Raw genomic sequence first — 55,848 nt, 5'->3', positions numbered from 1 at the left:
CACGTGTTCGGCGTGCCGGAGCAGCGGCCGCGGTGCGGTGGTCACCGGCCGGCCTTGTCGAGCGCGCTCTGCAGGGAGCCGGCGTAGCCGTCGCTGGTGTAGGTGGCGCCGGAGACGACGTCGATGTCGGCGCTCTGGGCGGCGAGCGCCTCCTCGCCGAGGACGGGTATCGCGCCGGCGTTGATCTCCCGGTCGCGGCGGTCGCCGGTCGGGTACTGGACGGCCTCGACCTTGGTGAGCTTCGTGCCGTCGAGCGTGATCCTGACCTGGACGGGGCCGTACCGGGTCGGGACGGCGTCCCCCGTCACCGTCCGCGTCGACGAACCGGAGGCGGAGGCCGCGGGCGGGGCGGAGGCGGCGCCGGCGGAGGCCCGCGTGGTCCCGGTGGAGGCCTGGACGGCCCCGCCGTCGTGCGGTTTGAGGGAGAGCAGCAGGATCACGCCTGCGGCGGTGGCGGTGCAGCTGACGACGGCTCTTCGCATCGGTCGCTCCTCGGGACGGCGGAACAGGCGGGGGTCGGTGGGGCCGGGCGCGCGGACGGACCGGCGGCCGCGTCAGAGCGCGAAGGACTCGTGGTGGATGCGCCCGCGCGGCACCCCGGCGCCGCGCAGCGCCCGGACGGCGTCCGCGCTGAACCGCGGCGGGCCGCACAGGTACACCTCGTGCCGGGCGAGGTCGGGGACGAGACGGGCGAGCGCGGTGCCGAGGTCGCCGATCTCGGCGCGGCTGCCGAGCAGTTCGTGGACGCGGGCGCCGCGACGGCCGGCGACCAGAGCGAGTTCGGCGCGGAACAGCACGTCCTGGTCGCTGCGGGCCCGCTGGACCAGGGTGAGTTCGCCGGGCAGGGTCTCGAACAGCGCCCGCAGCGGGGTGATGCCGACACCGGCACCGAGCAGCAGGACCTGCCGCGTCCGGTGCCGCCGGGCGGTGAAGGCGCCGTACGGGCCTTCGGCGCGGACCCCGGTGCCGGGGCGCAGCGCGGCGACGGCGGCGCTGTGGGTGCCGAGGTCCTTGACCGTGAAGCGGAGGAAGTGCGGGTGCGCGGGGGCGGACAACGAGTAGGGGTTGGCGGCCCAGCGCAGTTCGCGGGTCCGGAACTCCAGGCGGAAGAACTGGCCCGGCTCGGCCCGCAGTTCGGGCAGCCGGCGGCCGGTGAGGTAGACCGAGACCACGCCCGGGCCCTCGGGGCGGACCTCGGCGACGGTGAGCCGGTGACGGCGGTCGCGCAGCCGGGGAACGGCCAGCCGGTACCAGCCGAGCAGCAGCGCGGTGCCGAGGTAGAGCGCGGTCCAGCCGAGGCGGGCCGGTCCGGGGCCCAGGTCGGTGCCGGTGGCGAGCTGGTGGCCGAAGCCGAGGGCGACCGCGAGGTAGGTGGCCAGGTGCAGGTAGTACCAGGTCTCGTGACTGAGCCGGCGTCGGGCGGCGCGCGCCGAGACCAGTCCGGTGCCGAGCAGCAGCAGGGTGGCCAGGGTGGCCTTCAGCATCTCGGGCCAGTGCAGCAGGATGTCGACGCCCTCGCCGAGCGGGCCGCGTCCGTCGGCCAGGGCGTAGCCCCAGATCACGGTGAGCACGTGGACGGCGAGCAGCCCGACCAGGTACCGGCCGCCCCAGGCGTGCCAGCGGGCCAGCCGGTCGGCGCCGACGCCGCGTTCGAGCACCGGCAGCCGGGCCATCAGGAGCAGCAGGACGGGGGCGGCGTAGCCGGCCAGGAGCCCGGTGATCCGCCCGGCGCCGGTCAGCCACTGCGCGGCGCCGGTGACGTGCTCGGTGTCCTGCCACCAGAGCGCCAGGACGGCGGCGGCTCCGGCCGCGACCGCCACTTGGACGGCGCGGGCCGTCGCGTCGGGCGGCAGGCGGTGGGCGGGGCCGGCCGGGCGTGCCGGGCCGGCCTGTCGGGCTCGGTGGGCGAGCGGTGCGGTCACGGTGCCCTCCTCGGCGGCCGGTGCTGGCTGGGAGGCCAACCATGCCAGCGGAGCAGGCCGCGCGCGCGGCTCTCAGCCGCCCTTCAGACGGCGCCTGGGAGGGTGTTTTCACAGGTCAGGTGGGGTGAGGGGAGGCGGAGGGGCCCGAGTGGATCTCACCGCTTTCTCACCTGCGGCGCTCCTCGCGGCCGCCGTCGCCGCGCCCGGTTGAGGGGCCGGCGGGCGGAAGAGCGCCGACAGGGGAGGAGCGCCGACCCGCCGAGGCGGGCTCGGGCCGGCGGCGCCGGTCGGGGCCGTGTCGGCGCCGTCGTTGGGTGGCCGGCCCGGGGCGTCGAAGCGCCCGGGCCCGCCACCCTCCCGGAGCACCCCGGCCCGTCGGAGGACGGCCGCCCGGGCGGGTCGTCAGATCCGGGCGAGGTAGCCGTTGTCGACCAGCCAGAGCACGTTCAGCCGGGCCGGGCCGTCCGGCACGAGCGCCGCGTCCAGCTGGTACTGCAGGCCGTAGCCGGGCTGGCCGAACCAGGGCGCGATCGGGCCGGCGTGCACCGTGAACGGCTTCAGCACCTTGTAGTCGTGGTAGTTGCAGCTCGCCGCCGGGTTGCTGTCGAGGCTCTGCGGCGGGATGGACCGGCTGGCGTAGGGCAGGCCCTCGGGGGCGAGGAAGGAGCCGTACTCGCTGCCGTAGCGGTCGATGTTCTGGTTCGGGTGGAGGGTGAGCTCGAACTCGATCGGGGTGCCGTCGGGCAGGGTGACGTACCCGTTGGCGGGCGGGTAGATCCAGCCCGGCTTCCCGTTGTTGGCGGTGGGGCTGTAATAGGTGGCGAGGAACTTCTCCTCGGAGAGGTGGCCGGTGCGCCGGTAGCCGATCAGCTCGCGGCCGACCGGGCCGGTGGTCGGCAGGTCCTCGGGGCCGAGGCGGGGGTCGCCGTGGTGGTCGGCCTCCGAGCACTCGTCGGAGGGGGTCGCGAGGGCCGCGTCGGCGGTGGCGCTGCCCGTGGTGGCGTCGGCGGCGGACGCCGGGACGGCGGCCGGGGCGAGCAGGGCGACGACCGCGGCGAGCGGGGCGGCGATCAGGCGAAGGCGAAGGCGCACGAATGTCTCCGTCGTGTCAGCGTCACGGCGAACCGAAGGGCGATCCGTCACCCTCCGTGCTCAGGTCGCCACCAAGGCAAGCGGATCACCTGACTCCTCGTCAACAGGACGGGCCCGGAGTACCGCCCGTTTCTCCCGTTCCGGCCGGTCCGCCGCCGCACCGGACGGGGGCGCACGGGACGGCGGGCCACCCCCCTGCGCGCCGGAGGCGCTCCCGGGCCCCGCCGCTTCACGAATCCTTTCCACGGCCCACAAAGGATGTTGACAGTTCATCAGATCGGTCGGACCATCTCCGGTACGACCCGGCCGCCGGCCGCGGCCCTACGACTTCCGGGGGGTGGTCAGCATGGCGAACCAGGCGAACCCATGGGCGTCCGAACAGATGCCGGCATCGATCAAGTGGGCGGTCGCGGGCGTCTGGCTGCACGCCGTCCTCAACGGCATCGGCGCGCTCGTGCTGTTCGGGATCGCCACCGACCCGTACGGGAGCGACGCCGGACTGCTCCGCCTCCTCGCCGCGCTGTCGCTCCTGATCGCGGTGCTGCTCGCGGTCTGCGCCGCCCTGGCCCCGCGGCGGGCCGGCTGGACCAGGGCGACCGTCCTGGTGATCGAGTGGCTCGGGATCATCAGCGGCCTGCTCCTGCTCTTCACCGGCGCCGTCGCGTCGCTGGCGGGCCTCGCCGTCTCCGTGCTCATCGTCGGGGCCTACACGTCGAACGCGGGGCGGAGCTGGTTCGACCGCTAGCGAACACCGACGAGCGGTCAGGACCGGCTACTGGGCGCGATCCTGCCGAGGACGTGCAGCAGCCGGTCCAGCGCATCGCGGGAGTTCGGCTCGGTCAGGTTGACCATCAGCCGGAAGGCCGTCCTCAGCAGGGCCGGGTGGCCGAGGCCGAGCGCACCGGCCGCGCCGAGCAGCCGGGGGCGGCCGAGCACGTCGGCGGCCAGCCGGCCGAGCGCGAAGTAGCCGTCGTAGGCGGCGCGCAGCGCCTGCGGGTAGGCGCGCAGGGCGAGTTCGCGGCCGCGGTCGGTGCGCCGCGCCAGCGCCTGGACGATCGTCTCGGCGGCGTACCGGCCGGACTCCATCGCGTACGCGATGCCCTCGCCGGTGGCCGGGCTGACCGTGCCGCCCGCGTCGCCCACCAGCAACAGGCCGTCGGCGTAGTGGGGTTGGCGGTTGAGGCCCATCGGGAGGGCGGAGCCGCGGACCGGCTCGGTGACGCCCTCGGGGGTGAAGCCGTACTCGGGCGGCAGGTCGGCGCACCAGCGGCGGAGCAGGTCCCGCCAGTCGACCTCGCGGGCCACGGCGGCGGTGTCCAGGACGCCGAGGCCCACGTTGGCGGTGCCGTCGCCCATCCCGAACACCCAGGCGTAGCCGGGCAGCAGGCGCCGGGCCGGGTCCCGGGGGTCGCGCAGGTCGAGCCAGGCCTCCAGGTAGCGGTCCTCGTGCCGCGGGGTGGTGAAGTACGTCCGGTAGGCGACGCCCATCGCGCGGTCGGTGCGGCGGTAGCGCTTCATCGCGAGCGACAGCCGGGTGGAGTTGCCGTCCGCGGCGACCACCAGCGGCGCGCGGTAGCCGACCGGCCGCCGGTCCTCGCCGAGCCGGGCGGTCACCCCGGTGATCCGGCCGGTCCGCTCGTCGACCAACGGGCCGTCCACGTTGGCCCGTTCGACCAGTCGGGCGCCGGCCGAGGCGGCCCGGCGGGCGAGCAGCTCGTCGAAGTCGGCCCGCCGGCGCACCAGGCCGAAGGACGGGAAGGCCGACAACTGCGGCCAGTCCAGCTCCAGCCGGCGGTGTCCGGCGACCAGCCGCAGGCCCTTGTTGTGCAGCCAGCCGGCCTCCTCGGAGACGTCGATGCCCAGGTCGACCAACTGCTTGACGGCGCGCGGCGTCAGGCCGTCGCCGCAGACCTTCTCCCGGGGGAAGGCCGCCTTCTCCAGCAGCAGCACGTCGAGGCCGGTGCGGGCGAGGTGGTAGGCGGCGGTGGAGCCCGCCGGGCCCGCGCCCACCACGATCACGTCGGCGCCGTCCTGCTCGCGGCCGGGCTGCTCGTCGACGGACAACTGCTGCTCTGGGCCGGGCATCAGGCACTCCCACGGGTCGGTTCGGCGGCGGACTCGGCGGACTCGACGGACTCGGCGGTCTCAGACGATGCGGTCTCAGACGATAGGGACACCGGCCGCCGTGCGGCGCCCCGACACGCGGACCCCGTCCCGATGACCGGTCGTCACCGGCCATCGGGACGGGTGCGGTGCCCCGGGAGCGCGCGCCGGGAGCGTGACCCGGCGGAGTGAGCCCGGGAGGTGCCGCGCGGCGGTCAGAGGCCGCCGTTCACCACCGCGCTGGAGACCGCGCCGCGGTGCAGGTTCCACTTGGCGAGGATCTTGTCGTACTCGCCGCTGTGGATCACCTGGTCGAGCGCCTTGGCGATCACGTCGCGCAGTTCGGTGTTGTCCTTGGCGACGGTGATGCCGTACGGGCCGGCCTGCAGGAAGGTCGTCCCGGCCAGCTGGAACGTTCCGGGACGGCCGGGCTGGGTGGTGTTGTACTGGGCCACCGGGTAGTCGTTCAGGTCGGCGGCCGCGACGCCGGAGGCGACCTCGACGAGCGCCTGTTCGTCACCCTCGAAGCGGTGGATCTGCAGTGGCTTGGCGATCCGCAGGCAGGCCGCGGTCTGCCGGGTCGCGAGCTCGTCCTGGACGGTGCCGCGCTGGACCGCGACGGTCCGGCCGCACAGGCTCTCCAGCGAGGAGAGGTTCAGCGGGTTCCCGGCCTTGACGACCATCGAGGTGCCGGAGCCGAAGTAGTCGACGAAGTCGACGCCCGGGTCGGCCTGGTGACCGTCGTCGGCCGCGCCGAGTTGGCGCTGCTTGGTGTCGATCACCGCCGACATCGCCAGGTCGATCTCCTTCGCCTGGACGGCCGGGATGAGCCGCGCGAACGGCATGTCGACGAACTCGACCTTGAGTCCGAGGTAGGAGGCCATCGCCCGGGCCAGCTCCGGGTCCAGGCCGGCGGGCGCGCCGCCCGGCTCCTTGAAGTCCACCGGCGGGTAGTTGAGGTAGGAGCCGATCTTGAGCACCCCGGCGGCCTTGACCGCCTTGGGGAGCCGGGCGCGCAGGTCGCCCTGGCTGCCGGGGGCGGCGGCCTGGCCGCTGCCGCAGCCGGTGAGCAGCAGGCCGCCCGCGCCGAGTGCGGCGGCGGCGCGCAGCGGCCGGCGCGAGCGGCCGGCGGTCGCGGTGGGGACGGCGGGAGTCGTGGTGGGGACGGCGGGGGCCGTGGTGGGGTCGGCGGGGGCCGTGGCGGGGACGGCGGGGGCCGTGGTGGGGACGGCGGGGGCCGTGGTGGGGACGGCGGGGGCCGTGGCGGGGACGGCGGGGGCCGTGGCGGGGACGGCGGGGGCCGTGGTGGGGACGGCGGGGGCCGTGGTGGGGACGGCGGGGGCCGTGGTGGGGACGGCGGGGGCCGTGGTGGGGGTCGTGCCGGGGTCGGCGGAGGGAGTCGGTCCGGGGGCAGGGATGGTGAGGGTACGGAGCATCGCGATGCGTCTTCTTCGCAGGTGAGGGAGTGCGTTCGGGGAGACGCCGCGCCGGAGTGGCTGCCGGGGTACGGAGCGCGGACCCCATCGCCGTGTGCCCTGTTGTGGCCGCCCAAGGGGTGCGGAGGCGGCCGGTCGGCGGAGGTCCGCCGTCGGGGGCGGTCGGGGCCATCCTCGCACCCCGGCCGACGGGCGGCGGAGGCGGGTCGGGTCGTGCCGCGCCGACCCGGGCCCGGGCGGGGCCGCGTCGGGGAGGTGTCGGGCCGGCCGGCGACGGCCGCTCCCGGGGCGACGCACACCTTCCGCACAATCGGGTGATCGGATCGTTGCAAGGGACTAACCGGACATTCAGCCGATGATCAATTCAATCCGGCCAAATCCCTCTTGCACCGCCACGCCGGCTGCGGGAGCTTAGGGCCTCTCGTTCGTCGTCACCGACCGTCACCGGTCGCTGCCCGGCGGACCGAGGGGCTCCTCCCACCGGCCGTGCGGGCCTCACCGGGCCTGCCGATCCTCCTGGACACCAGCATGCGCATCCGCTCCACCGCGGCCCGTTCCCTCGTCGCCGTCCCCACCGCCGCCGCCCTGCTGCTGCTCGCCCCGACCGCCGAGGCGGCCGCCGGCGGCAAGCCCGCCAAGGGCAACAACGGCACCGTCAAGATCCACGACGCGGCGACCGGCCAGGAGGACACCCGGAACGAGCCCAAGGTCTGCACCTTCTACCTGGACTCCTTCGGCTTCGACCCCGGCCAGGACATCATCTGGCTGATCGCCGAGGTGCACGACAAGGGCGAGAACGCCGTCGCGTTCGGCGACCTGCCGGTGGACGGCAAGGGCCACGTCCGCACCGAGGACATCAACCTGCCGGACGGCCACTACAAGCTGTACTGGGCGTCGGTCGAGCTGGTCGACGGCAAGCTGCCGGCCGACCCCGACCTGAACAACCCCAAGCACAAGGTGTTCAAGGTCGACTGCGGCGGCAAGACCCCGAGCCCGACCGGCAAGCCGTCGCCGTCCGCCACCCCGACCAAGACCCCGCCGGTCTCGCCGAGCGCCACCCCGACCGTGACCAAGTCGCCGTCGCAGTCCCCGTCGGCGACGCCGACCCAGACGCCGTCGGCCACCGTCACGCCGAGCGCCACGCCCAGCGCCACGCCGACCGTGCCGGCCTCGCCGACCGCGACCGCCACCCCGTCGACCAGCCCCTCGGCGACGCCGTCCACGAGCCCCTCCGCGACCGCGTCGGCCACCGCCGCGCCGACCACCGAGGCCCCGGCCCCCACCACCGGCCCGTCCACCGCCCCGACCGCGACCGTCCCGGTGCAGACCCCGCCGGCCAACACCGTGGTCAACCCGGACAAGCCGCTGATCATGCCCGCCGCCGTCAGCGTCCCGACCCCGATCCCGGGCGCCGCGCAGGCCGGCAAGAACCTCGCCTCCACCGGTAGCGACGGCACCCTGCTGTACGCCGGTGCCGGCACCGCGCTGCTGCTGGCCGGCGCGGGCGCCGTGGTCTACACCCGCCGCACCCGCAAGTCCTCCTGACCCCGGGAGCCCGGACGGGCGGGCCGGCGACCCCCACGGTCGCCGGCCCGCCCGTCGGCGTTCCGCGCCCGCCCGGCCCTCGGCAGCCCGCTCACGGGGTGACCGCGAGCTCCAGGTACGCCGCCAGCACGGCCAGGTGCACCGCTCCCTGCAGCGGGGTCGCCCGGCGCGGGATGACGGTGAGCGTGCCGACCACCAAGGTCAGCGCGAGCAGCACCAGGTGCGACGGGCCGAGTCCGAGCACCAGCGGACCGGACAGCCAGACGGAGGCGACGGCCACCGCGGGAATCGTCAGTCCGATGCTCGCCAGCGCCGAGCCGAGCGCCAGGTTGAGGCTGGTCTGCACCTGGTTGCGGACGGCCGCGCGCAGGGCGGCGATGGTCTCCGGCAGCAGCACCAGCAGCGCGATCACCACGCCGACGACCGACTGCGGCAGGCCGGCCGAGGCGACGGCGGACTCGATGGTCGGCGAGACGCCCTTGGCCAGCCCCACCACCGAGACCAGCGCGACGCCGAGCAGCAGCAGGCTGGTCAGGGCGGCCCGCGCCGTCGGCCGCTCGCCGTGGTCGTCCTCGTCGACCACCAGGCCGTCCGGGGTGACCGGCAGGAAGTAGTCCCGGTGCCGGACCGTCAACGTGGCCACGAAGAGGCCGTAGAGGACGATCGAGGCGGCGGCCGCGAACGCCAGCTGGGCGGGTGAGAACCGCGGCCCCGGCGAGCTGGTGGTGAAGGTCGGCAGCACCAGGCTGAGGGTGGCGAGGGTCCCGATGGTGGCCAGCGCGGCGCCGGTGCCCTCGGCGTTGAACACCGCCACCCGGTACCTGACCGCGGCGACCAGGATGGACGCGCCGAGGATGCCGTTGCAGGTGATCATCACCGCCGCGAACACGGTGTCCCGGGCCAGCGTGGCGGACTTGTCGCCGCCGTCCGCCATCAGCGTGACGATCAGCGCCACCTCGATCACCGTCACGGCGACGGCGAGCACCAGCGAACCGAACGGCTCCCCCACCCGGTGGGCGATCACCTCGGCGTGGTGCACGGCGGCGAGCACCGCGCCCGCCAGGAAGCAGGCCACCAGGGCCACCGCCCAGCCGGGCAGATCGCGCTTCCAGGTCAGGACGAGGACGACGAAGGCCACCACCGGAACGACGACGGTCCACCGGGTGGTGGCCGCGCGGAGCTTCGTGATCATGCGGCCGAGCATCGCATCCCGCCACCCCGTCGGCCCGGCGACACCGCCGGGGCCGCCCGGCGACCGCGCGACCGGTTCACCGGGGCCGCGCACGGGCAGGCGCGCCGGTCAGCCACCGTACTCGGCGAGGTAGCCGAGCACCTTCGCGACGTGCGCCTTCACCCGCTCGGGTACGCCGCGGGCGTCGGCGACCGTCTTGTCGCTGGTCCGGTAGCCGGCCGTGACGAGGGCGGGCAGGTCGGTCGTCATCCCCCGGTGCTTGAACTGCTGGTCGAGCCAGCAGACGTAGTTGCCCATCGAGGCGATCGCGTCGGCCGGGTCCAGGTAGTCCTTGACGCCGTCGTGGTCGCCGTCCTGCGCCCAGGCGTTGAACACCGCCGGCGTCCACATCGCGATGCCGTACTCGCCGGACTCGGGGTGGGCGGCGTTCGGGTCGAAGCCGCTCTCGGCCTTCAGCATGGCGGCCAGCAGCGCCGGGGTGATCTCCGGCTCGGGACAGCGCCGGGCGGCGTCCTCGATCGGCCCGCGCAGCTCGGCGGGCACGTCGGCGCCCGGCGGGATCGCCCCGGCCGGCGCCGCGCCGGTCGGGACCGTACCGGACGGGGCCGCACCCGCCGGGGCGGTGCCGGACGGGACGGACGGCGGCGGCTGCACCGGGCCCGCCGGGCGGGCGTGACCGGCCGCGGTGACCGGCTCCGGGGCGCCGGTGAGGGCGAGCCCCGCGGCGGCCGCCGCGAGCAGCGTGCCCGCCCCGGCCAGCAGCCCGCGGCGCCGCCACGGGACGGCGGTGGGGCGCGCGGCGGTACGGCCGGCCGCGTCCCGCCGGCCGGCCGCCGTCGCGACCAGGGCGGCGAGGTCCAGCCGCCCCCGGGCCTCCCGGTCGGCGGTCAGGCAGGCCGTCACCACCGGGCGCCAGCGCGCGGGCACCGCGTCGTCCAGCCGGAGCGGCGCGGAGCCGCGCGCATAGGCCTGGGCGGCGAGCGAGCGGGCCCGGGCGGTGGCGCCGAGGAAGGGGTGCAGCCCGCCGGTGAGCAGCTGGTGGGCGAGCACGCCGAAGGCCCACAGGTCCGCGCCGGGCCGCAGGGCGACGCCGCGGGCCCCGGTCCGCTCCGACCACCACTCGGGCGGGACGTGGTCGGGCGAGCCGAGCGGCGGGGCGTAGGCGTGGGTGCCCTCCAGTTCGGCGGTCAGGCCGAAGTCGGCGAGCTTGGCGGTCCCGTCCGGCATCAGCAGGATGTTGCCTGGCTTGAGGTCGCCGTGCACCCAGCCCGCCCGGTGCATGTGGGTGAGCCCGGCGGCGACCTCGGTGAGGATCCGCTCGGCCTCGGGGACGGGCTCGTGGGGCCGGGCGGTGCCCAGGACGTCCTGCAGGCTGCGGGCCGCGCGTTCCATCACCAGCGCCACCGCGCCGTCGAGCCCGGGGTGGGCCGGGTCGTCGACGGTGACCACCGCCAGGGTGCGGATCAGGTGCGGGTGGTCGGCGCGGCGGCTGAACCGCATCTCGCTGCGGGCGACCTGCGCCATGGTCCGGCGCTGGCCGGGGCTGAGCCGCCCCGGTCCGATGAACTTCACGGCGGCGTCCGGCGGTTCGCCCGTCCCGTGGGCCGCGTAGACGGTGCCCCAGGCGCCGGCGCCGATCGGCTCGCCGAGGCGGTAGCCGGCCACCCGGTAGCCGGGCGGCACGTCGAACTGCGCCCCGCCGGCGGGCGGGCGGCCGGCGCCCGGCCCGGCGGGCGGTGACACGGCGGGTCAACCACCCTGCCGGGACGGGAGCAGGGCGAGGTGCTCCTCCCGGACGAGGTCGAACTTCAGGGCCAGCGACACGAGTTCCTCCCGCTTGCCGCCGCCGCGCCCGGCCGGGTCCGGGGCCTCCTCGGGCGTGTCGCGCAGCCGGAGCTTGGTGACCACCAGGTAGTCGATGTGGTAGTTGACGGCCGAGCGGGTGAGTCCGCGGCAGGACGGCAGCGCGCGCAGCCTGGTCACCACCTCGGTCGCACCGGGGACGAGCGCGGCGGACGGCGAGCGCAGCCGGGGCTCGCACAGCGCGAGCAGCACCAGGAAGTACTTCGAGGTCGGGTCCAGGGCGAACGGGCTGACCGTCCGCTCGCCGCCGTCGGCGCCGGACTCGCCGTCCAGGTAGGCGTGTTGCGGTGCGAAGACCTTGAAGGCGGCGGGTTCGCCGAGGGCGGGCAGCAGGACCCGGGAGAACTCGAACGGCACCGGCGCGCCGAGCCGGCCGGGCGCGACCTTGACGTGCTCCCCCGCGCCCTCCAGGTTCTCCACCACGTAGGTGGCGGAGCCGCTGAAGTTGGAGAGCCGCCAGTAGTCCTCGGCGGCGGTGATCTCGCCCGCGCGGCGCGAGACGCCCTGGTCGGCGAGCGGGATGGCGACCGGCCGCCCGGGCGCGCCGCGCCCGAACTCGGCCGCCTCGCCAGGGCCGAGGTGCAGCAGCGCGGGGCGCGCGGGGTGAGCGGATCGCTGCGGGAGCCCGGTCGGCGCGGCGCCCGGGCGGGGTTCGGGCAGTTGCACGATGACCGTGTCCATGCAGGCCACCTCCGTGGGTCGCGTCGATGGTAGCCGTCCGAACGGTCTCGCGCCGGTCCGCCACCCGCACGGGTGAACGCCGTGGCGCGTGGCCGCCGAACTGGCGCCTCCGAGCCGTCAACCTGGCTCCCTCGATGTCGAGTTGGCGAGCCACCCAACACCGCGCCGAACACCCCGACCTCCCCAGAGCCGGCCTCACCGCGACCCGGCCTCACCGCGATCCGACCTCACCGCGACCCGGCGGCCGGGCTTCCGGACGCCACGCGGCCGGCGCTTCCGACGGCCCGTTGAACACCGGGTGACCCCGTCCGGACACCAGGGCGACGCGGTAGCAGCACGTAGTTGAACGGTCACCATGAGTGTGATGCAGCGCACATATGTCATGCGCACAAAATGTGCAAGACTCATCCCACCCAGTGAGATTCCCTTGCTTTCCAAGGAGGTTCATATCATGCGCGCTCGGATCGCAGCTCTGATGGTCGCGGTGGCAGGGATCACGGCGGCGACGGCCCTCCCTGCCTCGGCCGCCACGGCAGGCAGCGAGAGCGGCTCGGTGGCGTGCGCCACCGTGACCAACCGTCCGTGCGTCTGGCAGCAGAAGGACGGCGCAGGCGTCGTCGGGGTCGCCCAGGTGACCGCCGACCCGAAGCAGCTGACGCTCGTGCAGGTCGAGATCCGCACCCAGAAGGCCTGGGGCAGCCCGTGGGTCACCGTCGCCTCCGCGACCACCATCACCAACGGGTACGCCAAGGCGGTCACGCCGCGGGTCGTCACCGAGGACCTCCGGATGATCTGTGCCACCGGCGGTCCGGCGATGGAGGCGGCCCAGCGGGTCACCACCTGTACCGGCCCGTTCTGATCCCGGCGGGATCACGGCAGGGTCCCGGCAGGGTCCCGGCGGGGAGGCCCGGGGAGGCGGCAGGTCCGCTTCCCCGGGCCGACCCGTCCGCACCGCCGACGGGCCGATCGGAGCCGGCCGGGCCGGATCGGGTGGCGGTACGGGCGCCCGCACCGCGTTGTCGGCGGATGGGGCCGCCTCCCGGCCGTAGGCTGGGGCCGGCGGCGACCGACGACAACGCCCCACGGGTAGGAGCGGGCGAACACGAAGGATTGGGATGGCACCTTTCGGCATGGTCACCGGAACGGCGGCCGTGCCCGTCCGGTACCGCAGCACGGCGCTGCCGGCGGACGTCCTGGACGGCTGGCGCGCGCTGGCGGCCGGCGATCCGGGCGGCTCGTGGTTCAGCACGCCCGAGTGGGCCCTCGCCTGGTGGGAGACGCTCGGCACGGAGGAGGGCACCGGCGAGATCACCGTCTGGCGCGAGCCGGACGGCCGGGTGTCGGCCGTCGTCCCGCTGCTGCGCACCTGGCGCCGGCTCCACCCGCGCGCCCCGTTGGCCGTCCCCTGCCTCACCGTGCTCGGCTCCGGCCCCGGCGCCGCCGACCACTGCGGGTTCACCGTCGCCCCGGAGCGCCGCGCCGAGGTCGCCGCCTGGCTCGGCCGGCGGGCGCGGCGCGCCACGCTGCTGCTCGCCGACCTCGACCCGGAGCAGGGCGGGGTGCTGCCGGCCGGCGCGGTGGAGATCGACCGCACGCCGTGCCCGCGCGCCGACCTCACGGCGGGACCGGACGCGCTCGGCTCCCGGCGGTTCCGCTCCAACCTCCGTCGCTACGGCCGCAAGTTGGCCGCCGAGGGGGTCACCTTCCGCTGGGTGGCGCCGGCCGTCGAGGATGACGAACTCACCGAGCGGACGGCGCTGTTGCACACCGTGCTGGAGCTGCACCGGCAGCGCCGCGCCGCCCTCGGCCTGGCCACCTCCTTCGACGCGGCCCGGGCGCCGCTGCACCTGCGGCTGCTCGAACGCGCCGCCGCCACCGGCCGCGGCGAGGGCCCGGCCTTCCTGGTCGCCGAGCGGGCCGGCGAGGTGATCGGCGTGCTCTACGGGTTCCGCTGGCAGGACACCTTCGCCTACTACCAGATCGGCTGGGACCAGACCTGGGCGCCCCTGCGGCTGGGCACCGCGGTGATCGCCGCGGCGATCCGCGCCGCCGCCGACCAGGGCCTGACCACCTTCGACTTCCTGCGCGGCACCGAGCCGTACAAGTACCGCTTCGACGCGGTGGACCGCGAGGACGTCTCCTGGCTGGTCCCGCACGGCCTCTCCGGCGCCCTGCTCGGCCTCAAGTACCGTGCGAAGGCGGCCCGTCGGGGCTGACCGGCGGCGATCCAGCCCCCCTTCACCGCCGGGACTTCAGCCAGCCGGCGAAGGCGTCCAGGGCCGGGCCCGGGTCACGGCGGCCGAGGCCGATCCGGAACCGGTCGGTGGGCGTCGGGGTCAGCTCGGACCGGTAGATGCTCGCCGGCAGCAGCAGGACGCCCGCCTCCTCGACCAGCGCGGTGCAGAACTCCTCGACGCCGTCCGCGCCGAGGTAGCGGGGGTAGGCGACGCAGCCGCCGTCCGGCGCGCGCCACTCGAACAGCTCGGGGAACGCGGCGAAGAACTCCTCGAAGACGGGCAGGTTGGCGGCGACGATGCCGCGGTTGCGGGCGAGGATCCGCTCGCGGTTGGCGATCGCGATCCGGGCCAGGACCTCGCTGGGCGCGGAGTTGCAGATCGTGCCGTAGTGCTTGGCGCGCTCCAGCCGGCTGCGCAACTCCCGGTCCCGGCAGGCGATCCAGCCGATCCGCAGGCCCGGCAGGCCGAGCGACTTGGAGGTGACGTTGAGCGAGAGGGCGCGCTCGGAGAGGTCGGCCGCCTGCGGCAGCGTCCGGGCGGGATCGCGCTCCAGGCCGCGGTAGACCTCGTCGCTGAACAGGTGGATCCCGCGCTCGTCGCAGATCCGGGCGAGCCGGGTGAAGTCGGCGGCGTCGATGACCTTGCCGGTGGGGTTGTTGGGGAAGTTCACCGAGACGACGCGGGTCTCGGGGCGCAGCGCGGCGGTCAGTTCGTCCAGGTCGAGCGCCCAGTCCCGTCCGGCGTCGAGCGCGACGCCGGTGACCTCGCAGAGCGAGAGCGGAATGGTCTCCGCGGACTGGTAGCAGGGGGTGACGACGACGGCGTGGTCGCCGGGGCCGAGCAGCACCTGCATGGCGAGGTTGAGCGCCTCCTGCGCGCCGCCGAAGCAGATCACGTCGTCGGCGTCGACGTGCTCGTACATTCCGGCGATGGCCTGCCGCAGCACCGGGTCGCCGAAGGTCTCGGTGTAGCCGAGGGTGAGGGTGTCCCAGGCGTGCCGGTCCTCGGGGCCGGCCAGGGCGAGCAGTTCGGACATCGCCATGGTCTGGGCGTCGGAGGCGGTGAGGTGGTGGCGGGCGGTGAACTCCCATCGGGAGAAGTGGGTTTCCAGCCGGAAGTCGGGGAGCTTGGTCATCTGTCGTTCCTCTGTGGTGCGTCGAGCGGCTCGGCCTTGAGTTCGGCGAGCAGGGTGTAGACGGTGGAGCGCGAGACCTTGAGCGCGGTGGCGACGGCGGGGACGGCGCGGCGCACGGCGAGCACGCCGGCCTGGTCGAGTTCGCGCAGCACGGCGAGCCGGTCCTCGCGGGTGAGCCGCTCCGGCGGGCGGCCGGTGGCGCGGACGTAGCCGCCGACGACGTCGTTCATCCGCTCGGTCCAGTCGGCTTCGAAGAGCGGTTCGGGGCGCGGCGAGGTCGGCGCGGCGAAGCCGGCCAGCAGGGTGGCGGCGTGTTCGAGCGGTCCGCGGTCGAGGTTGACGCAGAGCACGGCCGAAGGGCGGCCGTCCGGGTCGCGCAGGACGGCGCTGACCGAGGAGAGCCGCCGGCCGTCGGGCAGCAGTTTCCCGTAGGGCCCGTAGACGTCGGGGGCGGCCGGGTCCAGTCGGTCCAGTTCGCCGAGCAGGGAGGGGTCACCGGGGGCCCGGCCGCTCATCGGGTTCCAGACGGCGAGCACCTCGTCCCGGACGGCGTCGTGCAGCACCACCTCCGCGTACGGGCCGAGCAGCAGGGCGACGGCCTGGCAGACGGGCGACCAGGCCTGGACGCGCGGGTCGGGGGTCTCGACGGTCATGCTTGGACTGTACGTCCAGTCTGGACGTTTCGTCCAGCACTGCCGACGGAAAGGCCCCGCCCCGGGGCTCGGGGCGGGGCCGGTGTCCGGTTCAGCCGCAGCTGACCTGCAGCAGGGTGGCGGAGCAGGTCCGGGCGGCGCGGTCGTTGGCCGGCACCGGGTCGGCGGGGGCGCTCGCGGTGCGGGCGGCGGTCACCGTGAAGGTGCGGCCGAGGTGGAACAGGCCGACTTGCACGGTCAGGTGCCGGGTGGTGCTCGCGTTCCGGGCCAGCGGGACGGCCAGGGTGCAGGTCAGCTTGCCGGCCGCGACGGCGCAGTCGGTGGAGGAGGCCGTGAGGCCGGCCGGCAGGTCGGCGGTGACGGTGGCCGAGTCCACCGCGGCGGGGCCCTGGTTGGTGAGGGTCAGGGTGTAGTCGACCCGCCCGGAGAACAGCCCGACCACCGGCGTGGCCCCGAGCGCGACGGCGAGGTCGGCGGTGGGCGCGGTGTAGCCGAACCGGTCGGCGGCGGTCACCGCGCTGGTCCCGCCGGGGGTGGTGACCCGGACGTCCACGGCGCCGGCGGCGCCGGCGGCGGGTGCGGTGGCGGTGCAGCTCGTCTCGGTGCAGGAGAACGACGCGGCGTTCCCCGCGGCGCCGAAGGTCACCGCGGTGGCGCCGGCCAGGTCCGTCCCGGTGACGGTGACGACCGTCCCGCCGGCCTGCGGACCGGAGGCCGGGCTGACCCCGGTCACCACCGGCGCCGGCAGCGGGAAGCCGAGCACGGTCACGGCGCTGCCGGTGAAGTCGGCGAGGTAGCCGCGCCGCCCGTCCGGGGTGAGCGCGAGGGTGAACGGGCCGGCTCCGGTCGGCACGGTCGCGGTGACCGTCCGGTCGGCCGTGCCGATCACGCTCAGCGTGTCGTCGGCGTAGTTGGCGGCGTACGCGCGGCGCCCGTCCGGCGAGAGCGTGACGGCGTACGGGTTGGCGCCCACCGTCACGGTGCCCAGGACGGTGCCGGCGGCGGTGTCCAGCACGCTGACGGTGTTGTCGCCCCCGTTGGCGGTCCACAGGCGCGAGCCGTCGGCGCTGAGCGCGAGCCCGAACACGCCGTGCCCGACCGGGACGCTCGCGCTCACCGTGTTCCCCGCGGTGGCGATCACGTCCACCGTCCGCGCGCCCGAGGCGGCGACGTAGACGTGCGCGCCGTCGGGCGCGACGGCCACGCCGTGCGGCTCGGCACCGACCGGCACGGTGGCGGTCACGGTGTTGCTCGCCGCGTCCAGCACGCTCACCGTGCCGGCGCCGGCGTTGCTGACGTAGACGTGCGACCCGTCCGGCGCGACGGCGACGCCGAAGGGCTCGGCACCGACCGGCACGGTGGCCGTCACGGTGTTGCTCGCCGCGTCCAGCACGCTGACCGTGCCGTCCAGGTGGTGGGTCAGGTACGCGTGCCGCCCGTCCGGCGCCCAGGCCACGGCGTAGGAGCCGCTGCCGGCCGTGAACGCGCCGGTGACCGCGTCGGTCGCGGTGTCCAGCACGGTCACCGTGCCGCTGCTCTGGCTCGTCACGTACGCCCGGCTCCCGTCCGGCGCGACCGCGACGCCCGCCGGGTAGGCCGCCACCGCCACGGTGGCGGTCACGACGGGCGGCGGCGCGGCCGCCCCGGCGACACCGGGCTGCGACAGCAGTGCGGCCGTGGCCGCCCCGGTGGCGACCACGGCCGTCCAGGAGCGGCGCGGCGAACGACGTATTCTCACGGGGGTCTTCTCCAGACTCGTCGGACCATCGGACCATCGGATCACGCGGGCCCCGGCACGCGCCGGAGCCGCACGAAGCGTAGGAGATCGCTTGACGGAACGTCAGGAGTTGACCGGACTTGTCGCCGAATGATTAGAACCGTTCGTCATTCGACTTGACCGGCGGGCGGACCCGAACCGAGCCCGCCCGTCGGCACGAGGTCAGGGCGCGGCGGTCGCCCCGGACACCGACGCGGACCGGGACACGGACGGAGAACCGGACGGCGCGGCCGACCCGGACAGCGGGGCCGACCCGGACGGCGCGGCCGACCCGGGCGCGGACGGAGAACCGGACGCCGGGGCGGACCCCGAGCCGGACGAGGTGGGCGAGGCCGACGGTGACGCGGGCTTCGGACCGACCTGGAGGCCGATGACGTGCCCGTCCGCCGTGAGGAAGTACTGCAGACCGGCGTAGCCGGGCGTCACCAGGATGCCCTGGGTCATCTTCGCCAGCTGGCTCGACCGGGCGAGCTCGGTGCCGAACTTGGCGTCACGCCACACCACCTGCTCGGTGTCGTACTCCTTCAGCCCCTGGAAGGACTTCACCGGGATGTCCGTCCCGATCAGCACGCGCTGGTCCTTCGGCCCGATCAGGGTGGTGAAGCTGAGCGTGGTCTGGTCCTGGGACCACGCCACCGAGAGCGAGCCGTTCGCCAGGTCGATCCCGGCGAGCTTGCCCGCCCCCGCGTCCATCGCGTAGACCCGGCTGTTCTCCGGGTCGACCGAGACCATGGACGGGATGAAGCTGTTCTTGGCGCCGCTGTTCGCGAACGGCTGGACCGACGCCACCTTGCCGGAGTCGCTCTGGGACACCGCGACGACGCTCATCGGGGTCGAGGTCGGCTTCCCGCCGTTGGTCATCGCGACCACGTAGTCGTTGAGGACGGCCATCGCGGACGCCGCCGTCTGCCCGTTCTGGAGGTAGGGGACCGGGCCCCAGCCGGCGTCGGGGGCGAAGGCGCCGTTCTGGTAGGTGTACCGGTAGAGCTTGGTGGCACCCGGGAGGTAGATCGCTCCGGTGCCGTTGAAGGTGGTCGTGGTGATCCGGCCGCCCATCATCTCGGGCAGCGTCACCTGGGAGAGCACCTGCAGGGTCCGCGGATCGATCGCCACCAGGACGGAGGGCGGCGCGGCGCTCGGGTCGGGGCAGTCGAGGAAGGCGCTGAACCCCTGTTCGGTGCAGCCGGGCTGGCGGTTCACCGTCTTGGCGATGATCGTGCCGTCGGGGAGCGCGTCGTAGCCGTTGTAGGCGGTGTCGCGCGGGGCGGACTGGCCGGTGGGGAGGGTGGTCTGCGCCAGGACGTTTCCGTTGACCGGGTCGATCCTGGCGATGTGGTAGCCGTAGATCACCACCAGGCTGCCGTCGGCGAGGACGTTCAGGACGCCCGGGTAGTCCCACTCGCCGGTCGCGTCGGTGTTGATCAGCACCCGCCGCCAGACCTCGTTGTAGGTGCCGGGCTCCACCCGCGAGACGAACGAGCCGGACGCCCCCTGGTCGCCGTAGCCACCGCCGTAGACGTAGAGCTCGTTCGGCCCGCGGTCCACGATGTTGTACGGCGTGGTGTACACCTGGCTCGAACCGTACGCGAACACCTGGTTGTTCGACGGGGCGCCGAGGAAGTGCGCGCAGCCGTAGCGGTGCGTCCGGTCCGAGTCGTGCACTTCGAAGGCGGCGATGGTCGGGTACCACGGGGCGTTGCCCTGGGCGGCGGCGCACTGCTGCTCGTCCGCGACGAGGGTCGGGTCCCCGACCAGCGGACCGCCCGCGGCCGTCACGTCCGCCGGCGTCGAGGAGCTCGACTTCGGCGAGCTCGACTTCGGAGGGGAGACCTTGCCGTCGCCCGTGCTGGAGCACCCGGAGACCGTGGAGAGTCCGACGAGCAGGGCCAGCACGGCGGCCGTCCACCGGCGAACGGGCGACCGGGTCGTCATCGGCGGCTCCTAGCGCGCTCGCGGCGCCGGCGCGCGGACCGGCCGGCACCTGATCGACCGTCAGACTGGCAGCGCCGCACCGACCCGCCGCGGCCGACGCGCCGGACCGCCCGGCCGAACGGGCGGAGGGTCACCCGGGCGGAGGGTCTCCCGGACGGAGGGTCTCCTGGGCGCACGGAAGCGGCCGCGCGCCCTGCGAGTGCGCCCACCGGGTGAGGGCGTACCGCCTCGCGGCCGTCCGGTGCCCCGGTGGTGGAGCGCCCGCGCCCTCCCCCGGGCCGTGGCTGACGGACCGTGAGCCTACAATCCGATGGTTCACGGAGCATCGATCCCGGGGGGTACCTGCCATGTCCGACCAGCGCGTCGTCCTCGTCACCGGTGGCGGCACCGGCATCGGCGCCGCCACCGCGCGGCTGCTGCGGGCGGCGGGCCACCGGGTGGTGATCTCCGGCCGCCGGTCCGAACCGCTGGAGCGCGTCGCCCGGGAGACCGGGGCACTCGCCCAGGTGTCCGACGCCACCGACCCGGACGACGTGCGGACGCTGGTCGCGGCCGCCGTCGCCGCCTACGGGCGGCTCGACGGGCTGGTGCTCAACGCCGGGGTCGGCCGCCCCGGCGCGGTCGGGGACGTCACCCTCGCGGACTGGGAACTGGTGATGCGGACCAACCTCACCGCCCCGTTCCTGCTGCTCCGCGAGGCGCTGCCACACCTGCTCGCCGCACGCGGGGCCGTCGTCGCCGTCGCCTCCGTCTCCGCCCTGCGCAACGGCACCGCGAACGCGGCCTACGCGACCTCCAAGGCCGCGCTGCTCCAGCTCTGCGGATCGCTCGCCGTCGACTACGGTCACCTCGGCCTGCGGGCCAACACCGTCTGCCCCAGCTGGGTCCGCACCGAGATGGCCGACCGCCCGATGGCCCGCCTCGCGGAGGCGGCGCAGTTGGCGGGCGGCGTCACCGAGGCCTACCGGGAGGCCACCCGGCTCACCCCGGCGGGCCGGCCCGGCGAGCCCGAGGAGGTGGCCGCCGCCATCGACTGGCTGCTGTCGCCGGCCGCGAGCTACGTCAACGGCGCGGTGCTCACGGTCGACGGCGGGGTCACCGCGCTCGACCCGGGCACGGCGGCCTTCGGCCTGCGGATCGAGCCCCGCACCGGCGCCTGAGCGGGCGGGGCGCACGGTCGGCCGGCCCGGCCCCCCTGCGCCCGCCCGGCCGGCCCGCCGCTTCAGCGCGCGGATGCTCCCACATCAGCTCGCTGAGGGTCGGCTCGAACACCCGGTCCATGTCACCCTGGGGTTCCCAGGTGAGTGATGTGCGCGACGTGGCCGTAGGTCCGGTGGTGGAACGCCTGGTGTCGCCCGAAGGCGTCCGGCTCGTCCACCTCGATCAGCACGTACCCGCCCCCGCCGGTGCCGTACGTCCGGTGGTGCTTCACGCCGGCGCCGACGTCACCCCGGTTGCCGGTCCGGGCGAGCGCCTTGACGCCGTCACCCCGGGCCGGGTCGGGCGCGGCCTCCTCGACCGACCGCGCGGTAGTGGTCGTCCGCGGGCGCCGCGCCGCCTCTCCCCTGGGTGACGGCGCGTCATGCCCTCGCCGCCGGGGACGCGCCTCGTCCGGCTCCGCGCGTGCGCGGGGAGGGGTGGGGCGACGCGGGACGGGGTGGGGCGACGCGGGGCGGGGCGGCGGCCCGGCTGCGGGGGTGGGTGCCGACGGTAAGGCCCGGAGGCCGGTCCCGGGGGCCGCCCGGCCCGGTGGCGGTCCGGCCCGGGTCGGGCGCAGCCTGGAGGAGGCGGCCGCGCACGCCCCGGGAAGCGGTCGAGGAGCGGTCATGGACGAGATCGACGTACTGGTCGTGGGTGCGGGCCCGGTGGGTCTGACGGCCGCGGCCGAGCTCCGCCGGCACGGCGTCGGCTGCCGGATCGTGGACCGGCTGCCCGCCCCGCAGCACTACGCCAAGGCGGTCGGCGTGCAGCCGCGCACGCTGGAGCTGTGGGACGCGATGGGCCTGGTCCGCGCGGCCCTGGACGAGGCCGTCCCGATGCGCGGCCAGCTCCTGTACGTGGACGGACAGCCCGGCCCGCGCATCGACCTCGTCCTGCCGCCCGACGTCCCGTACGGGTTCGCCGCACTGCCCCAGTACACGACCGAGCGCCTGCTCGCCGAGCACCTGGCTCACTGGGACACCCACGTCGAGCGCGGCAGCGAACTCGTCTCGCTCCACGAGGAAGCCGACCGGGTCCGCGCCGGGCTGCGCACGCCCTCCGGGCCGGCCGAGGTCCGCGCGCGCTACGTGATCGGCGCCGACGGGGCGCACAGCCCGGTGCGGAAGGCCGCCGGGCTCCGCTTCGAGGGCGACGCCTTCCCCGAGCAGTACATGCTGGGCGACGTCGAGGTCGACTGGGACCTCCCGGAGGGGTACGGGATCCGGTCCACCCACCACGGCCCGGACGGGCAGGTGGACGACGTGCTGGTCTGCATCCCGCTGCCCGGCCGCGGCCGGTACCGGATGTCGATGACGGTGCCGGAGGAACTCTCCACGGACGGCGAGGCGGCGGACGGCGTCCAGCACGGCCTGGAGGGCGGCCGGGCCCCGGAGCTGCGGCACATCCAGGCGGTGCTGGACCGGCTCTCGCCGCAGCCGGCGCACGCCTCGTCGCTGCGCTGGTCGTCCACCTTCCGGATCAGCCACCGGCTGGTGGACCGCTACCGGTCCGGCCGGCTCTTCGTCGCCGGGGACGCCGCGCACATCCACCCGCCGACCGGCGCGCAGGGCATGAACACGGGCATCCAGGACGCCTACAACCTGGCCTGGAAGCTCGCCCTCGCGGTGCGGGGCCTGGGCGCGGACGGCCTGCTCGACAGCTACCACGCCGAGCGGCACCCCGTGGGCGAGGAGGTCGTCGGGCGGACGGTGCGGCACGCCCGGGCCGGCATCGGGGCGGACGCCGACGACCTCGACGTGGTGATGCGGCGGGAGGCGCAACTGCTGGTCGGCTACCCGGACAGCCCGCTGGTCGAGCCCGCCGACGGCCGTCCGCCGACCGGGCCCGCGCCCGGCGAGCGGGCCCCCGACTGCCGCGGCCTGGAGCGGGAGCTGGCGACGTACTCGGTGCGGCTGTTCGACCTGCTGCGCGGCCCGCGGCACACCCTGCTGTTCCACGTCGGCCCCGGCACGGGCGGCCCCGGGACGATCGGCGCCGGGACGGCCGGCCCTGGCGCGCCGGACGACGAGCACGTCGGCACGGCGGCACTGGCCGCACTGTCGGCCGCACACGGGCGGCTGGACGTCTACGCGGTGCTCGCCCCCGGCGCGCCCGCGCCGCAGTGGCGCCTGCCGACCGTCCGCGACGGCGCGGGCGAGTTCGCCGCCGCGTACGGCGCCCGCCCCGGGGAGGCGTTCCTCGTCCGCCCCGACGGCCACCTCGCCGGCCGGTTCCACCCGCCCACCCCGGACGCCCTGGTCGGCTGCCTGCGCCGCACGTTCGGCCCGGGGTGAGCGGTGGCGGACGATAACCCGGTGGCGGGGCCACGGCGGTTACGGACCACGATGGTCCGCATGAATGATCAGCCCGCACGACGGACCCAGGCGACCGTCCACCCCGACATGTGGCCCGGCCCGGAGCAGGACCCCGCACCCTCGAAGGCCCCGGTCCGGACGGCGAGTTCGCCACCCTGCAGGACTTCCTGTCGAACTACCGCCTGCCCCTGCGGCTGAAGTGCGAGGGCCTGGCCCCGGAGCAGCCGGCCCGCCGTTCCGTCCCGCCGTCGACGATGTCGCTGCTCGGCCTGCTCCGGCACCTCGCTGAGGTGGAACGGGACTGGCGCAACGGGCTCACCGACGACGCCCCGCTGCCGAAGCCGTACGGCCGGCGCGACGCGGACTTCGACGGCGCCGTCCCCGAGCAGGCCGTGGTCGACGCGGCGTACGCCGACCTGGAACGCGAACAGGCCGAGACCGACGCCGCCCTGGCCCGATTCCCGGACCTCGGCGAGCGGGTCGGCAAGGACGGGGTCGCGATCCGCGAGCTGCTGGTGCAACCGGATCGACGAGTACGCCCGCCACTGCGGCCACGCCGGCCTCCTCCGCGAGTGCGTCGACGGACGGGTCGGCCAGTAGCAGGGACCGGGAGGTGACTCCGGCTGCCGCGTGATCACCATGTGGATCGCACGGCAGCCACCGCGCCCTCGGGTCGGAGCAGTGATCACGACGGTGACCGCGTGTGCTCCGCATCGAACGTCGCCCGCTCGTACGCCTCCCTGATGGTGGCCGGCACCCGGCCGCGGTCGTTGACCTCGAAGCCGTTCGCGCGGGTCCAGGCGCGCATCGCCTCCCACTCGCGCACCTCGGCCTCCGGCAGCCCCGGGCGTCCCGCGTACACACCACATGGTCCCCGTGCCGCTGTGGGGCAACGTGATCCTCACGCGCGGCGACGTCCGCCACCCGACCACCACCGTCTGGGTCGAGGACGTCGAGAACACCAACACCCACCAGGACGTCGTGCTCATCGCCGGCGACCCGCCGACCCCGAGTCCCGCCGCGTCCGCCTCATCAACGCCTGGGCCAGCGCCGGCTACCACCTCGACGAGGTCGACGACCCCGACGCCTTCGCCATCGGCTTCACCGACATCACCGTCGAGAAGTAGCCACGCCCGCACCCCGGCGTGGGAGGTCGGCTCCGCCGACTTCCCACGCCGGCGGCGGGTCAGCCGACTACGCGACGGGCGAACGGATGATCCGAGCGCCAGCGGGGTCCGCCGTGGTCGCGCAGTCAGCCGCGCTCACGCCACGCGTTCCTCCGCCAGGCACTCGCCGTTGACCGGCAGGCCGGGGCCCGGGTGATAAGGACGCGTCAGCGGAGGCGGGAGGAGGTTTCGGTGGGGTGCCTCCGCTCGTGGTTCGGCCGGAGGCGCCCCGTGTCCTACCAGCCGCCGGTGACCACCGACGGGCGGCTGAAGCCGTTGCCGCCGTCGCCCGTCCACAGGAGCAGGTTGCCGTTGCTGTCGTCGCGGGCCAGCAGATCGGCCTTGCCGTCGCCGTTGACGTCGGCGGCCGTGGTCTGGCTGTTGTTCCAGCCGTCGGTCAGCTTGACCGCGCCGTCGAATGTCCCGTTCGGGTTGTGGTTCCAGCGGAGCAGGTTACCGGCTGCGTCGCGGGCGAGCAGGTCGGCCTGCCCGTCGCCGTTGACATCGGCGGCGGTGGTCTGGGTGTAGTTCCAGCCGTCGGTCAGCTTGTAGGGGCGGGAGAAGGTGCCGTCCCCGTTGCCTGCCCAGATGAACAGGTTGTTGGCCGCGTCCTTGGCCAGCAGATCGACCTTGTGGTCGCCGTTCACGTCCCCGGCGGTGGTCTGGGTGTAGTTCCAGCCGTCCGTCAGCTTGCGGGCACGGCTGAACGTGCCGTCCCCACCACCCGTCCAGATGAACAGGTTGCCGTCGGCGTCCCTGGCGATCAGGTCGGCCTTGTGGTCACCGTCGAAGTCCGCGGCAACCGTCTCGGTGTAGTTCCAGCCGTCCGTCAGGGTCAGCGGCCAGGCGAAGCCGGCGTCGGCGTTGTGCTTCCAGAGGTAGAGACGGCCGTTGACGTCACGGGCAACGATGTCCGCCTTGCCGTCCCCGGTGAAGTCGGCCGCCGCCGTCTGCGAGAAGTTGGAGCGCCCGTTGCCGTCGACGGCGGGGTAGCCGCGATGGGTGGTGTCGCGGATCCAGGTGCTGATGTCGTCGAGGCGGGTGTCGTGGGCGCCGGTGCGGGTGTCGTGGCTGCCGAGGCAGCCGCCCTGCCAGGAACGGCTGTTGAGGGCGACCAGTTCGAGGGTACCGTCGTGGTAGCGGAGCGCGGGGCCTCCGGCGTCGCCCTTGCAGATCACCGCGTCGGTGCTCTGCGCGGCGAGGTCCAGTCCGGTCGGGCCGACCGCTCCGACCGTGAACATCGCGGAGTGCAGCTGTCCGGGGAGCCACTGGGTGCGGGTGCGTCCGAACCCGGCCACCCGCAGGGACTCGCCCGGCACCGGGGCGCCGGCGGCCACCGCCACCGGGGTCACCCCGCTGACCGGTGACTCCAGCCGTGCCATCACCAGGTCGCGGTCCTGGCGCGGGACGAGCTCGACCACGTTCACCACCGAGCCGGCCGAGGACGCCAGCTCGGTGCGTCCCACCGTCGCCGTTGTGCGCACCGCCGGCGCACCTGCTGCGACCGTTCCACTCCCGCCGGCGAAGCAGCTCGCCGCGGTGACCACCCACGAGGGGTCCACCAACGCGCCCGAGCACGACGGCGTTCCCCCGGCGACCTCCAGACGCACGGTGAAGCCCAACTCACCGGACGCCACCGGCTCACCCGACACCGCACCGGCCGAACCACCCGACCCGCCCGCCAACACACCCGCCACCAGACCAGCGGCGACGATACCGGCCCACCGAGGCGGCCTAACCACACCAGACACAACCACAATCCTTAGAAGAGTCCCAACGCGGCAGCGCACACACCTGGCCCAGGCAACACCGCATCCTCGGCAACCAGCCTGACCGGCTTTCGCTGGAAAACCGAAATCCAGTGCCGGGAAATCGCGACACTCGACCGGTGTCCCAATGGGATGCCTTTCAGTTTCCAGGCATGACGCATTGATCCGAATCGTTCACCCGACTCGCGATGAATCATCCGGATACTTCTTGGTGCTCTCCCTCGCCGTGGGCCGGAAAGGCTTCGCGCTCCCCAATGGGGCCGCCGTCGCAATTCCTGCCGACATCGGTGCCCGGTTTTCGGCCGCGCCGCACGGAATCCGTCAACGGCGTGACGGGACCCGCGTGGAGGATCCGTTTCCGCGGCACCGGCTCACCGCTTGTCCCGGCGACCGGGCCGGACCGTGGTGGGCCGATGGGGCAACGTTATGCCCGGGGCGGGCCGCGCCGGTGACGCATCTCCTGGCGAAACCGCTGTCACACGTCTCTGACCTGGACTTTGAGACGGTCGACGGTGGCGAGGTTGAGCTGTCTCACGAATCGGCCGAGGTCAGCCCGTGACGTGGATGTCCACGACGACGGCCTGGTCGGTCTTTCCGGCGCCTTCGCCGAAGCCCTTGCTGACGTTCTTGGGGACGTCCATGCTCACGTTCGTCTTGCCGTCCAGCGTGTAGCTGAGGCGGACGGAGCGGTCCATCGTCCGGATCCCGTAGGCCTCGGGGATCGAGATCGTCAGGTTCCCGGTCGTGTACGGCGCGGCGAAGCAGACGTGTCCCTGGTTGTTCAGCCGGGGTCGCACGTCGATCCGGAACTCGTAGGCGGAGTTGCAGCCGGTCAGGGTGATGCGCCCGTCTCCCCTGGTCACGGTCACGCCGAGGTCCTGCAGCGCGACGTCGGCGTCGGGGTAGGCGCCGTCCTCCACGGCCAGTGGGGCGGCGGACTCCACCGGTCCCGGCGGCGGGGTGTCGGCCGTGGCCAGGGTGCTCGTCGCGGCAGTGGCGAGGACGGAGACGGCCGCTGTGGCGGCCCCCAACAGCAGCCATCGCTGCATGCGGACGGACATGGGTCTCACCTCTCGGAGGCGCCGTCAGGCGAATTCGGGCGCCGTTGGCGGATGAATCGGGCATGGCGCGACGGTCGCGATGGAAATCCAGTCCGGCAGAACGGCCGGTGACGCGTCGTCGAGTGAACAGCGTAGGGCCAAAACACCATTGGTCAAATCACGGACCGGAGCTCGCCAATGGCCGGCGGGGCATCCGGTTGTCGACCGTGGCCGGCCCATTGATCCGCCAATCTGACGGTCGCTCACCTACTTGGCGATTTACCGCTATGATCACCGCCGCTTCATCCGTCATCCGCCATCCTGCAAAGAAGGGCTGGTCTGTGCGCAAAATCGTATTCGGAGCGACACGGGAACGGGGGAGGTTCGTCCGGCTGCTCTCCGGCGCGGTGCCGATAGCCCTCCTCGCCGGCCTGGCAGGTGCCGGCCCGTCGTCCGCCGAGGACACCACGCCCCCGCCCCCGGAGTGGGTGAAAACCGCCCTGCCCGCCACGGACCGCGGGCGGATCGTCGGCCTCTGGAACAACGGCGGATCGTCCGTCAGGGCCGCGGCGGAGGCCGCACTCGTCGGCACCGACGCGGACGTCCGCCGCTTCCTGGACTCCGACCTCGCCGTGGCCCAGGAGCAGGACGACCGCGCGCTGGCGCTGAAGCTCGTCACCTCCGGCGGGCGGGGCCTGCGCGATGCCGCCACGGCGGCACTGAACGAGACGCCGGACCAGCTGAGGGCGTTCCTGACGAACGGGTGGCTGCTGCCCTTCGAGACCGACCAGCGCGTGGAGGCCACCCGGATCGTCACCGCCGGCGGACGTGCCGTCCAGGAGGCGGGCGCGAAGGCCCTCGACGGAACGACCGACAACGTCCGCCAGTTCCTGGAGGAGGCCCAGTACTGGCTGCGCGAGAGCGATGACCGGGTCAAGGTCTACCAGCTGATCACCGCCGGCGGCCCGGCCACCCAGGCAGCGGGAACGGTGGCCCTCGACGGCACGGCTGACGACGTCCGCGAGTTCCTGGCGGTCGGCCAGCACGTGGCGCACGCCCGCGACCAGGAGTACGCCACCGTCGACCAGCTCGCCCGGCAGGTCGCCGAGGCCGGCGCCGAGGCCGACCGGCTGACCAAGGCGGCCCAGGACGCCTCGAACCGCGCCGTGGTGGCCTCCCAGCTCGCCAAGCAGGCCGCCGCCAAGGCCGCCGCGGAGACCGCCGCCGCCAAGGGCGACGCGGCGAAGGCCGCGGCCGCCGCCGAGCGCGCCGCCCAGGCCACCGAGCGCGCGGTCGACGCGGCCAAGGCCGCCATCGCCGCAGCCCGCTCGGCCAACAACGCCGCCCGGGTCGCCGCGAGCGCCGCCTCCCAGGCCGCGTACGCCAGCGCGAACGCCGAACGCGAGTCGACCAACGCCCTGTCGGCGGCCGCCGTGGCGGCCGGCGACAAGGCCAAGGCCGAGAACGCGGCCGCCGCCGCGACGGCCGTCAACTACCTGATGCCCTGGATCAGCGACCTGACCGCGGCGCAGCAGGCGTCCTACCTGGCCTGCAAGTCCTCCCTCGCCGCGACCAACGCCCTGATCGAGGTCGGCCCCAACGTCGATGCCGCCGAAGCCTCGGCGAAGCAGGCGGCGGATGCCGCGGATGCGGCCGGAGTGTCCTCCGCGCGCACCCGTCGGGCAGCCGACTCCGCCCACCGGTTCTCCCAGGAGGCCAAGCGGGCCGCCAACGCCGCCACGGGCTTCGCCGACGCCGCATCGACGGCCGCGAACCAGTCCGCGGCCGCGGCCACCTCCGCGGCCGCGCACACGGATTCCGCCCGCCAGGCCGCCGCCTACGCGGCCCAGCACGCGGGCGAGGCGGCAACCGCCGCCCAGCAGTCCGGCGCGAACGCCGACTCCGCCAAGAAGGCCGCCGATTCCGCGACCTCGGCGGTGGCCATCGCCACCTCCGTCCAGGAACTCGCCCGCAAAACAGAGGCCGAGGAACTGACGGCGCGGACCAACGAGGCCGTGGAGCGCGCCAGGGATCTGCGGGCCGCCTATGACCAGCGGCAGGCCGAGATCACCAAGGCCGACACGGACCGCGTCGCGCTCGACGAGCAGGCCACGCGCCTGGCCACGCAGGCCACTGCACCGGACGCCGATCCACAGCAGCTCACCACGGACGCGCGACGCATGGCGCTCGCCGTCATGAAGACCCGCGGCCCGTGGAGCCAGAGCCTCGCGCAGTACGCCCTGTCCGGGACCGACGAAGCCGTTCGCGCCTACGCCCGCAGCGGCTGGCAGCAGGCCGCGGCGCGGGACGAGCGCGCCAAGGTCAGGTCCCTCGTCAACGGCTCCGACATCGACGCCGTCAACGAGGCCGCCGAGGCCGTCCAGAACGGGGACGACGCCCAGATCCACAGCTTCCTGGAGAACGGCCAGTACGACGTCGCGGCGAGCGACTACCGCGTCCGGATCTACCAGATCATGGAAAAGGGCGAGCGAGGTGTGAAGGAGGCCGGCACCGCCGCGCTGGACGCCGGCACCACGGCGGCGTTGCGCAAGTTCCTGACCACTGACCAGTTCACCGCCCGTGTCAGCGACAATCGCGTCCACGCCTACCAGCTGATCACCAACGGCACGCCCGAGGTCAAGGCCGCCGCCACGATCGCGCTGGAGGGTCCGCCCACGCTGCTCGAACGGTACATCGCCACCGGTCAGTACGCGGCGCAGGCCCGGGACCAACTGACGGCCAACCACGTCGCCGACGTCCAGCGGACCATCGCCGAGTCGGCACAGGTCGCCGCGCTGGCCCAGCAGAACGCCGCCGAGGCGCAGCGGGTGGCAGCCGTCGCCCGGGGCGCGGCCGAGGCGTCCTCGGGCTTCCAGGCCCAGGCACAGAAGTCGGCCCAGCAGGCAGCGCAGTACGCCTCCCAGGCCAGGACATCAGCCCAGCAGGCCGCACAGACCGCCGCCCAGGCGGCCCAGGCCGCCAAGACCGCGCGTACCGCCCAGCGCACTGCCCTAAGCGCCGACACCTCGGCGCGACAGTCCGCCGCGTGGGCGCAGTCGTCCGCCTCCGCCGCCAAGCGGTCTGCCGACCAGGCCTCGTTCGCCGCCCAGTCCGCGCGGGACTCGGCTGCGGCGACGGGCAAGAGCGAGCACGACGCGGACGTCGCCTACAAGGCGGCCTACCAGCAGTACTCGGCGCTCTCCGACCATTACAACTTTCTCCAGTACGAGCGTGAGCAGCAGCAACGCGACTACGAGCGGTCCGTCCGTGAGGCCCGGGACGAGGAGGACAAGCAGGACTTCACCCTCTACGACGCCTGGTCCCAAGGAGGCCACGCCGCCGCGGACCTCATCGGCAGCCTCCCCGGAGCCGACGGCGTCGACGTCGCCAACTGCGGCGTCTACATCCTGGAGGGCAACTTCTCCCAGGACATGCAGCTGTCCTGCGTCAGCTCGATCCCCGTGATCGGCGAGTGGTCCGCTTACCAGAAGTTCAAGAGGTACGGGGAGAAGGGCATCCCGATCTTCGACCGGATCTTCGGGAAGAAGCCCAAGAGCGTTCCCTGCCCCAGGAAGAACAGCTTCCCGGCTGGCACCCCGGTTCTCATGGCCGACCGGTCCGCGCGCCCGATCGAGGATCTCAAGGTCGGCGACGAGGTGATCGCCACCGATCCGACCACCGGTGTGACGACCCCCCGCCGGGTCACCGCCACCATCTACACGCCCGACGACCGCGACTTCACCCGCTTGACGGTCGCCACGGCCGACGGCCGTCGGGAATCCCTCACCACCACCGACCATCATCCGTTCTGGGCGGAGAGCCGTGGTGCGTGGGTCGATGCGGGCGGTCTGACCACGACGGACACCCTTCGCACGTCGGACGGCCGGGCAGTGCCGATCACCGACGTCGACCACCGGCAGGGGCTTCAGGCGGCCTACAACCTCACGGTCGAAGCGACCCACACCTACTACGTGATCGCGGGCACGACGTCGGTCCTCGTTCACAACGACGACTGCGGCCTCTTCGAGAACCTGGAGCCCGAGGACAAGATCCACGACATGGCGCCGACACCGCTGGCGGACTTGAGCAGTGCCACCGGAAAGTTCATCTACGTGGTGATGCCGGACGGGGAGATGCGGGTGACCCGCCTCTCTGACACGTACGGCCACATCGACCTCGCCAAGGGCCAGAAGGTGGCCGCAGCCGGGGAGTTCAAGCTCTACAGCGGCAAGTTGAAGTCGATCGACAACAAGTCGGGGCACTACCAGCCCAAGGGCCCGCGCGCCCAGCAGGTGGCAGAAGAGGCCTTCCGCAAGGCAGGCTTCGAGGTGAAGGCCAACACGTACAAGGAGCGCTGGCAATGACCGATCAAGATCCTGACTCCACAGTGGTCGGCTCTCTGCTCAGCACATTCCTCGAGCTGTCCCGCCGACTCGACGAGACGCAGTCGACGCTGGTCATCGACCCGCTGCTGGCCCGGACGGGCGACGAGGTCGAAGCACACGGCCGGCTCGCGGAGTTGGACGAGTCGATCCTGACGGCGCTCCGGGGCGGGCAGGTCCACGCGATCCTCGAGATCAGCCAGTACTACGGCCACAGGTTCCGGTCGCCTCGGCTGAGGAGAGAGTTCGACGAGAGGCAGGCCGGCGCGATCGAGGGGGGTGACCGCCGAACCGTGCGCTTCTGCGAGGCGGTCCTCGAGGCTTTCGACGACGACTGGGAGGACCGCGACCTGTTCCCGTCCCTCTCGTGACCGACTGACCTGCCAACCTTCGGTGCCCGGCCGCGACGAACTTCGTCGTGGCGGGGCACCGAAGGTTTCCCCGGTGGCCGCGTGGAAAGACCCTTCCCGGGCTCGGCTCGCCCGGAGTCCTGCCTGTTCAAGGCCCGCATCAAGCCGCTCTGACGCTCGTTCGAGCTCAGCGGTCACGGAGCGGGGCAGTCTTCAAGAAATCAACTGAATCAGGCTTAAGGGCCGCTTACGGTTACAGACATTGACGTGTCCGGGGCCGGGCGGAAGGGTGAGGCCAGGCGGCGCAGTCCGCGCCGTCGGCCGCCCCCCACCGCCCCCGGAGCCCCCGTGATCACTCGCCGGACCCTACTCGGCGCCTCCGTCGCGGCCCTGACCGCGCCCGCGCTGTTCGCCCTGTCGCAGACCGCGGACGGCAGTACCACCCCGCAGCGGCTCGACGTCGATCTGGTCAACACCGTGTCGTCCCAGCCGGTTTACGCCTACGTCCTGGGCCTCGACCCGGCTCAGGGGAACAGCTGGGCCTTCCTGCGCTCCGACGGCCGCACGCTCCACCACCCGCCCTCCCCCACCGCCCCGGGCGCGCCGCTCGGCGCCGACTGCGCCATCGCGCTGGGTGCGCCCGGCGGTACCCCGCGGCGGATCCAACTGCCGTACCTCTCCAGCGGACGGATCTACTTCTCCGTCGGCCGCGAGCTGGTCTTCCTGATCAACCCGGGCCCGGGCATCGCGCTGCCCTCGGTGAGCAACCCGAGCGACCCCAACCTCGCCACCCCGTACGGGTTCTGCGAATTCACGTACGGCCCCGACCAGTTGTACGCCAACATCAGCTACGTCGACTTCGCCGCCGTCCCGATCGCGTTCGACCTGACCGCCGGTGACGGGCGGCAGCGCGTCCGCGGCCTGCCCGCCGACGGCCTGGAGGCCGCCGCGAACGCGCTGCGCACGCAGGTCGCCGCCGACGGGGGCGACTGGGCCCGGCTGATCGTCCCGGACTCCGCCGGCCGGACGCTGCGCATCCTCAGCCCCAACACGGCGATCAGTGCCGATCCGTCGTTGTTCCACGGCTATCTGGACAGCTACCTCGCCGCCGTGTGGCAGAAGTACCGGAGCACCGACCTGGTGATCGACACCCAGGCCGGCTGGGGCACCGTCACCGGCCGGGTCCAGGACGGCGTGCTCACCTTCCCCGGGGTCGGCGGCTTCGCGAAACCCTCCACCGCCGCCGTCTTCAACTGCAGCTCGGCTCCGTTCACCACCGGCAACGACCTGATGGGCAACCTGAGCGCGCGGCTCGCCGCCGCCCTCAACCGCACCACCCTGCTGGACGATCCGCACCAACCGACCGGCGAGAACCCGGCCGCCTTCTACACCGCCGCGCGCACCAACCACTACGCCCGCGTCCTGCACGCGACCAACCCCGACCACCTCGGCTACGCGTTCCCGTACGACGACGTCCATCCGGCCGGCGTGGACTTCGAGGGCAAGGTGCAGTCGGCACGCCCCACCCTGCTGACCGTCACCGTCGGAGGCGCCCAGGCCGGCCCGCCGAACCCCACCCCGTCGCCGCAACCCGGCGGCGGGACGAGCGCGTTCGCCACCATCCAGGCCGAGTCCCACAGCGCGCAGTCCGGCACCGCGCCGGAGAACTGCGGCGACACCGGCGGCGGCCAGGACATCGGCTGGATCGCGAACGGCGACTGGCTCTGCTACGCCGGCGTGGACTTCGGCAGCTCCGGCGCGACCCGGTTCCAGGCCCGGGTGGCCTCCGGCGCCGCGCCCGGGGTCAGCGGGCTGGTCCAGGTGCGGCTGGACAGCCCGACCGCCGCACCGGTCGGCAGCTTCGCCGTCGCCAACACCGGCGGCTGGCAGAGCTGGCGGACGGTGCCCACCGACATCGCCCGGACCACCGGCACGCACACCGTCTACCTCACCTTCGCCAGCGGGCAGGGCGCCGACTTCGTCAACCTCAACTGGTTCACGTTCGGGTAGGTCCCTGTCCGGCCGGTCCTGTGCGGAGCGGGCCCACCGTCCCGGCCCGCCCGCGCGGCCCTCAGTGCGTTTTCGGCCAACCATAATAAATCCTTGGATAGTTGACGAAGCATCGGGTCACAGTGGTCCGAGGCGATCCCCGGGTAGCGGCTTTCGGGACGGGATGCGGTGAGGACACGGTTCGCAGTACTCGGCGAGATCGAAGCACGCGTGGACGGCAGGCCCCTCGACCTCGGGCACCTGCGGCAGCGGTCCGTCCTGGCCGCACTGCTCGTCGACGCCGACCAGACCGTCCCGGTCGACCGGCTCGGAGACCGGATCTGGGGCGACCGGCCACCCCAGCGCTGGCGCCCCACGCTCTACAGCTACCTCTCCCGCCTGCGCCAGGCCCTGGAGCCGGCCGGTGACGACGAACCCCTTGTCGTCCGTGAACCCGGTGGCTACCGACTCGCCGTCGCCGCCTCGGCAGTGGACCTGCACCGGTTCCGCGAGCTCGTCGCACGGGCCCGCGACACCCAGGACGACGACGGCGCGGCCGCCCTGCTCGACCAAGCCCTCCACCTGTGGCGCGGTCCCGCCTTCGGCACCCTGGACACCCCCTGGTTCGCCACGCTGCGCGAGACCCTCCACCACGAACGCTTCACGGCCGAGCTCGACCGCAACGACCTCGCCCTGCGCCGCGGTCACCACGCGCACGTACTCGCCGGCCTCACCACGCACGCCGCGGCACACCCCCTCGACGAACGCCTGGCCGGCCAACTCATGCTGGCGCTCCACCGCTCCGGCCGCCCCGCGGACGCGCTGCGGCACTACCACCGCACGCGCCGAACCCTCGCCGAAGAGCTGGGCATCGATCCGGGCCCGCCGCTGCGGCAGTTGCACCAGCGCATCCTCGCCGCGGACCCGTCCCTCGCCCTCCCGGACCGGGCGGCCACCGAACCCCCCTCTCCGGTGCCGCGGCAACTGCCCGCCCCGCCGGCGCGGTTCACCGGACGCGACGAGGAACTGGGGCAGCTCACCAAGTCCCTCGGGGACGAGCCGCACGGCACCGTGGCGATCACGGTGATCTGCGGTCCGGGTGGTGTCGGCAAGAGCTGGCTGGCCGCTCAATGGGCCAACCGGAACGCCCAGCGGTTTCCCGACGGGCAGCTGTACGTCAACCTCTACGGCTTCGACCCCCGTACGCCGCCCCTGCCCCCGTACGTGGCCCTGCGGGGGTTCCTGGAAGCCCTGGGCGTCGCCCCGGACCGCGTGCCCACCGACCTCGGGGCCCAGTCCGCCCTGTTGCGGAGCCTGCTGGCGGACCGGCGCATGCTGATCCTGCTGGACGACGTCCGCGACGCCGACCAGGTGCGCCCGCTGCTGCCCGGCAGTCCCTCCTGCACCGTCCTCATCACCAGCCGCAACCGCCTCTCCGCCCTGGTGGCCGCGCACGGCGCCCGCCTGCTGCCGTTGGACGTCCTCAGTCCGGCGGAGGCGTACACGCTGCTGGTGGGCCGCCTGGGCGCCGAGCGCACGTCCTCCGAACCCGAAGCCGTCGCCACCCTGGTGGAGCACTGCGCCGGGCTGCCGCTCGCCCTCGGCATCGTCGCCGCCCGCGCCGCCATGCACCCCGACTTCCAGCTCGCCGTGCTCGCCGAGGAACTCGTCCGGGCCGCCGACCGCCTCACCGCACTCGATCCCGGTGACCTGGCGGTGAACGTGCGCACCGTCTTCGCCGCCTCCCACCGGGCGCTCACCCCTTCCGCCGGCCGTCTGTTCTCCTTCCTGGGCCTGGCACGGGGTCCGGACCTCGGCCTGGCCGCGGCCGCCGGCCTGGCAGGCCTCTCCCAGGCCCGAACCCGGTCACTGCTGGCCGAGTTGGAAGGCGCGCACCTGCTGCGGCAGCACCGTCCGGGGCGGTACCGGATGCACGACCTGGTCCGCCTGTACGCGGCCGAGCTCGCCGACGGCGTTCCCCCCGAGGAGGCCGCCTCCGCCCAGGACCGGCTGCTCGACCACTACCTGCACAGCGCCATCGCCGCCAACCTCCTGCTGGACGGCCCGTACACGCCCTTCCGGCCCGAACCGGACGCTCCCGCCACCGGCAGCTGCCCCGTCACGCCCGACGACACCGCGGCGGCCCTCCGGTGGTTCCACGACGAGCACGACTGCCTGCTGGCCGCCCAGTCGCAGGCCGCGGCCCTCGGACGCCACCCGGTCGTGTGGCAGTTGGCGTGGACGCTCATCTCCTACCACCTGGGCGGCCACCGGCTGCAGGAGTACGTCACCGTGTGGCAAGCCGCCCTGGTCGCGGCCGAGCACGACGGCGACGACCCCACCGCCAAGACGCTCGCGCACTGGCGCCTGGGGTTCGCCAGCGCCCGTGCCGGCGACTTCGCGCAGGCGCTCGACCGACTGCACGCCGCCCTCGCCCTGGCCGAGCGCAGCGACGACGTCGCGGGGCAGGCCCACATCTACCGCACCCTCGGCCGGGTGTGGGAGGAGCAAGGAGACGACGCGCGCGCCCTCGACCACGCGAAGCACGCCCTGCGCCTCTACCAGAAGGTGAACCACCCTCTCTGGCAGGCGAACCAGCTCAACGCGGTCGGCTGGATGCACGCGCAGCTCCGGCTCTACCCGGAGGCCCGCACGCACTGCGAGCAGGCCCTCGCCCTCTTCCGCGCGGAGGGCCTCCCGGCGCACGGGGCGTCGACCCTGGACAGCTTGGGCTACATCGCCCACCACACCGGCCGGTACCGTGACGCCCTGGAGCACTACGGGCAGGCCTTGGCGCTGTTCCGGGAGGTCGACGACACCGCCAACGAGGCCGACACCCTCGCGAACGCCGGCGACACCCATCGCGCCCTCCACCAGTACGCGGACGCGCGCGCCGCCTGGGAGCGGGCCGTCGAGCTGTACCGTTCCCAGGACCGCACCGCCGAGGCCGCGGACGTGCGCGACCGCCTGGAAGCGCTCGGGGACGAGTAGTCGGGTGGACGAGCGGACGAGTGGACGAGGACGGGAGGACGGGGGGACGAGGAGCGCGCCCACGCGGGCCGGGGTACCGGGCGGCACCCCCGTGCCCGCCCGGTACCCCCTCTCCCCCCACGCCCCCCGCGGCCGGTCAGTACCAGGCGCTGCACCCGTTGTTGCAGACCCGGACGTGGAACCGGGCGACGTCGCGGAACGTTCCGCCGCCGTGGTCGCCGGGCGTGGTGAAGGTCTGCACGTTGCCGTCGAAGTAGGCCTGCGCGTACACCTGGGTGGCGGCCCTGCTCACCGAGAAGTCGCCGTAGTACAGCCCGCCGCCCTGCGCGTAGTAGTGCTTGCACACGTAGGCGGAGCCGCCTCCGGGCGCGCTCATGGTCTTGCAGCCGCCGGCCGCGTTCGCCGTCCCCGGCACGACCATCAGACCGGCGACCGCGGCACCGGCGGCCAACAGCACGGAGAGCGTTCGCTTCATGGAGTTTCCCCTTCTCGACGCCGTGGCACCCGGCGGGCGAGGGCCGTGCGCCTTCGCCGGACACCACACTGGGGGCCGGGCCGTGGAGGAACCTTGCGCCAACCTTGAAACCGCTGGTCTGCCGCTGCGCGCCCCCGGCCCCTAGCCGTCCCTGGTCGCCGAGCGGAAGCCGGCGGGCGGGGTGATGCCGAACTCGGTCTCCAGCAACTCCCGCAGTTCGTCGGCACTTTCGACCTCCTGCACCGAGCGCGTGCCGTCGGGCTCGGTCCGGGTGAGGGTCGGCCCGTCGAACAGCAGGTGGTGGCCGGTGGCGAGGGTGCGCTGGACGTAGAGCCGGTGGAAGGGCGAGCGCGGGTGGGTGGCCACGTACCAGTTGCCCATCTTGAGGTCGACGGCCGGAGTGCGGTCCAGGGTGAAGGCGGTCTGGTCCTCCCAGGTGTCGTCCGTGAGCGCCTGCATCACCCAGACCGGGGCCGGGCTGTCCGGCTCCTCCACGACGAGGCGGTGCCGGCGCCCGGCACCGTCCCGCACCTGGCCCGGGATCATCGGCAGCGGCTCCAGCAGTGCGCCGCGACCCCCGAAACCGACGTCCGCGAGGAAACGCCCGGGGGTACCCGGCACCTCGACGGCCAGCACCATGTGGGTCCGCGGACGCTCCTCCCCCGGGCGCGCCCCGTACCGGACGCGCCCGTTGAGGCGGGTGACCCCGAAACCGAGCTGCTCCAGGACGGCCGCGAACAGACTGTTCTGCTCGAAGCAGTAACCACCCCGGGAGGATTCGACCAGCTTGGCCTGGAGGTCGGCGATCTCCAGTGACGGCACCTCACCGGCCACCACGTCGAGGTTCTCGAACGGGATGCCGAGCACGTGCGCGTAGTGCAGGGAACGGAAGGTGGCGAGGGTGGGCGTACGGTCGCCGTCCCATCCGATGCGGGCGAAGTACTTCTCCAGGTCAATGGTCATAAGATCACCGTACGGGCTGAACAGCCCGGTTGGCGCCCGGCTTTCGCCCCGGTCGGCGTGGGACGCGGGACCTAGGACTTGAGGGGTACGTCGGAGGGTTCGGGCCCCCGACCGGTCCGACCGGTCCGGGGCCCAAAAAGGCGGCCTGGTCAGACGGTGCCGAACTCGCCGACCCGGACAGCGGTGACGAAGGAGCGCCAGGCCTCGGACGGGAACACAAGAGCCGGCCCCTGCGGGTCCTTGGAGTCACGAACGGGAGCAACGCCCGGGAAGCCAGGCGCCACCTCGACGCAATCGCCGCCCTGCTGGCTGTAGCTGGACTTCACCCACGCGGCGCGAGTCAAGTTGATGTCGGACATGCGGTTCCTTCCCGAGCAGCGCGAATCCAATCGAGAGTCGCCGTCTCGCCCAGCGCTCCCACCTGCAATCGATCGTAGTGTCTCTTCCAGACCGTCAATCTGTCGGAATCACGCTCAAGGTGACTACGCCCCTCCGACTCCGAGTAGCCGAGCATGGACTGGTCCGGGAGGGTCAGCAGCCGCATCGGCAAGGCGAACGGCCGGTGCTCGGCCATGCTGAAGGGCGCGACCTGGAGAATGACGTGGCTGACCTCGAATTGCGCCTCCAGGGAACATAGCTGTTCCTGCATCACTGCCGGTCCGCCTATCGGCCGCCGCAGACAGCTCTCGTCCAGCACTGCATGGACCAGCGGAGGATCACTTCGCTTCAGTAGCTGCTGTCGCGTGAGCAGGAAGGTCACTCGCTCATCGGCCTGCTTCCGCGTGATCGTTCCTCGGCGGACGTCGGCCAGAGCCAGGGCTGTCGCGTAAGCCTCGGTCTGGAACAGGCCGGGGACGACGCCGGCCTCGAAGATCCTTATCTCGCTGGCCCTCGCCTCGTAGCCCGCGTACTCGGGGAACCCCTCCAGCAACGCCGAGTGCTTGTTCTGCAGCCACATCAGCAGCAGCGTGCCACCGGTCTCCAGAGCCTCGTCGGCCCTGCGGGCGAACTTCTCGCTGGGAGGCTCACGTGATGCAAGTTCGGCGTAGGAGACGTAGGACGGGTCGAAGCCGACCTTCCTCGCCAACTGAGCCTGCGTGAGCCTCATCGCCTCTCGCGACCTGCGGAGCTGCACTCCGAACGGCGCCCAAGGGCCTGATGTCGGGTCAAGTTGCTTGCGGTTGACCATCTCTCACCAACTTGTGGATCACCGGCTTCATCTTCAGATCTCGGGCTGATCCTGCGCCGGAGCACGCCATCATAAACACGAGCCGTAAGGGCCTCGACGCGTAGAGCAACCAAGGGAGCCATCATGCCCAGCCGCCCCCGCACGCCCGTCTACTCCCCCGAGATCGGGGAGGTCGTCCGTGACCTCGCGCGGAAGGGGATCGACGGTCGGCCGATCGAAGGCGTCTACATGGACACCCTCAACGGCCTCGCCCACCTGCGGCCCGAGCCCGGGGGGTGCGAGTGGACGACCAAGCCGGAGCACGTCCAGCGGCTCGACCGGCCGCGATACCTCACCGTCCAGCACCCCAGCCGGCCGCGCGCGAGCGACGCGGCATGAGCCCGACCCGCAGGCTGCTCACGGCGGTCATCACCGTTCCCGCCCTCAGCGCCGGTGCTGCCGCCCTCGCGTGCTGGCCCCTTCGCGACGGGCCTCTCGCCCCGCGCCTCCTGATCTTCGGACTGATCCTCGCCGCCGGCGTCATCGCGGGCCTCCCGGCCTGCCTCGTCCGGTTGTCGGCCACCGACGCCACCGACGCCACCAACGCCCCCGACTGACCCCGACCGCCCACGGAGGCAACCATGCTCCCCGAGAGCCTCGCCTGCCCGCCCCGCCGCCGGCTCGCCCACCACGCGCTCGTCCTGAACCGCGACGGGGCCGTCCTCCTGATCGAGACCACGCACGGCAGCGGCCTCACCCTCCCCGGCGGCAGCGCCGAGCGCGACGAACTCCCGCACCTCGCCGCCCGCCGCCACACCGAGACCGCCACCGGCCTCGTCCTCGCCCTCCGCACACTCCTCGCCGTCGACCACGTCGATGGCCAACTCCTCCCCGAGGGGCTGCACTTCGTACACTGGGGCGGCCGTCTCACCCCCGCGCAGGAGACGGTGGTCGCCCGCCACCGACCGCCCGACCACGTCCTCGGCGTGCACTGGGTCCACGACGCCCGCCTCGCCGACGTCATGCCCGCCGACCAGCACCGCCGCCTCCTCCAGGCCCGCGCCGCCCTCACCCGCGGCTTGCACCTGCCCCTTCTCCTCCGCGGCAGCCAGGTCCAGTAGCGGTCAACCCACCTGCCGGCTCCGGAACGTGCGGCGGTAGGTGTCGGGCGGAACGCCGACCGTCCGGTTGAAGTGGCGGCGCAGGGTCGTGGCGGTTCCCATGCCCGTGGAGGTCGCGACCGTGTCGATGGTGTCGTCCGTGGTCTCCAGCAACTCCTGGGCGTGGCGGATCCGTTGGACGAGCAGCCACCGCAGCGGGGTGGTGCCGGTCACCGCCTTGAAATGGCGACCGAGGTTGCGGGAGCTCATCCGGGCGCGGCGGGCGAGGTCCTCGACGGTGAGCGGCTGGTCGAGGCGTTCGAGCACCCACGGGAACAGGTCGGCGAGCGGGTGGTTGTCCGGGGCGGGCACCGGGGTCGTGACGAACTGGGCCTGGCCGCCGTCCCGGTGCGGGGGCACGACGAGGCGGCGGGCGGCCGCGTTGGCGCCGGACGAGCCGTGGTCGAGGCGGATGAGGTGCAGACAGAGGTCCATCGCGGCAGCCTTGCCGGCGGAGGTGAGGACGCTCCCGTTGTCCACGTAGAGGACGTCCGGGTCGACCTCCACCCGCGGGTAGCGGGCGGCCAGTTCCTCGGTGTGGGCCCAGTGCGTGGTCGCGCGCCGCCCGTCCAGGAGGCCGGCCGCCGCCAGGACGAACGCGCCCGTGCAGAGGGACGCCACCCGGGCGCCCGCCTCGTGGGCCGCGCGCACCGCCTCGACCAGGTCGGCGGGCGGTGCCTGGTCGACGTCGGCCCAGCCGGGGACGATCACGGTGTCGGCGCGCGGGAGGTGGTCGAGGCCGTGGTCGGGCTCCAGCCGGAACCGGCCGACCTGCACGGCGCGCGGCCCGCAGACGGTGACGTCGTACCAGGGGCCCGGCACGCCCACCGGGGCGGAGCCGAAGACCTCGTACGCCATGGATAGTTCGAAGTGCAGCATGCCGTCGGTGACGGCCAGCGCGACAGTGATCACGTCCGGAATTGTACGGGTGATGGCGTTCCGGACACTCTCCGCGCGGCACCCGCCGTTGCCAGGATGTCCGTGACAGCACGACGGAGCACGTGAGCAGGGGAGGAACCCCATGGGATCGGGTCGGACGGTGACGGTGTTCGGCGCGTACGGGCACACCGGGCGGTTCGTGGTGGCGCAGCTGGTGGAGCGCGGGTTCGTGCCGGTGCTCTCCGGACGTGACGCCGCGAAGCTGAAGGCGCTGGCGGGGGGCAGGCCCGGGGCAGCCGACTCCGGGGCGGCCGACTCCGGGACGACCGCCTCCGGGGCGGCCGGGTCCGGGCTGGAGGTCCGCCCGGCGACGGTCGACGACCCGGCGTCGCTCGACCGTGCGCTGGCCGGGGCGGCGGCCGTGATCAACTGCGCCGGCCCGTTCGCGTCGACGGCCGCGCCGCTGATCGAGGCGGCGCTGCGCGCCGGGATCCCCTACCTGGACGTGGCGGCCGAACTCGAGGCCAACCTCGACACGTTCGCGCGGTTCACCGAGCGCGCCCGGGCCGCCGGTGCGGTGATCGTCCCGGCGATGGCCTTCTTCGGCGGCCTCGGCGACCTGCTGACGACCGCCGCGATGGGCGACTGGACGACCGCCGACGAGGCGCACATCGCGTACGCGCTGAACAGCTGGCACCCCACCGCCGGGACGCGCGCCTCGAGCGCCGTCTCCCGCGCGCGGCGGGGCACCCGTCGGCTCCGGTACGCGGACGGGCGGTTGGAGCACCGCGAGGACGCCCCGCCGACCCTGGAGTGGGCCTTCCCCGAGCCGGTGGGCCCCCGGGCCGTGGTCGGGGAGTTCACGATGGCGGACGTCGTCACCGTCCCCACGCACCTCGCGATCCCCGACGTGACCACCTACATGACCGTCGAGGCGGCCCGGGAGGTGGTGGCCCCGGACACGCCGACGCCCGCCGCGACCGACGAGCGGGGGCGGTCCGCACAGACCTTCCTGGTCGACGTCGTGGTGCGCTCCGGCGGCAGCGAACGGCGCGCGGTGGCCACCGGCCGGGACATCTACGCCGTCACCGCGCCGCTCGTGGTGGAGGCGCTCGACCGCGTCCTGACCGGGCGGACCAGGGCGGTCGGGGTCGCCGCCGCCGGCGAGCTCTTCGACGCGGCCGGCTTCCTGCGCGCGCTGGCCCCGCACGTCACGGTGGAGCTGCCGGGCTGAGGGCCGTGACGGGCCCTCGGCCGCCACCTCGGCAGGGGCGGCGGGGTCCGTGCGCAGCTGGCCCCGACGGGCGTGACCAGCCCGCCTTCTTCCGGTCGGCCGGGCTCGGGTCCTGGGCGTGGGACGGTCCGGTGCGGATGGCATCGAGCGCGGCCCCGTCGCGCCGCAGCGGCTCCCGGTAGGCCGCCACGGCGCGGCCGCGGGTCGCCCACATGCGAGACGAGGGCCGCGTTGTCGGTCCTGACGAATCCGGGTACGGCCTCAGGTTCGGCGCGGGGGCGCAGCCGGGCCACCGGATTTCGCGGCGGTCCCCGGACCGGGCGGGTCAGCGGACGGTGACCTGGATGCTCTTGGTGACGCTGCCGCATCCGGGGGCGGGCTGCACCTCTCCCCCGGTGCAGTTGCCACCTCGGACGCGGAACTCCCAGGTCAGCGTGGTGGTGCCGGGGGCGAGGGCGGTGAAGGTCTGGTCGATCCCCGGGGAGCAGCCGGTGCTGCCCCCGCAGGGGTCGATGACGACGTCCGGGCCCTGCCGCACCACGGCGCCGTCGCCGGCCGAGGTGAGGGCCCAGGTCCAGGCCGTCATGCTGTCGACCCCTCTGACGCCGAACCGCTGTCCGACGGTCAGGGTCACCGTGCTGGTCGGGTACGGGTCCCCGCCTCCGCGAGGGTGGGGAGGGCCACCTCCGTCTCCGGCCGGGTGGTGGGCGGGGTTGCGGGCGTTCCGGGCTCGGCGGTGCAGGCCGTGAGCAGGGGCGCGGCGGCCAGGAGTGCCGCCGCCACGACGGCGAGGGTGCGACGCATCAGTTCCCGGCCTCCCGGACCCGGCGGCGCAGCGTGATGAGCAGGGCGACCGAGGCCAGCCACCGGGCGAACAGGGCCTCGCGCTGGACGCTCGCCCCGGTGGCCGCGGCCGCGCGCAGCCAGCCGCGGACCAACTCGGCCGCCTCCCGGCCGTTCAGCGGTTCGGGCAGGGCGAGCGCCGCGGTGAAGCCGCCGGCGCGGACGTACCGGGCCAGGAAGCCGAGTGGGTAGGGGCCGATGCTCAGGGCCTCGGCCTGGTAGGAGGCGGCGATCGCGGCGTCGCCGAAGAGCACGCGCCGGGGGGTACCGCCGATCAGCAGCCCGCGGGTGAGGGCGGCCTCGACGTCGTAGCCGGTGATCAGCTCGGCGTCCGGACGGATGGTCGTCATTTCGGCAGCTCCACGCCGTAGGCCTGGTTGAGGTTCGAATTGCCGGTGAGGTGTCCGGCGTTCAGGCGACTGTGGATGAACTGGTCCTCCGTCACCCACTCGGAGTGGCCCCACGGGTTGTAGACCTGGAGCTTGTCGCCGTCCCGCGCCATGATCACCATCTCGTGGAACCCGGTGCCGTCACCGACGCTGAGAGGCACCGGTTTGCCCTCGTCGAGGGCCTTCTCGATCCGGACGAGGGCGGCGCGCCGGTCGTCGTCGGACTTGAGGCTGACGTTCTCGTAGGGGCCACCGGTGGCCTTCTCGAGGTTCTGGTCGACCACCAGCCTGGTTCCCTTGTCGCCGAGTCCGCTCGTCCCCTGCGGGTAGGGCTTGCTGCCGTCGGCGAGTTGGCCCTGCTGGAACCGCTGGATGTAGAGGTCCTGGAGGCGCCGCTCGAAGTTGCTCGTGGAGTCCGCTCCCGGGACGTCGGGCGTGTTGCCGGTGGTGACCTGGAGCATCGTCACCGGGTCGAGCTCGAGGTGGGCGACCACCGTGGACGCGGCGACGCAGTCGTTGACGTCGCCCTGGGCGTACGTGCCGCCTCCGCCGAGCGCCCTGCCGTTGAAACCGACTTCGGCGCCCCGGTAGAGGAGGTCCACCTTCTCCGTGGTGGACTCCTCGCGCGCGCCGTCCGTGCCGAGGGCCGGGACGAGGTGCTGGGACAGCCACAGCGGGTCGTCGCCGTGGGCATGGATGAGCGCGCCGAACTGCTGGACCTCGGCCACCGAGTGGCCGGCGGCCAGCGCCTTCCAGAGGTAGGCGGCCTCCTCCGGCGACTTGGCGCCGGACAGCAGGCCCCGGAACGCGGCCTGGTCGGCGGGACTCAGCCCGGCCAGGGTCTCGTTCGCGCGCGACAACTGGAAGTCCGTCAGGATGTAGCCGCCGTCGGCGCCGGCGCCGCCCGGGCCCTGTTCGTTCGCCAGGACCAGCGCGGCGAGCGGGTCGAGCGTGCCCTGACCGGCGCGCTCGGCGCGGGCCTGGGCGGCGAGTTGGTTGACCAGGCTCGCGGTGTGGGTACCGCTGCTCTCCGCCCGCCGGGCGGCCGCGATCCGGTCCGTCACGCCGGCCAGCGCGGGTTCCAGGCCGGCGGCGGCGAAGAAGGCGCCGCGCAGCGACTCAGCGCCCTGTTCAGCGAGTCGACGCCGTGCGTGTCGGTGTTCTGGGCCCACTCCAGGTCGTCCGCCCAGGTGCCCAGCAGGCTGGCGCCCTGCTGCAGGGCCTTCTGGGAGACGGCCAGTTCGTTCGCCAGCGCCTTCACGGCCTGGGTGGCGTGCTCGGCGACCGACCCGGTCCAGACGCTCGGCAGCCCGCTGGTGGCGACCGCCCCGAGGTCCTCGGACGCCTTCGCGTAGGCCTTGGCGGTCTCCGCGTACGCCTTGGCCCGCTCGCGGATCGCGCCCGGACTGCCGACCGGCCCGGCGACGGCCAGCGCCTTCTCGACGGCGAGCCCCAACTGCTGGACGCCGCCGCCGAACGGGTCGACGGCCCGGATGGCCTGCTCGGCCTGCTGGAGGTCCTTGAGCTTGCTCATCCCGCCCGCCCCGCGCACCTGTCCGGTGTGTCCGGTGTGTCTGCCATCTCCCGGTCTCCCCCCGTGAGGCTGCTTGCCCGCCGTGATCGAGCGAGCACGATCGATGAGCATAGACGCTGCCGGCGGGGTGCGGTCGCGGAGTCCTGGGAGAGGAGGGCGGCGGCGCGGGCGGGGTTCGGCGTGCTACCGCGAGCGGTCCGGTTCGGCCGCGACCACGGCCGCGCCGTCGCCGATGTGGAGGACCGCGTCCGCCCCGTCGACGATCCGGCGGTCGAGCGGGAAGTAGCCCGGCACCGTGGTGCGGGTGCGGGTGCGGGCCGGTCCGATCGCGGTGGAGGTGGTCAGGCCCCAGGTGGGGCAGCGGAGTTGGAGGATGCCCTCGTAGGTGTCCGGCTCGGGCTCGCCGAGGCCGAGCGCCTCGCTGCGGCCCAGGCTGCCGGCGACGAAGGCGTAGCGGTCGCCCAGGAGGGAGCCGACGACGGCGCCGGCGCCGGTCCAGACGCAGTCGTACTCACCCATGCTCCAGGCGCTCTGGTGGGTCTGCAGGTGACTGTTGTGGGCGTGGACGAGGGTCGCTCCCCGCCGGGCCTCGACGGTCCGGATGTCGAGGAGGTTCCGGGCCATGAGCCCGTCGCGGGTGGCGAGCAGGCGGGTCAGTCGCGGACCCGGGGCGAGCGGCCGTGCCGCCTGCCGGTGGTAGCGGAGCAGACCGAGGCCCGCGGTGAGGTGCGTCCCGGCCCGCCGCCACGCGTCGCCCGAGGTGGTCGCGATCAGCTCCGCCTCGCGCGTGTGGAGCGCGGTGAGCAGGTCGTCGGCGATCGACCGCAGCCGCTCGGCCTCGGCGGTGGCGCCGGGCGACTCGGCCGGGTCCATGACGGCCTCGGCGCGGCTCCAGCGTTCGTCGCCCCCGGCGAGGCGCCCGATGTCGAGGGCGAGCGCGAGCCCCCTCGCGGCGTTCAGGTAGTCGCGGGCGTGTTCCAGGTAGCGGCGCGGGCTGGGTGCGCTGTGGTTCTCGGTCGGGATGTCGAAGCCGTGGAAGGCCAGTCGCGCCTCCGGCGGCCGGTTCCGGTTGTACTCGCGCATCCAGGCGACCAGCCGCCGGTTGGCGTCGAGCTCGCCGAAGCCGTGGGAGAAGCCCTCGCGCATCACCGCGTCGAGGGTGCCCGTTCCCTCCTGGACGAACTCGTTCACGGCGAGCGCCGCGACGCGGTCGGTCTCCAGGGCGATCGACCGGAAGCCGGCCTCCACCAGCCGGGCGAACAGCTCGTTGCGGACCAGTCCGAAGGCCGGTTCCCGGTGCGTCGGCTCGCCGAGCGCCACCAGCTCACATGACGGGGTCACGAAGTCTCGCATGTCCTGACTCATGGACCTCAAGCGTAACCTTGAAAGACCGGTTGAGACTTTGGCGGCCCGATGCTCCCGATTACCGCTCTACCGTCCGGTGAACCCTCAAAGGAGTGACGACCATGCGACCGTCGGACCTCGCGCGCGAGCACGGCCTGTCGGCCCAGGCGGTCCGCAACTACGAGCGGGACGGGTACCTCCCGCCCGCCGAGCGCACGCCCAGTGGCTACCGGATCTACACCGAGGTGCACGCGGCGGCGCTCCGCGCCTACCTGCCCCTCGTCGCGGCGTACGGCCACGCGACCGGCGGCGAGATCATGAACGCGCTCCACCGCGACGCGCTCGACGACGCCCTGACGGCCGTCGACCGCGGCCACAGCCGGCTGCTCCGCGACCGGGAGACCCTCGCCGCGGTGCGGCGGGCCGTGGACCACCTGACGGCGGAGCCCGCGGCCGCGGCGGACGCACCGGCGGACCGTACCGTCCGGTCCGTCGGCGAACTCGCCCGCCGGCTCGGCGTCACCCCGGCGACCGTGCGCAACTGGGAGGCCGCCGGCATCCTCACCCCCGGGCGGGACCGTGCGACCGGCCACCGCGTCTTCCGCGCCGACGACCTCCGCGACGCCGAGCTGGCCCACCTCCTCCGACGCGGGGGCTACCGGCTGGACCACATCGCCGGAGTCGTCCGGCAGATCCGCGAAGCCGGCGGCACCGGGGCCCTGTCCGGCGCCCTGGACGACTGGCACCGGAAACTGACGGTGCGGGGCCTCGCCATGCTCCACGCGGCCACCCACCTCGCGAACTACCTCGCCCTGCTCGGCCACGGCCCGCCGGGGCGGAGCGCGGCCCGGGAAGCCGAGTGGGCCGAGCAGGCCGAGTAGCGGTCACGCCAGGTCACCACGGCAGGGCCCGGGACGTGCGTGCCCGCCGGACTCCGCGCGCGGCGACGCCGACGGGGGGTGGCCGCGGGCGTACGACCCCGCCGCCCGGACGTCACCCGGGCAGCGAGGGGCCCGGTCCGCGCGGCGGGGCAGGCAGGCCCCGCCAGGACCGACCTGGGCCGGGTGCCCGTCACTCCTCGACGGGTCCGGCGGGCCGGGCGGGCCGAGCGGGTGCGGCGGGTACGACCCGGCAGGCGAAGACGACGTGGGCGACGATGACGAGTCCGACGGGGAAGCCGCCGAGCAGGAACAACCACGCCGGCAGGAGGTTGGTGAGCAACCCGAGGGCGAGGCGGGCCCTCCGGCCGGTCGACGCCCAGGGGGCCACCATCAGCAGGGCGAGGAGGGCGGGGGCGCCGAACAGCACGGCGGTGAAGAGGGGGACCGCGACGTACGTCTCCAGCGGGAAGCCCGTGCCGCCCCCGAGGTACACGCTCCCGCTGAAAGCGAGCGCGACCAGCTCGGCCATCAGGACGATCGACGTCAGGTAGTGGCAGAGGTAGCGCAGCGCGGCCCGCCCGGCCCAGCGCAGGGCGGCCCGGCCGTGTGCGGCCCAGAGGCGGGCCCCGATGGCGAACGGGAGCAGCAGGAGCGGTGCCACGCCCAGGAGGAGCAGCCCGAGGTCGCCGCCGGGGTGGTCCTCGGCGAGTTCGAACACGGCCAGGTAGGCGGCCGGCAGCCCGATGAGGGTGGCGACGGTGAAGGAGTGGCCGGTCGCGCAGCACAGGCCGTCCCCGGCCGACCACCTCGACAGCGGCCCGCGCCGCCCGGGGCCGCCACCGGCGGTCCAGCCCGCCCGCACCGCCTGCCCGGCCCGCCCCACGACCGCCGGTTCGATGAACTGTGACATCCGCTCGCGCCCCCTCCGGAAGATTGAACGCGTTCAAAATATGCCCGGGGCCCCGGTGCGGTCAATTGACGGACGCTCACCCGCCCCGACGGCCGAGGTACGCGGCTCCCCCGCCAGGGCCGGGAAGGCGACGGTGCCGCGGGTGACCACCATCAGCCGGGCCGCGTCGCCGGGGGGCGCGAAGCCGCGGTACGGGGTGATCGACTCGGGGTGGCCGACGGTGTACGCCGTGCCGACGCGGGCGGCCGACGCCGGAGGAGACGGCCAGTCAACCCGAGGTGGCCGCCCGAGGAGCGGCCGCCCGAAAAGCGCGCGACGCACGGCGACACCTCCGGTTAGGCTCCCCCCGGCAGCGGGGCCCTCGGCCCCGCCCTGACCGTCGCCCACCGCGCGAGGCCTGCCCGGCGGCGGACCAGCCGGACCGGCAGGCCCCCGGAGACCGTGACGCCCGCCATGCGACAACACCTGACCACCCTCGCCCGCGACGGCCGGGCACTCGCCGTCCTCGCCGTCCCGCTCGCGCTCACCCAGCTCGCCCAGATCGCGCTCACCACCACCGACATGGTGATGATGGGCGGCCTCGGGACGGCGGAACTCGCGGCCGGGGGGCTCGCGGTGGTGATCTTCGTCCAGGTCCGCATCATGGGCGCCGGCCTGATCACCCCCGTCGGCAACCAGGTGGCGGCGGCCGCCGCCCGCGCGGAGCGGGCGGCGCGCACCGAACCGGCGGCCACAGCGGCCGCAGTCGCAACGGTCGACGCCGCGGCGGCAGGCGGTGGGGCCCCAGGCGGCGCGGCGGCGACAGGCGGCGGCGCGGCGGCTCCGGCCGGCGAAGCGGCGAGTTCCGACGACGAGGTCCGCGGCGTGGTCCGGGCGGCCCTCGCGGTCGCCACCCTCGCCGGGGCCGTCGGCGCCGTCCTCATGATCCTGGCCGGCCGGGCGGTGGGCCTGCTCGGCCAGGACCCGGACGTCACCGCCCTCACCCGGGACATGCTCGCCGCGCTCGCCCCCGGCCTGCTCCCCAGCCTGTGGTTCCAGGTGATCCGCGAGTTCACCGTCGGAATGCGCCGCCCGCAGGCCCTGCTGCAGATCACCGTCGTCTCGATCGCCGTCAACGCGGCCCTCGACTGGGCACTGGCCCACGGGAGTTGGGGCCTGCCCGCGCTCGGCCTGGCCGGCATCGGGCTCGCCACCAGCATCGTGCAGCTGTTCTCCTGCCTGGCGCTGTACGCGATCGCCCGCCGCGACCCGTTGCTCGCGCCGCTGCTCCGCCCGGGCTTCCGCAAGGCCGACCTCCCCGGCGTACGGCGGCTGCTCCGGCTCGGCACGCCGATCTCCGCCACCTACGGGTCCGAGGGCGGCTTCTTCCTGGTGACGGCGCTGCTGGCCGGCAGCTTCGGCGCGGCCGCGCTCGCCGCGCACAACGCCGCCAGCCAGTTGATCAACATCGTGTTCCAGTTCGGGGTCGGCCTCTCCCAGGCGACCTCGATCAACGTCAGCCGTGAGCTCGCCTTCGGCGACCACGCGGCCGCGCGACGTCTGCGGAGCACCGCCCTGGCCTGCGGCGCGGCCGTGACGACCGTGGCCGGCGCGCTCTACCTCGCCCTCCCCGAACTGGTGCTGCGCCCGTTCTTCGACCCGGACGCGTCCGCCGACGGTCCGGGCCTGGAGATCGCCACCGGCCTGCTGGTCGTCGCGGCGGTGCTGCAACTCGTCGACAGCGCCCAGGTCATCGGCGTCGGCCTGCTCCGCGGGCTGGACGACACGGCGAGCGGCTTCCGGATCACCCTGGTCGGGTACTGGCTGGTCGGCCTGCCGGCCGGCTGGCTGCTCTCCGGCCCCCTCGACACCGGCGTGCGCGGGCTCTGGGTCGGTCTGACGCTCGGCCTCGCCACCACCGCCGTCCTCCTGCTGCGCCGCTACGGCCGCACCCTCGCCGGACGGACCGCGGCCGGCGTCGGCTCGCCGGCCCGCGTGGAGTGCGAGGCCTGACGCTCCCGAGTGCCCGAGTGCCCGAGTGCCCCAGTACCCGAGTACCCGGGCCACCCGGGTGCCCGAGTGCCCGAGTGCCCGAGTGCCCGGGTGGCCCGGCACCCTCCGGAGGGCGGGCCCCCGGTCCGGGAGCCGCGCTGGACGGCCCCCGTCGACCGGCGTGCAGGAAATTGGATTCGTGGAGTCGCATTAGCTAGCCTCTGGAGCGTGAGGCTGACCAAGAGCACCGACATCGCCCTCCGCATCGCCATGCGGCTGGCGGTCCTCGACGAGGACGCGAACCCGACCACCCGCGAGGTGGCCGAGGCGGTGGGCGTGCCGTACACGCACGCCGCCAAGGTGGTCAGCCGGCTGCAGCACCTCGGGGTGGTGGAGGCCCGGCGCGGGCGGGGCGGCGGGCTGGTGCTCACCTTCGCCGGCCGGACCGGCTCGCTCGGGCTGCTGCTGCGCGAGCTGGAGGGCGTCGGCGACGTGGTCGGCTGCGAGGACGAGCCGCCGTGCCCGCTGCGCGCCGCGTGCCGTCTGCGGGGAGCACTGCGCTCCGCGCAGGAGGCGTTCTTCGCCACGCTCGACCCGCTCTCCATCGGCGACCTGGTCGCCTCCCCCACCGGCCCGGTGCTGCTCAGCCTCACCGGCAGACCGGCGGACTGAACCCTCCGCCGACCCGCCCGGACCCCGCCCCCGACCGCCACCCCCCGTACCCGCACCGGCCCCCATCGCAACACCGCACCGCCGGGTCGCGCACCCGCACGACCTAAAATACGACTCTCAGATACCATTTTGGAGCGAGCCCGATGCTGTCAGCCAAGTCCGCCGAGGTCGTCGAAGCCACCCTGCCCGCCGTGGGCGGTGCGATCGGCGACATCACGCCGCTCTTCTACCAGAAGATGTTCGCGGCCCACCCGGAGCTGCTGCGCGACCTGTTCAACCGGGGCAACCAGGCCAACGGCACCCAGCGGCAGGCACTGGCCGGCTCGATCGCCGCGTTCGCCTCCGCCCTGATAGCCCACCCCGACCAGCGGCCGGACGCCATGCTCGCCCGGATCGCGCACAAGCACGTCTCGGTCGGCATCAGCAACGACCAGTACCGGATCGTCCACGAGCACCTGTTCGCCGCCATCGTCGAGGTGCTCGGCGAGGCCGTCACGCCGGAGGTCGCCGCCGCCTGGGACGAGGTGTACTGGCTGATGGCCAACGCGCTGATCGCCGTCGAGGACCGACTGCGCGCCGAGGCCGCCGCCGCGCAGGGCGGCGACCCGGCCGACCTGTGGCGCCCGTACACGGTGGTGGCCCGCTACCAGGAGACCGACGACGTCACCACCTACCTGGTCCGCCCCGCCGACGGCGGCCCCGTCCCGCCGTCCCGGCCCGGCCAGTACGTCTCGGTCCGCGCCGAACTGCCCGACGGCGCCCGGCAGATCCGCCAGTACAGCCTCTCCGGCGACCCCGACGGCGCGCTGCAGTTCACCGTCAAGCGGGCCCCCGCCACGGCCGACGGCGCCCCGGCCGGCGAGGTCTCCAACCACCTGCACGACCACCTGCACGCCGGCGACACGGTCGAGCTCGCCCCGCCGCTCGGCGACCTCACCCTGGCCGGCGGCGGGAGCGGCACGGGCGCCGACGCCGGCCCCGTGCTGCTCGCCTCGGCCGGCATCGGCAACACCCCGATGACCGCGATGCTCGCCCACCTCGCCGCCACCGGCTCCACCCGGACGGTGATCTCCGTCCACGGCGACCGCGACCAGCTCTCGCACGCCTTCCGCGCCGACCTCGGCCAGCTCACCGCCAAGCTGCCGAACGCCAGCGCCCACGTCTTCTACGAGCGGCCGCTCGGCGACTGGCCGCAGGAGCGCACCGGCCTGGTCGACCTCTCCACCGTCGACATCCCGGCCGGCACCACCGCGTACCTCTGCGGCCCGCTGCCCTTCCTGCGCTCGGTCCGCGGCCAGCTGCTCACCGCGGGCGTGCCCGCCGCGGCCATCCACTACGAGGTGTTCGGCCCCGACCTCTGGCTCGGCCAGGACGCCTGACGCCCCCGCCCCACCGGGGCACGGTCCGGCCCGGCGCGGCACCCTCCCGCCGGGCCGGGCCGCTCGGTAGCATCGCAGCCGCACGATCACCGGCGGGCCGGCCGACGGCCCCCGCACCACCGGCGCAGGGAGGGGACGATGAGGGTCGCGCTGTTCGCCACCTGCGTCAACGACGCGTTGTACCCGGCCACCGCGATCGCCACCGTCCGGCTGCTGGAGCGGCTCGGCGTCGACGTCGACTTCCCGGCCGGGCAGAGCTGTTGCGGCCAGCCGCAGTTCAACACCGGCTACCGGCGGGCCTGCGAACCGCTGGTCCGCCGGACGGCGCGGGCGTTCGCCGGGTACGACCACGTGGTGACGCCCTCCGGCTCGTGCGTGGCGATGGTCCGCGACAACTACCCGCGGATCGGGGCCCGGGCCGCCGCCGAGGGGCGCGGCACCGGCCTCACCGACCTCGCCGCCCGGCTCGGGCCCCGCGTCCTGGAGCTGTCCGAGTTCCTGACCGACGTGCTGGGCGTCGAGGACGTCGGCGCCCACTTCCCGCACCCGGTCACCTACCACCCGTCCTGCCACGGGCTGCGCGTCCTCGGCCTGGGCGACCGGCCGCTGCGGCTGCTCCGGGCGGTCCGCGGCCTGGAGCTGCTGGAACTGCCCGGCGCCGAGGAGTGCTGCGGCTTCGGCGGCACCTTCGCGGTGAAGAACCCGGCGGTCTCCACGGCGATGGGCGAGGACAAGCTGCGCAACGCCCGCGCCACCGGCGCCCGGGTGCTCTGCGGCGGCGACAACTCCTGCCTGCTGCACCTCGGCGGACTTCAGCGCCGCCGAGGCGACGCGCTGCGCCCGCTGCACCTCGCCGAGATCCTGGCGAGCACCGAGGCCGAGCCCTGGAGCCCGAGTTGAGCACCGAGCCGGGGAGCCCGGGTGGAGCACCGAGCCCCGGGGCCCGAGTTGGGCGCCGAGCCGCGCCGACACCGGGCGAGGGCCCGCCCCTGGAGCGGGAGTTGAGCGCCGAGCCCGGGAGTCCCAAGTCGAAGGCCCAGCCGTGGAGGCCGAGTTGAGCACAGGCACCTTCCTCGGAATGCCCGCCTTCCCGGAGGCCGCCGCACGCGCCACCCGGGACGCGACGCTGCGCGCCAACCTGCGGCACGCCACCCACACCATCCGCGACAAGCGGGCCCGCGCGGTCGCCGAACTCGCCGACTGGCCCGAGCTGCGCGCCGCCGGCAAGGCCGTCAAGGACCACACCCTGCGCCATCTCGACCACTACCTCGTCCAGTTGGAGCAGGCCGTGACGGCGGCCGGCGGCACCGTGCACTGGGCCGCCGACGCGACGGAGGCCAACCGGATCGTCACCGAGCTGGTCCGCGCCACCGGCGAGCGCGAGGTGGTCAAGGTCAAGTCGATGGCCACCCAGGAGATCGGGCTGAACGAGGCGCTCGCCGAGGCCGGCATCGCCGCGTACGAGACCGACCTCGCGGAACTGATCGTGCAGTTGGGCGACGACCGGCCCTCGCACATCCTCGTCCCGGCGATCCACCGCAACCGCGCCGAGATCCGGGAGATCTTCGCCGAGCGGATGGCCTCCTGGGGCCGGCCGGCGCCCGAGGGGCTGACCGACTCGCCCGCCGAACTCGCCGAGGCGGCCCGGCTGCACCTGCGCGAGAAGTTCCTCCGCGCCCGGGTGGCCGTCTCCGGGGCCAACTTCATGGTCGCCGAGACCGGCACCCTGGTGGTCGTGGAGTCCGAGGGCAACGGCCGGATGTGCCTCACCCTGCCGCGCACCCTGATCTCGGTGGTCGGCATCGAGAAGGTGGTGCCGACCTGGCGGGACCTCGAGATCTTCCTGCAGCTGCTGCCGCGCTCGTCCACCGCCGAGCGGATGAACCCGTACACCTCGCTCTGGACCGGCACCGCCCCGGGCGACGGCCCGTCCGAGTTCCACCTCGTCCTGCTCGACAACGGCCGGACGACCGCTCTCGCCGACCGGGTCGGCCGCCAGGCGCTGCGCTGCATCCGCTGCTCGGCCTGCCTCAACGTCTGCCCGGTCTACGAACGGGCCGGCGGCCACGCCTACGGCTCGGTCTACCCGGGGCCGATCGGCGCCATCCTCACACCCCAACTGCGCGGCACCACGAGCCCGCTGGACGCTTCGCTGCCGTTCGCCTCGTCGCTCTGCGGGGCCTGTTACGAGGTCTGTCCGGTGGCGATCGACATCCCCGAGGTGCTGGTCCACCTGCGCGAGCGGGTCACCCGGCAGCCCGGACACCGGCTGGAGCGGGCCGCCATGGCGGCGGCCGGCTACGTACTGGACCACCCCGCGCTGCTCGCGGCGGCCGAGCGGGCGGCGGCCCGGGCCCGGCGGCGGCTGCCGCGCCGGCTGCCCGGACCCGGCCGGGCCTGGACCGACACCCGCGCGCTGCCGGAACCGCCGGCCGAACCGTTCCGCGACTGGTGGAGGAGGAACCGCCGATGACCGCCCACCGCGGCCCCGACCCACGGCAGCCCTCGACCGGCTCCCGCGAGCTGGTCCTCGCCCGGATCCGCGCCGCGCTCGGCGGCCCCGGCCCGCACGGCGGCCCCACCGACACGACCCCCGGCGATCCGCTGCCCCGCCGCGACTACCGGCAGAGCCACTCCCCGGCCGACGACCCGGCGGCCCTGCTCGACCTGTTGCACCACAACCTGGCCGACTACCGGGCCCAGGTGCACCGCTGCACCCCGGCCGGCCTGCCCGCACGCGTCGCCGCGCTGCTCGCCGCCCGCGGCGCCCGGACCGTCGCCGTGCCGGAGGACCTGCCGACCGCCTGGCTCGCCGCCGCGACCGGACTCGTGCCGGTCACCGACGACGGCACGCTCACCGCCGCCGAGCTCGACCGGACGGACAGCGTGCTCACCGGCTGCGCGCTGGCGATCGCCGAGACCGGCACCCTGGTCCTGGACGCGGGCCCGGCCCAGGGCCGCCGACTGCTCACGCTCGTCCCCGACCACCACGTCTGCGTCGTGCTGGCGCCCGAGCAGGTGGTCGCCTCCGTCCCGCTCGCCCTCGCCCGCCTCGACCCGTCCCGCCCGCAGACGTGGATCTCCGGGCCCTCGGCCACCAGCGACATCGAGCTCGACCGGGTCGAGGGCGTGCACGGCCCGCGCACCCTGGAGGTCGTGCTGGTCTCGGCGGAGACCACACCGGCGCACGGCACGACGGCGCACGGCACGACGGCGCACGGCACGACGGCGCACGGCACGACGGCGCACGGCACGACGGCGCACGGCACGACGGCG

General features: G+C 74.1%; 47 protein-coding genes and 3 pseudogenes. 22 read left to right on the top strand and 28 right to left on the bottom strand.

Annotated features, from left to right (window positions below; translation table 11 throughout):
- Positions 1-41 precede the first annotated feature (41 nt).
- The 3 genes from ACFVHB_RS26930 to ACFVHB_RS26920 form a co-directional block, all read right to left on the bottom strand.
- A complete protein-coding gene (locus tag ACFVHB_RS26930; RefSeq protein WP_380327369.1) occupies positions 42-482 on the bottom strand; it encodes an FMN-binding protein in 441 nt (146 codons plus the stop codon).
- Positions 483-554: 72 nt separating this feature from the next.
- Complete coding sequence (locus ACFVHB_RS26925; protein ID WP_380327367.1) at positions 555-1,922, bottom strand: ferric reductase-like transmembrane domain-containing protein; 1,368 nt, start codon at positions 1,920-1,922, stop codon at positions 555-557.
- 402 nt (positions 1,923-2,324) lie between these two features.
- Positions 2,325-3,014 carry a TNT domain-containing protein gene (locus ACFVHB_RS26920; RefSeq protein WP_380327365.1) on the bottom strand — a complete coding sequence of 230 codons (690 nt, stop codon included), beginning with the start codon at positions 3,012-3,014 and terminating at the stop codon, positions 2,325-2,327.
- A gap of 346 nt (positions 3,015-3,360) precedes the next feature.
- Here ACFVHB_RS26920 and ACFVHB_RS26915 point away from each other — a divergent pair, with 346 nt between their 5' ends.
- Positions 3,361-3,759, top strand: a complete 399-nt coding sequence (locus tag ACFVHB_RS26915) for a hypothetical protein (protein ID WP_380327364.1) — start codon at positions 3,361-3,363, stop codon at positions 3,757-3,759.
- 17 nt (positions 3,760-3,776) lie between these two features.
- Here ACFVHB_RS26915 and ACFVHB_RS26910 read toward each other — a convergent pair whose 3' ends face one another.
- Positions 3,777-5,099 carry a geranylgeranyl reductase family protein gene (locus ACFVHB_RS26910; RefSeq protein WP_380327362.1) on the bottom strand — a complete coding sequence of 441 codons (1,323 nt, stop codon included), beginning with the start codon at positions 5,097-5,099 and terminating at the stop codon, positions 3,777-3,779.
- A gap of 233 nt (positions 5,100-5,332) precedes the next feature.
- Positions 5,333-6,553, bottom strand: a complete 1,221-nt coding sequence (locus tag ACFVHB_RS26905; RefSeq protein WP_380327360.1) for an ABC transporter substrate-binding protein — start codon at positions 6,551-6,553, stop codon at positions 5,333-5,335.
- A gap of 528 nt (positions 6,554-7,081) precedes the next feature.
- Here ACFVHB_RS26905 and ACFVHB_RS26900 point away from each other — a divergent pair.
- On the top strand, positions 7,082-8,098 hold the full coding sequence (locus tag ACFVHB_RS26900; protein ID WP_380327358.1) for an LPXTG cell wall anchor domain-containing protein: 1,017 nt from the start codon (positions 7,082-7,084) through the stop codon (positions 8,096-8,098).
- A 91-nt stretch (positions 8,099-8,189) separates the two neighbouring features.
- On the opposite strand, the gene ACFVHB_RS26895 is transcribed toward ACFVHB_RS26900, so the two are convergent.
- The 3 genes from ACFVHB_RS26895 to ACFVHB_RS26885 all read right to left on the bottom strand — a co-directional run bounded on the left by ACFVHB_RS26895 (position 8,190) and on the right by ACFVHB_RS26885 (position 11,834).
- On the bottom strand, positions 8,190-9,290 hold the full coding sequence (locus ACFVHB_RS26895; RefSeq protein WP_380327356.1) for a calcium:proton antiporter: 1,101 nt from the start codon (positions 9,288-9,290) through the stop codon (positions 8,190-8,192).
- Positions 9,291-9,398: 108 nt separating this feature from the next.
- Positions 9,399-11,033 (bottom strand): protein kinase, encoded by a 1,635-nt coding sequence (locus ACFVHB_RS26890; RefSeq protein ID WP_380327355.1) that lies wholly within the window; start codon positions 11,031-11,033, stop codon positions 9,399-9,401.
- A gap of 6 nt (positions 11,034-11,039) precedes the next feature.
- Positions 11,040-11,834, bottom strand: a complete 795-nt coding sequence (locus tag ACFVHB_RS26885) for a serine/threonine protein kinase (RefSeq protein WP_380327353.1) — start codon at positions 11,832-11,834, stop codon at positions 11,040-11,042.
- Between the two features lie 451 nt (positions 11,835-12,285).
- On the opposite strand from ACFVHB_RS26885, the gene ACFVHB_RS26880 reads away from it, so the two are divergent.
- The gene (locus tag ACFVHB_RS26880) at positions 12,286-12,693 is read left to right on the top strand and encodes a hypothetical protein (protein WP_380327351.1); all 408 of its coding nucleotides are present in this window, start codon (positions 12,286-12,288) and stop codon (positions 12,691-12,693) included.
- A 256-nt stretch (positions 12,694-12,949) separates the two neighbouring features.
- A complete protein-coding gene (locus ACFVHB_RS26875; protein WP_380327349.1) occupies positions 12,950-14,050 on the top strand; it encodes a GNAT family N-acetyltransferase in 1,101 nt (366 codons plus the stop codon).
- Between the two features lie 22 nt (positions 14,051-14,072).
- Here the strand turns inward: ACFVHB_RS26875 and ACFVHB_RS26870 are convergent, their stop codons facing one another.
- The 4 genes from ACFVHB_RS26870 to ACFVHB_RS26855 form a co-directional block, all read right to left on the bottom strand.
- A complete protein-coding gene (locus ACFVHB_RS26870; protein WP_380327347.1) occupies positions 14,073-15,206 on the bottom strand; it encodes an aminotransferase class I/II-fold pyridoxal phosphate-dependent enzyme in 1,134 nt (377 codons plus the stop codon).
- On the bottom strand, positions 15,203-15,859 hold the full coding sequence (locus ACFVHB_RS26865; protein ID WP_380327345.1) for a transcriptional regulator: 657 nt from the start codon (positions 15,857-15,859) through the stop codon (positions 15,203-15,205). Before ACFVHB_RS26865 ends, ACFVHB_RS26870 begins: the two co-directional genes overlap by 4 nt.
- 91 nt (positions 15,860-15,950) lie before the next feature.
- On the bottom strand, positions 15,951-17,597 hold the full coding sequence (locus tag ACFVHB_RS26860) for a beta-propeller fold lactonase family protein (protein WP_380327343.1): 1,647 nt from the start codon (positions 17,595-17,597) through the stop codon (positions 15,951-15,953).
- Between the two features lie 201 nt (positions 17,598-17,798).
- A complete protein-coding gene (locus tag ACFVHB_RS26855) occupies positions 17,799-19,568 on the bottom strand; it encodes a hypothetical protein (protein WP_380327341.1) in 1,770 nt (589 codons plus the stop codon).
- A gap of 347 nt (positions 19,569-19,915) precedes the next feature.
- Between ACFVHB_RS26855 and ACFVHB_RS26850 the strand changes: the two genes are divergently transcribed.
- A complete protein-coding gene (locus ACFVHB_RS26850; protein WP_380327339.1) occupies positions 19,916-20,728 on the top strand; it encodes an SDR family NAD(P)-dependent oxidoreductase in 813 nt (270 codons plus the stop codon).
- A 122-nt stretch (positions 20,729-20,850) separates the two neighbouring features.
- Here the strand turns inward: ACFVHB_RS26850 and ACFVHB_RS26845 are convergent, their stop codons facing one another.
- A complete protein-coding gene (locus ACFVHB_RS26845) occupies positions 20,851-21,000 on the bottom strand; it encodes a hypothetical protein (protein WP_380327337.1) in 150 nt (49 codons plus the stop codon).
- 394 nt (positions 21,001-21,394) lie between these two features.
- On the opposite strand from ACFVHB_RS26845, the gene ACFVHB_RS26840 reads away from it, so the two are divergent.
- Both ACFVHB_RS26840 and ACFVHB_RS26835 read left to right on the top strand, forming a co-directional pair.
- Positions 21,395-23,062 (top strand): FAD-dependent monooxygenase, encoded by a 1,668-nt coding sequence (locus ACFVHB_RS26840; RefSeq protein WP_380327335.1) that lies wholly within the window; start codon positions 21,395-21,397, stop codon positions 23,060-23,062.
- Positions 23,063-23,122: 60 nt separating this feature from the next.
- A pseudogene (locus ACFVHB_RS26835) lies at positions 23,123-23,683 on the top strand (DUF664 domain-containing protein).
- Between the two features lie 85 nt (positions 23,684-23,768).
- On the opposite strand, the pseudogene ACFVHB_RS26830 reads toward ACFVHB_RS26835, so the two are convergent.
- The 3 genes and pseudogenes from ACFVHB_RS26830 to ACFVHB_RS26820 form a co-directional block, all read right to left on the bottom strand.
- Positions 23,769-23,960: pseudogene (locus ACFVHB_RS26830) on the bottom strand (histone-like nucleoid-structuring protein Lsr2); the annotation flags it as partial.
- 525 nt (positions 23,961-24,485) lie between these two features.
- Positions 24,486-25,901 carry an FG-GAP-like repeat-containing protein gene (locus tag ACFVHB_RS26825; protein ID WP_380327381.1) on the bottom strand — a complete coding sequence of 472 codons (1,416 nt, stop codon included), beginning with the start codon at positions 25,899-25,901 and terminating at the stop codon, positions 24,486-24,488.
- 665 nt (positions 25,902-26,566) lie between these two features.
- Entirely contained in the window at positions 26,567-27,079 is a 513-nt protein-coding gene (locus ACFVHB_RS26820; protein WP_380327333.1) for a hypothetical protein, read from the bottom strand.
- A 320-nt stretch (positions 27,080-27,399) separates the two neighbouring features.
- Here ACFVHB_RS26820 and ACFVHB_RS26815 point away from each other — a divergent pair, with 320 nt between their 5' ends.
- The 4 genes from ACFVHB_RS26815 to ACFVHB_RS26800 all read left to right on the top strand — a co-directional run bounded on the left by ACFVHB_RS26815 (position 27,400) and on the right by ACFVHB_RS26800 (position 36,770).
- A complete protein-coding gene (locus ACFVHB_RS26815) occupies positions 27,400-31,422 on the top strand; it encodes a polymorphic toxin-type HINT domain-containing protein (protein WP_380327331.1) in 4,023 nt (1,340 codons plus the stop codon).
- Positions 31,419-31,811 carry a hypothetical protein gene (locus ACFVHB_RS26810; RefSeq protein WP_380327329.1) on the top strand — a complete coding sequence of 131 codons (393 nt, stop codon included), beginning with the start codon at positions 31,419-31,421 and terminating at the stop codon, positions 31,809-31,811. Before ACFVHB_RS26815 ends, ACFVHB_RS26810 begins: the two co-directional genes overlap by 4 nt.
- A gap of 327 nt (positions 31,812-32,138) precedes the next feature.
- Positions 32,139-33,800: a beta-1,3-glucanase family protein gene (locus ACFVHB_RS26805; protein WP_380327327.1), complete on the top strand. Its 1,662-nt coding sequence runs from the start codon at positions 32,139-32,141 to the stop codon at positions 33,798-33,800.
- A gap of 210 nt (positions 33,801-34,010) precedes the next feature.
- Positions 34,011-36,770 carry a BTAD domain-containing putative transcriptional regulator gene (locus tag ACFVHB_RS26800; RefSeq protein ID WP_380327325.1) on the top strand — a complete coding sequence of 920 codons (2,760 nt, stop codon included), beginning with the start codon at positions 34,011-34,013 and terminating at the stop codon, positions 36,768-36,770.
- A 136-nt stretch (positions 36,771-36,906) separates the two neighbouring features.
- On the opposite strand, the gene ACFVHB_RS26795 is transcribed toward ACFVHB_RS26800, so the two are convergent.
- From ACFVHB_RS26795 to ACFVHB_RS26780, 4 genes are all read right to left on the bottom strand, one after another.
- A complete protein-coding gene (locus tag ACFVHB_RS26795; RefSeq protein WP_380327323.1) occupies positions 36,907-37,245 on the bottom strand; it encodes a hypothetical protein in 339 nt (112 codons plus the stop codon).
- A 141-nt stretch (positions 37,246-37,386) separates the two neighbouring features.
- The gene (locus tag ACFVHB_RS26790) at positions 37,387-38,208 is read right to left on the bottom strand and encodes an arylamine N-acetyltransferase (RefSeq protein WP_380327321.1); all 822 of its coding nucleotides are present in this window, start codon (positions 38,206-38,208) and stop codon (positions 37,387-37,389) included.
- A 149-nt stretch (positions 38,209-38,357) separates the two neighbouring features.
- On the bottom strand, positions 38,358-38,567 hold the full coding sequence (locus tag ACFVHB_RS26785; RefSeq protein WP_380327319.1) for a DUF397 domain-containing protein: 210 nt from the start codon (positions 38,565-38,567) through the stop codon (positions 38,358-38,360).
- Positions 38,549-39,397 (bottom strand): helix-turn-helix domain-containing protein, encoded by an 849-nt coding sequence (locus ACFVHB_RS26780; protein ID WP_380327317.1) that lies wholly within the window; start codon positions 39,395-39,397, stop codon positions 38,549-38,551. Before ACFVHB_RS26780 ends, ACFVHB_RS26785 begins: the two co-directional genes overlap by 19 nt.
- A gap of 123 nt (positions 39,398-39,520) precedes the next feature.
- On the opposite strand from ACFVHB_RS26780, the gene ACFVHB_RS26775 reads away from it, so the two are divergent.
- The 3 genes from ACFVHB_RS26775 to ACFVHB_RS26765 are packed head-to-tail and all read left to right on the top strand — an operon-like array spanning position 39,521 to position 40,497.
- The gene (locus tag ACFVHB_RS26775) at positions 39,521-39,775 is read left to right on the top strand and encodes a hypothetical protein (RefSeq protein ID WP_380327315.1); all 255 of its coding nucleotides are present in this window, start codon (positions 39,521-39,523) and stop codon (positions 39,773-39,775) included.
- Positions 39,772-39,993, top strand: coding sequence for a hypothetical protein (locus ACFVHB_RS26770; RefSeq protein WP_380327313.1), 222 nt, complete (start codon positions 39,772-39,774; stop codon positions 39,991-39,993). The genes ACFVHB_RS26775 and ACFVHB_RS26770 overlap by 4 nt, the downstream gene beginning before the upstream one ends.
- 24 nt (positions 39,994-40,017) lie before the next feature.
- Complete coding sequence (locus ACFVHB_RS26765) at positions 40,018-40,497, top strand: NUDIX domain-containing protein (RefSeq protein WP_380327311.1); 480 nt, start codon at positions 40,018-40,020, stop codon at positions 40,495-40,497.
- Between the two features lie 3 nt (positions 40,498-40,500).
- Here the strand turns inward: ACFVHB_RS26765 and ACFVHB_RS26760 are convergent, their stop codons facing one another.
- Positions 40,501-41,448: a helix-turn-helix domain-containing protein gene (locus tag ACFVHB_RS26760; RefSeq protein ID WP_380327309.1), complete on the bottom strand. Its 948-nt coding sequence runs from the start codon at positions 41,446-41,448 to the stop codon at positions 40,501-40,503.
- A gap of 109 nt (positions 41,449-41,557) precedes the next feature.
- Here ACFVHB_RS26760 and ACFVHB_RS26755 point away from each other — a divergent pair, with 109 nt between their 5' ends.
- The gene (locus tag ACFVHB_RS26755; RefSeq protein ID WP_380327307.1) at positions 41,558-42,649 is read left to right on the top strand and encodes a saccharopine dehydrogenase family protein; all 1,092 of its coding nucleotides are present in this window, start codon (positions 41,558-41,560) and stop codon (positions 42,647-42,649) included.
- Between the two features lie 325 nt (positions 42,650-42,974).
- On the opposite strand, the gene ACFVHB_RS26750 is transcribed toward ACFVHB_RS26755, so the two are convergent.
- From ACFVHB_RS26750 to ACFVHB_RS26725, 6 genes are all read right to left on the bottom strand, one after another.
- Positions 42,975-43,235, bottom strand: a complete 261-nt coding sequence (locus ACFVHB_RS26750; protein ID WP_380327305.1) for a hypothetical protein — start codon at positions 43,233-43,235, stop codon at positions 42,975-42,977.
- Between the two features lie 44 nt (positions 43,236-43,279).
- A complete protein-coding gene (locus ACFVHB_RS26745; protein WP_380327303.1) occupies positions 43,280-43,453 on the bottom strand; it encodes a hypothetical protein in 174 nt (57 codons plus the stop codon).
- Positions 43,453-43,842 carry a hypothetical protein gene (locus tag ACFVHB_RS26740; protein WP_380327301.1) on the bottom strand — a complete coding sequence of 130 codons (390 nt, stop codon included), beginning with the start codon at positions 43,840-43,842 and terminating at the stop codon, positions 43,453-43,455. Before ACFVHB_RS26740 ends, ACFVHB_RS26745 begins: the two co-directional genes overlap by 1 nt.
- Positions 43,839-44,945 carry a hypothetical protein gene (locus tag ACFVHB_RS26735; RefSeq protein WP_380327299.1) on the bottom strand — a complete coding sequence of 369 codons (1,107 nt, stop codon included), beginning with the start codon at positions 44,943-44,945 and terminating at the stop codon, positions 43,839-43,841. Before ACFVHB_RS26735 ends, ACFVHB_RS26740 begins: the two co-directional genes overlap by 4 nt.
- A complete protein-coding gene (locus ACFVHB_RS26730; protein ID WP_380327297.1) occupies positions 44,942-45,415 on the bottom strand; it encodes a hypothetical protein in 474 nt (157 codons plus the stop codon). Before ACFVHB_RS26730 ends, ACFVHB_RS26735 begins: the two co-directional genes overlap by 4 nt.
- A 183-nt stretch (positions 45,416-45,598) precedes the next feature.
- Positions 45,599-46,768: an erythromycin esterase family protein gene (locus ACFVHB_RS26725; protein WP_380327295.1), complete on the bottom strand. Its 1,170-nt coding sequence runs from the start codon at positions 46,766-46,768 to the stop codon at positions 45,599-45,601.
- A 113-nt stretch (positions 46,769-46,881) separates the two neighbouring features.
- On the opposite strand from ACFVHB_RS26725, the gene ACFVHB_RS26720 reads away from it, so the two are divergent.
- Entirely contained in the window at positions 46,882-47,640 is a 759-nt protein-coding gene (locus ACFVHB_RS26720; protein ID WP_380327293.1) for a TioE family transcriptional regulator, read from the top strand.
- Between the two features lie 190 nt (positions 47,641-47,830).
- Here ACFVHB_RS26720 and ACFVHB_RS26715 read toward each other — a convergent pair whose 3' ends face one another.
- Complete coding sequence (locus tag ACFVHB_RS26715) at positions 47,831-48,550, bottom strand: hypothetical protein (protein ID WP_380327291.1); 720 nt, start codon at positions 48,548-48,550, stop codon at positions 47,831-47,833.
- Positions 48,551-49,003: 453 nt separating this feature from the next.
- Between ACFVHB_RS26715 and ACFVHB_RS26710 the strand changes: the two genes are divergently transcribed.
- The 6 genes and pseudogenes from ACFVHB_RS26710 to ACFVHB_RS26685 all read left to right on the top strand — a co-directional run.
- Positions 49,004-50,542 (top strand): MATE family efflux transporter, encoded by a 1,539-nt coding sequence (locus ACFVHB_RS26710; protein ID WP_380327289.1) that lies wholly within the window; start codon positions 49,004-49,006, stop codon positions 50,540-50,542.
- Between the two features lie 207 nt (positions 50,543-50,749).
- Positions 50,750-51,193, top strand: a complete 444-nt coding sequence (locus tag ACFVHB_RS26705; protein ID WP_380327287.1) for an RrF2 family transcriptional regulator — start codon at positions 50,750-50,752, stop codon at positions 51,191-51,193.
- 143 nt (positions 51,194-51,336) lie between these two features.
- Positions 51,337-52,572, top strand: a complete 1,236-nt coding sequence (locus ACFVHB_RS26700) for a globin domain-containing protein (RefSeq protein ID WP_380327285.1) — start codon at positions 51,337-51,339, stop codon at positions 52,570-52,572.
- A gap of 138 nt (positions 52,573-52,710) precedes the next feature.
- The gene (locus tag ACFVHB_RS26695) at positions 52,711-53,472 is read left to right on the top strand and encodes a (Fe-S)-binding protein (protein ID WP_380327283.1); all 762 of its coding nucleotides are present in this window, start codon (positions 52,711-52,713) and stop codon (positions 53,470-53,472) included.
- A 178-nt stretch (positions 53,473-53,650) separates the two neighbouring features.
- Positions 53,651-55,045: a lactate utilization protein B gene (locus tag ACFVHB_RS26690; RefSeq protein ID WP_380327379.1), complete on the top strand. Its 1,395-nt coding sequence runs from the start codon at positions 53,651-53,653 to the stop codon at positions 55,043-55,045.
- A pseudogene (locus ACFVHB_RS26685) lies at positions 55,042-55,737 on the top strand (lactate utilization protein C); the annotation flags it as partial. The gene ACFVHB_RS26690 and the pseudogene ACFVHB_RS26685, both read left to right, overlap by 4 nt.
- Positions 55,738-55,848 lie beyond the last annotated feature (111 nt).

It is taken from the genome of Kitasatospora sp. NPDC127111, from assembly GCF_042677465.1.
GTDB lineage: Bacteria > Actinomycetota > Actinomycetes > Streptomycetales > Streptomycetaceae > Kitasatospora.
Note: the sequence above shows the minus strand (reverse complement) of the source record. Positions and strands in the feature narration are given on the sequence as shown.

Bases quoted from the DNA above. Each gene is read 5' to 3' on its own strand.
- ACFVHB_RS26930 (WP_380327369.1), bottom strand. From the start codon at position 482: ATGCGAAGAGCCGTCGTCAGCTGCACCGCCACCGCCGCAGGCGTGATC.
- ACFVHB_RS26915 (WP_380327364.1), top strand. From the start codon at position 3,361: ATGGCGAACCAGGCGAACCCATGGGCGTCCGAACAGATGCCGGCATCG.
- ACFVHB_RS26910 (WP_380327362.1), bottom strand. From the start codon at position 5,099: ATGCCCGGCCCAGAGCAGCAGTTGTCCGTCGACGAGCAGCCCGGCCGC.
- ACFVHB_RS26905 (WP_380327360.1), bottom strand. From the start codon at position 6,553: ATGCTCCGTACCCTCACCATCCCTGCCCCCGGACCGACTCCCTCCGCC.
- ACFVHB_RS26900 (WP_380327358.1), top strand. From the start codon at position 7,082: ATGCGCATCCGCTCCACCGCGGCCCGTTCCCTCGTCGCCGTCCCCACC.
- ACFVHB_RS26895 (WP_380327356.1), bottom strand. From the start codon at position 9,290: ATGATCACGAAGCTCCGCGCGGCCACCACCCGGTGGACCGTCGTCGTT.
- ACFVHB_RS26885 (WP_380327353.1), bottom strand. From the start codon at position 11,834: ATGGACACGGTCATCGTGCAACTGCCCGAACCCCGCCCGGGCGCCGCG.
- ACFVHB_RS26880 (WP_380327351.1), top strand. From the start codon at position 12,286: ATGCGCGCTCGGATCGCAGCTCTGATGGTCGCGGTGGCAGGGATCACG.
- ACFVHB_RS26875 (WP_380327349.1), top strand. From the start codon at position 12,950: ATGGCACCTTTCGGCATGGTCACCGGAACGGCGGCCGTGCCCGTCCGG.
- ACFVHB_RS26870 (WP_380327347.1), bottom strand. From the start codon at position 15,206: ATGACCAAGCTCCCCGACTTCCGGCTGGAAACCCACTTCTCCCGATGG.
- ACFVHB_RS26865 (WP_380327345.1), bottom strand. From the start codon at position 15,859: ATGACCGTCGAGACCCCCGACCCGCGCGTCCAGGCCTGGTCGCCCGTC.
- ACFVHB_RS26855 (WP_380327341.1), bottom strand. From the start codon at position 19,568: ATGACGACCCGGTCGCCCGTTCGCCGGTGGACGGCCGCCGTGCTGGCC.
- ACFVHB_RS26850 (WP_380327339.1), top strand. From the start codon at position 19,916: ATGTCCGACCAGCGCGTCGTCCTCGTCACCGGTGGCGGCACCGGCATC.
- ACFVHB_RS26840 (WP_380327335.1), top strand. From the start codon at position 21,395: ATGGACGAGATCGACGTACTGGTCGTGGGTGCGGGCCCGGTGGGTCTG.
- ACFVHB_RS26820 (WP_380327333.1), bottom strand. From the start codon at position 27,079: ATGTCCGTCCGCATGCAGCGATGGCTGCTGTTGGGGGCCGCCACAGCG.
- ACFVHB_RS26810 (WP_380327329.1), top strand. From the start codon at position 31,419: ATGACCGATCAAGATCCTGACTCCACAGTGGTCGGCTCTCTGCTCAGC.
- ACFVHB_RS26795 (WP_380327323.1), bottom strand. From the start codon at position 37,245: ATGAAGCGAACGCTCTCCGTGCTGTTGGCCGCCGGTGCCGCGGTCGCC.
- ACFVHB_RS26790 (WP_380327321.1), bottom strand. From the start codon at position 38,208: ATGACCATTGACCTGGAGAAGTACTTCGCCCGCATCGGATGGGACGGC.
- ACFVHB_RS26785 (WP_380327319.1), bottom strand. From the start codon at position 38,567: ATGTCCGACATCAACTTGACTCGCGCCGCGTGGGTGAAGTCCAGCTAC.
- ACFVHB_RS26780 (WP_380327317.1), bottom strand. From the start codon at position 39,397: ATGGTCAACCGCAAGCAACTTGACCCGACATCAGGCCCTTGGGCGCCG.
- ACFVHB_RS26775 (WP_380327315.1), top strand. From the start codon at position 39,521: ATGCCCAGCCGCCCCCGCACGCCCGTCTACTCCCCCGAGATCGGGGAG.
- ACFVHB_RS26770 (WP_380327313.1), top strand. From the start codon at position 39,772: ATGAGCCCGACCCGCAGGCTGCTCACGGCGGTCATCACCGTTCCCGCC.
- ACFVHB_RS26765 (WP_380327311.1), top strand. From the start codon at position 40,018: ATGCTCCCCGAGAGCCTCGCCTGCCCGCCCCGCCGCCGGCTCGCCCAC.
- ACFVHB_RS26755 (WP_380327307.1), top strand. From the start codon at position 41,558: ATGGGATCGGGTCGGACGGTGACGGTGTTCGGCGCGTACGGGCACACC.
- ACFVHB_RS26750 (WP_380327305.1), bottom strand. From the start codon at position 43,235: ATGACGGCCTGGACCTGGGCCCTCACCTCGGCCGGCGACGGCGCCGTG.
- ACFVHB_RS26745 (WP_380327303.1), bottom strand. From the start codon at position 43,453: ATGCGTCGCACCCTCGCCGTCGTGGCGGCGGCACTCCTGGCCGCCGCG.
- ACFVHB_RS26740 (WP_380327301.1), bottom strand. From the start codon at position 43,842: ATGACGACCATCCGTCCGGACGCCGAGCTGATCACCGGCTACGACGTC.
- ACFVHB_RS26730 (WP_380327297.1), bottom strand. From the start codon at position 45,415: ATGAGCAAGCTCAAGGACCTCCAGCAGGCCGAGCAGGCCATCCGGGCC.
- ACFVHB_RS26725 (WP_380327295.1), bottom strand. From the start codon at position 46,768: ATGCGAGACTTCGTGACCCCGTCATGTGAGCTGGTGGCGCTCGGCGAG.
- ACFVHB_RS26720 (WP_380327293.1), top strand. From the start codon at position 46,882: ATGCGACCGTCGGACCTCGCGCGCGAGCACGGCCTGTCGGCCCAGGCG.
- ACFVHB_RS26715 (WP_380327291.1), bottom strand. From the start codon at position 48,550: ATGTCACAGTTCATCGAACCGGCGGTCGTGGGGCGGGCCGGGCAGGCG.
- ACFVHB_RS26710 (WP_380327289.1), top strand. From the start codon at position 49,004: ATGCGACAACACCTGACCACCCTCGCCCGCGACGGCCGGGCACTCGCC.
- ACFVHB_RS26700 (WP_380327285.1), top strand. From the start codon at position 51,337: ATGCTGTCAGCCAAGTCCGCCGAGGTCGTCGAAGCCACCCTGCCCGCC.
- ACFVHB_RS26695 (WP_380327283.1), top strand. From the start codon at position 52,711: ATGAGGGTCGCGCTGTTCGCCACCTGCGTCAACGACGCGTTGTACCCG.
- ACFVHB_RS26690 (WP_380327379.1), top strand. From the start codon at position 53,651: ATGCCCGCCTTCCCGGAGGCCGCCGCACGCGCCACCCGGGACGCGACG.